This is a genomic window from Marinimicrobium sp. C2-29, from assembly GCF_038419845.1.
In the GTDB taxonomy this organism is placed as follows: domain Bacteria; phylum Pseudomonadota; class Gammaproteobacteria; order Pseudomonadales; family Cellvibrionaceae; genus Marinimicrobium.
On sequence record NZ_JBCAQT010000021.1, the window covers coordinates 1 to 51,253 of the forward strand.

The following is a 51,253-nucleotide window of genomic DNA, read 5'->3' on the forward strand; positions in this document are numbered from 1 at the left end:
GTACGGAACCGTACGCCCGGTGGTGTGAGAGGACGGGGGAGGCAACTCCCCCTCCTACTCGATAAACCGCAACGCCCCCCGCCAACACCGGGCTTCAAGGCGAGGTTCGAATCCTTCAATTTGCTTTGAACTCTAAACTTCTCTAAAATATGGCCCCCTATTTCAGCGGAAGACGGCCGGGAGATCCCTGTGGGAGCCCCTTCGGAGGCTCTCGGTAGCACCGCCAGACTCTGCCTGAGACGCCCGGCGTTCGGAGCCATGGAGGCCATATCCGTCGTCAGTGAAGCCATTTACCGATTGACCAGAAAGAGGAATGTTCAATGAGAATTTTCGAAGAGATGGAGTCCGAGGTACGCGGTTATGTGCGTTCCTTCCCCGTCGTTTTTGACAAGGCCGAAGGCTCGGAACTGTTTGATGAGAACGGCAACCGCTTCATCGACTTCTTTGCCGGCGCCGGCACACTCAACTACGGGCACAATAACCCGAAAATCACCGAGGCGCTGATCGAGTACCTGCAGCACAAGGGCATTGTGCACGGTCTCGACAAGGCGACCGTCGCCAAGCGCGAGTTCATGACCAAGTTTCGTGACACCATTCTGGCGCCCCGTGGCCTGCAGTACAAGATGCAGTTTACCGGCCCGACCGGTGCCAACGCGGTGGAAACCGCGCTCAAGCTGGCTCGCATGGTCAAGCGTCGCTCCAACATCATCACCTTTACCAACGGCTATCACGGCCTGACCATGGGCGCCCTGGCGGCCACCGGTAACTACTTCTACAAAGACGAATCCTACGGCTCGCGCATCAATACCGCCTTCATGCCCTATGACGGCTTTCTGGGTAAAGATGTGGACAGCATCGAGTACATGCGCAAGTTCCTGGCCGACGGCAGCAGCGGTATCGACCTGCCGGCCGCCATTATCGTCGAAACCGTCCAGGGCGAAGGCGGCATCAATGTCGCCAGTGACGAGTGGCTGCAGGCGCTGGAAAAGCTGTGCCACGAGTTCGACATTCTGCTGATCATTGATGATATCCAGGTGGGCAATGGCCGCACCGGTACTTTCTTCAGCTTCGAGCGCGCCGGGATTCACCCGGACATGGTCACCCTGTCCAAATCCATTGGCGGCGGCCTGCCCATGGCACTGTTGTTGATGCGCCCGGAGCTGGACCAGTGGCAGCCCGGTGAGCACACCGGTACCTTCCGCGGCAACAACCTGGCCTTTGTGGCCTCAACCCAGGCGCTGAGCTACTGGGATAATGACGACATGGGCAAGGTGGTCGAGTACAAGGGCCAGATCATCAAGGAAGAGCTGGACAAGATGGCCGCCGACTTCCCCGAGCTGGAGCCCGAAGTGCGGGGCGTGGGCATGGTCTGGGGCCTGGAGCTCGCCACTGGCATGGCCTCCGAGGCCTCTCAGGAAGCCTTCAGCCGCGGCCTGGTGATGGAGACCGCCGGTGCCGATGACCAGGTGCTCAAGTTTCTGCCCTCGCTGCTGATCGAGGAAGAGATCCTGCGTGAAGGCCTGCAGATCGTGCGCGATTCGCTCGAGGCCTTGGTGACCAAGCAGCGCAAAATGATCACCGGCGAAGACAGCCAGTGAACCCCGAAGCCGGCGTGCGCCCCGCAGGGCGCGGGCCGGTTTTACCCCTCTGTAAGCCCCTCTGTAAGCCCCTCTGTAAGCCCCTCTGGACACACCTCTGAATCCCCTTTCTGTTTCGGTACAATAATGCTTGCCAAGCGGCTGAAACTTGTATTCAATCGCTGCCGCGATCACGGCCGACCCGGCCGGACCGACGCATTTTTCAACGCCCAGGGGGTGCCATGACCGATTCGCCCATCCGACTGCAGGACTATTACGACCCGCAGACCTTTGCTCGCATGAAAGCCTTTGCCGATGAGCGGGAAACGCCGTTCGTGGTGATCGACACGGCGACCATCGACCGGCACTACCAGGCCCTGGAAGACAACTTCCCCTACGCCAACATTTACTATGCGGTCAAGGCCAACCCGGCGCCCGCCATTTTGCAGATGCTGGCCGAGCGGGGCGCCAAATTCGATATCGCCTCGATTTACGAGCTGGACAAGGTCTTGCAGTGCGGCGTCTCGGGTGAGCGGATCAGCTATGGCAACACCATCAAGAAAAGTCGCGATATCCGCTACTTTTACGAGAAGGGTGTGCGCATGTTTGCCACCGACTCCGAGGCCGACCTGCGCAACATCGCCCGGGCGGCGCCCGGGGCGAAGATTTACGTGCGCATCCTGACCGAAGGCACCCAGACCGCCGACTGGCCGCTGTCTCGCAAATTCGGCTGCCAGACCGACATGGCGATGGACCTGCTGATCCTGGCGCGCGATCTTGGCCTGATTCCCTACGGTGTCTCTTTCCACGTGGGCTCCCAGCAGCGCGAGATCAGCAGCTGGGATGCGGCGCTGAGCAAGGTGAAGGTGATCTTCGAGCGTCTGAAAGAAGAGGACGGGATCGAGCTGAAGATGATCAACATGGGCGGCGGCTTCCCGGCCAACTACCTGACCCGCACCAACGATCTGGAGACCTACGCCTCGGAGATCACCCGCTTCATTGAGGAAGACTTCGGTAAAGATTTCCCCGAGATCATCATCGAGCCCGGCCGTTCGCTCATTTCCAACTCGGGCATTCTGGTGAGTGAGGTGGTGTTGATCGCGCGCAAGTCACGCACCGCACTGCATCGCTGGGTGTTTACCGATGTGGGCAAGTTCTCGGGGCTGATCGAAACGCTGGACGAGGCGATCAAGTTTCCCATTTACGTGGAAAAGCGCGGTGAGCTGGAGGATGTTGTTCTGGCCGGGCCGACCTGTGACAGCGCCGATATCATGTACGAGCACCACAAGTACCCGCTGCCGCTGAACCTGGCGATCGGTGACCGGCTTTACTGGTTGTCGACGGGCGCCTACACCACTTCCTACAGCGCGGTAGAGTTCAATGGTTTTCCGCCCCTGAAGGAATACTGCATCTAGCCCTCCACGCGCCCGGCCCACCGCTCGCCGGGCGCATTACCGCCGACGCTCCGGCATCGCAGGTGCAACTGGACACACTCATCGTAGGGTGCGCTTGACGCTTACCGCATCCTACGTCGTGCTCCGATGAGGACGGTGTGTTTTACCGGGATTGAATCAATGCTAAATTGGCGCCTGTCAAAAAACAGCCCGGACAGAAGAGTATGGCCAACGCGCAGAAAAACATCGACCTGGAGCCCGGCTGGCTTTCGGCTCTGGAGCCGGAATTTCAGCAGTCCTACATGCAGAAGTTGAAAGAATTTCTGCGTAGCGAAAAGCAACAGGGCAAAGTGATCTATCCGGCATCGAAAAATATTTTCAACGCCTTCAACAGCGCCCCACTGGACCGGGTCAAAGTGGTTGTCCTGGGGCAGGACCCCTACCACGGCCCGGGCCAGGCTCACGGCTTGTGCTTTTCCGTGCAGCCGGGGGTCGCGCCGCCTCCGTCGCTCAAGAACATGTTCAAGGAGCTGAACCGGGACCTGGGCTGTCCCATTCCGGCTCACGGGTATCTGCAGTCCTGGGCCGACCAGGGCGTGCTGCTGCTCAATGCCACCCTCACGGTAGAGCAGGGGCAGGCGGGCTCGCATCAGCGTCAGGGGTGGGAGCCGTTCACCGATCGGGCCATCGAAGTGCTCAACCGCGAGCGCGACGGTCTGGTGTTCATGCTCTGGGGGAGTTACGCGCAGAAAAAGGCGCAGCTTCTGGATAGTAGCCGCCATCTGATCCTCAAATCCTCGCACCCTTCGCCGCTTTCGGCACACCGGGGCTTTCTAGGCTGCGGGCATTTCTCCACTGCCAACGACTACCTGCGCGACAGGGGCGAGACGCCCATCCAGTGGTGTCTGCCCGAAAAACCTTAGACCTAAAACCCTGGAATTATCAAAGCCCCTGGAGTTGTCAGCAGAGTTCAGCCCTGTTCGTCCGCTTGTTTATTGCGGCCGAACCAGCGGCGTTTGGGCCGGGTGAAATGCTCCAGGTGCTCCCGATGCGCTTCCTCTGAGGAATAGAAATAGTAATCGTGCTTGGGTTTGCGGGTGAACAGGGGGTTCACGGTGCTGATCTGCTCGATCGTCAGCTTGGGCAGACCGGCTTTGCGGTCGGCGTTGAAGCTTTGATTCCACTGCACCAGAATATCGCGCTTGACCGTCGCGATCGCCAGCCGCTCCGAGTCGGCCTTGATGATCCGGCAGGCCACAAAGCCCATGACCGGGTCCGGGCTGCCATAGTGATCGACCAGAATGTCACTGCCGGTCAGAATAATTTTATAATGCATCATACGGAAAAGCTTAATCCAATTCGGCGTCGGTTTGGCCAGTGTAAATCGGTGCGGTGGCCGGTAGTTGTTCGAACAATTTGCCAAAGTGTTTTTGAATGCGCGGAATGTTCATCAGCGACAGGCCGCTGGAAAAGCCGAACCAGACATACAGCCCGTTCAGGTCCCGGAACATCGGCGGCACGTATTTGGGGCCCGCCACAACGCCCTCCAGGTAGCGTTCGTACAGTAGCGGAAGATCGTCCAGAGTGACTTTACCCACAAACAGCATCGGAATGATTTCGGGAACGCCGGAAACAATGGCACTGCGAATAAAGTTCACATTTTCAACGAAGCCTTTCACATAGGCAATATCTTTCGTGAACACCGATCCGGAATCGCCCGCCACCTGACCCCCTCGAAAGACCCGCTGGGTGACCCGGTAGCTGTCGTGCTCACTGATGCCTTTGTCCAGAAAGTGGCGATACACCTCGCAGAAGTTGGCGCCCTGTTCGGCCAGATCCACCGCGACCACCCGGTCGCTCACCCGCCGGGCGCGCTGGGGAAAGGAGCTGAAGGTCAGCGTCTCCATCAGCACCGCCATGCCCTCCTGAATGGTGGTGATCCGGGGCGAGCCCACGCTCAGCCAGGTGGCCCAGGGCTGTTCCCGACCGTTGAGAGTGGTGCCGATGTGGACCCAGCCCTCGTGCACCTCCAGTACCTGAATGTCCAGCTCCGAGAAATGCGCGCGCCGGTTGACCTTGATGCTGTCGCCACCGGCCGAGGCGTCGGAGACGATGTCATCGCTAATTTTGACATTCACCTTGCCCGGCCCGAAGTAGTCGTTCATCCGGCTCTGCAGCATGCGCACCGCCTGCTCACCGTCGATATCGTTTTGATGCGGGCGATTGAGGTGGTCGGCGGCGGGCAGGGAGAAAATCTCGCACAGCCGCTCGCCCAGCTGGCGCAGGGTATTGCGATCCCCGCGGATATGCGCCCCGGCGGAGCCATACAGCTGGCGACTGAAGTCCCCGAACTCCTTCTGACCCCGGTGGCGCAGCAGCTGCACCACCAGCTGGTACTGGTCCACCGTGGCGCGCAGTATCCGGCCCAGGGCATCGCCGCGCCCCAGCTGCCGGGCAATATCGCGGTCCAGCTCGGCCAGACTGCGATCCAGGGCGGCGGGGTCAAAGCTCAGTGGCTGGCGTTGATAAAATCCGGCATCCACGGCCGGTAGCTCGCGCCCGCCGCTGGCGCGGAATCGCTGCTCGATCTCGGGGGACCACTTGATGGCATCGAGGATGCGGATGGGCTTCTGGACGGCAACCAGACGCTCGGACAGGGTTCTGAGCGTTTCCAGGTACTGCTGGGTGTTGGGGCTGTGCATAAAATCGCTCTTGCGTGCCGATTGATGGGGCAGTAGGCAGAGGCCCCGGCGGCTGCTAGTCTAGCGGAAAGTGTGGAGTCGGGGGAGGAAAAAATGGCCTATCAGCCACTGGAAAAGCTGCATCAGTTGCAGGAGGGGTATCGACGGATTTTCAAGGTCGCGGGGCGGGACCTGTTGCTCCTGCATGAGGAGGGCCGAACCTACCTGATGACCAATCGCTGCCCGCATATGGATGCGCCCCTGCACAAGGCGAGCGTCGCGGCCGGGGTGCTGCGCTGCCCGGTGCATGGCATCGAGTTTGACCTGCGCACGGGCGAGGCGCTGGACGCGCCGCCCGGCTGCGTGGGCCCCCTGGAGTTCATCCCCCTGATCTACGAGGGCAATACGGTGGGTATTGAGGTTTGAGCAAAAGCGCCCAATGAGGCTTTAAATTCGCAGAATCGCCCCTAAATAGCCTTGGCTTGTCGGCCCTTCCGGTTCTCGCTGGCGCCCCATTGGGGTATAATCGCGCGTTTTTTGGCCCGGTGCGGTATTGCTGGCGTCGACAAGACGTTTGCCATTGATTGAATCTCTGAGTGAGGATTACCACAATGCCCATCTACGAATACCAGTGCCAGGCCTGCGGCCATCAGAAAGAAGCGCTGCAGAAGCTCAGTGATGAGCCACTGGTGGATTGCCCCGCCTGCGGGCAACCCAGCCTGAAAAAGAAAATCTCCGCCGCCGGCTTCCGTCTCAAGGGTGGCGGTTGGTACGAGACCGATTTTAAAAAGTCCAACCAGAAGAATCTGGCGGGCGAGCGCAAAAGCTCAGAGGGTGGCTCCAGCGACAGCGCCGACAAGGGCAGCAAAGCCGGCTCCAGCTCCAGCACTACCGCGACCGGCAGCTAGTGCCGCTCGAGGTAGGGGCAAAACAACGTATTCAGACAACGCATTCAAACCATGCATGCAAACCATGCATCCAGACAACGGGAAACGCCTTATGCGCAGTGATTACTGTGGCACACTGACAGCCAAAGACATCGAACGGGAAGTCACTCTCTGTGGCTGGGTCGACCGTCGCCGGGACCACGGCGGCGTGATCTTCATCGACCTGCGCGACCGCGAGGGGATTGTTCAGGTGGTGTTTGACCCCGATACGGGCGAACACTTTGACCTGGCCGATCGGGTGCGGGGCGAGTACGTGCTGCAGGTCACCGGCAAGGTGCGGGCGCGGGATGCCGCCACCGTGAACCCCAATATGGGCACCGGTGAAATCGAGGTTTACGGCACCCAGCTGAACATCCTCAACGAAGCGGAGACCACGCCCTTCCCGCTGGATTCCCACCACTCCGTGGGCGAGGATGTGCGCCTGAAGTTCCGCTACCTGGATCTGCGTCGCCAGGAAATGCAGAAAGGCTTCAAGTTCCGCTCCAAGGTCACCAATCTGGTGCGCAACTACCTCGATGACGAGGGTTTCCTGGATATCGAGACCCCGATCCTGACCCGCGCCACCCCGGAAGGCGCGCGCGACTACCTGGTGCCCTCGCGCACCCACGAGAACAAGTTCTTCGCGCTGCCCCAGTCGCCCCAGCTGTTCAAGCAGCTGCTGATGGTCTCCGGCTTTGATCGCTACTACCAGATCGCCAAGTGCTTCCGCGACGAAGACCTGCGCGCCGACCGCCAGCCGGAATTCACCCAGATCGATATCGAGACCTCCTTTATGGATGAGGATGGCATCATGGCCATCTCCGAGGGCATGATCCGCAAAATTTTCCAGGAGCTCAAAGGCGTGGATCTGGGCGAGTTTCCGCGCATGACCTTCGCCGAAGCCATGGCCAAGTACGGCTCCGACAAGCCGGACCTGCGCATTCCGCTGGAGCTGGTGGATGTGAAAGACCTGATGGGCGGTGTGGACTTCAAGGTCTTCTCCGGCCCGGCCAAAGACCCCAAGGGCCGCGTCACCGCCCTGAAAGTGCCCGGCGGCAACGACAAGCTGACCCGCAAGCAGATCGACGACTACACCAAGTTTGTCGGCATCTACGGCGCCAAGGGCTTGGCCTATATCAAGGTCAATGACAAGAACGACCTGGATGAAGGGCTGCAGTCGCCCATCGTCAAGTTCCTGCCCAACGACGTGCGCAAGGCGATTCTGGATCGGGTCGAGGCCGACAACGGCGACCTGATCTTCTTCGGCGCTGACAAGGCCACCGTGGTGAGCGAGGCGCTGGGCGCGCTGCGCTGCAAGCTGGGCGAGGATCTGGATCTGTACACCTGCGAGTGGTCGCCACTCTGGGTAGTCGATTTCCCGATGTTCGAGGAGCTCGATGACGGCTCGCTGCACTCGCTGCATCACCCCTTCACGGCGCCGTCCTGTTCGCCGGAGGAGCTCAAGGCGAATCCGGGCGAGGCGCTGTCGCGAGCCTATGACATGGTGCTCAACGGCACGGAGCTGGGTGGCGGCTCGATCCGTATTCACAATCAGAGCATGCAGCAGTCGGTGTTCGAGGCGCTGGGCATCAGCGAAGAGGAGCAGCGGGAGAAGTTCGGCTTCCTGCTCGACGCGCTCAAGTACGGCGCGCCACCCCATGGCGGCCTGGCGTTCGGGCTGGACCGGCTGATCATGCTGATGATCGGCGCCAGTTCGATCCGCGATGTGATCGCCTTCCCCAAAACCCAGAGCGCGGCCTGTGTGATGACCGATGCACCGGGTGGGGTGGACGACCAGCAGCTGAAAGAGCTGAACATCCGGTTACGCAAGAAAGAAAAGCCCGCTGTTGAATCCAAGGGCGAATAAGCTGGGCAGTGAATTGGCGCGTCAGGAGGGGGTAAACCCTTCCGGGACACGCAGCAAGTACATCCTTGTATGCTCGAGAGCGCTAGTCCCACGGCTCACGGTCCCGGAAGGGCTTCCCCCCTCCTGTCGCTCGCATCGGTACGTTGTAGCACTGTGGAGGTGTTCTCCAAAAAGTGGCTACAGGGTGCGGAGGGCCGGTTTGGGGTAGACCTTACCAAGACCGTCAACCGCGGGACTAGTGTTGACGAGTTACAGGGACGTACTTGCCACGTGTCTTGGTAAGGTCTACCCCAAATCGGACCGGACCTGAACGTGGTTTGAAGGTCATACTTCGGACCAGACACCCATTCAAATTCAATTAAATAAAGAACCAGTAGGTGGAGAATTTTCATGGCTGGCCACAGTAAATGGGCAAACATTAAACACCGCAAGGCCGCGCAAGACGCCAAGCGGGGCAAAGTATTCACCAAAATGATCCGCGAGCTCACCGTCGCGGCCAAAGGCGGCGCCGCGCCCGAGGACAACCCGCGCCTGCGCGCGGCCATGGACAAAGCCCTCGGCGCCAACATGAAAAAAGACACCATCGAAAAAGCCATCGCACGGGGGGCGGGCACCGGTGATGCCGACAACTACGAAGAAGTCACCTACGAAGGCTACGGTGCCAACGGCATCGCCATCCTCGTCGAGTGCATGACCGACAACAAAAACCGCACCGTCTCCGAAGTGCGCCACGCCTTCAGCAAACGCGGCGGCAACCTCGGCACCGACGGCTCGGTGGCCTACCTCTTTACCCGCATGGGCCAGATCAGCTTCGACGGCCACACCGAAGAAGACTTGATGGAAGCCGCGCTGGAAGCCGGAGCCGAAGACATCGTCACCAACAGCGATGGCACCGTCGACGTGCGTACCCCCTTTGAAGACTACTTCGACGTCAAGGAATCCTTCATCAACGCCGGTTTCGAGCCCAGCAACAGCGAAATCATCATGCTGCCGTCCACCACCATCGAATTGGACAAAGAGGGCGCCGAGAAACTGCTGGCCCTGGTCGACATGCTCGAAGACCTGGACGACGTCCAGAACGTCTACACCAATGGCGACATCCCCGATGACGTCATGGAAGAGCTGAACGCCGATTAAAGTGGCCCAATACGCCGCTTGCGGGGCCCGGGCGCGCATGCAACACTGCACAGTTCCAGTGTGAAGAGGTAGTCATGACCCTGATTCTCGGAATCGACCCGGGCTCGCGCAAGACCGGCTTCGGCCTGATCGACCTCAAGGGGACCAAAGCCACCTACGTGACCAGCGGCGTGGTGCGCGTTCCCGACGGCAGCCTGCCCGAGCGCCTGAAAGTCATTTTCGACGCCATCACCCAGATCATCCAGCAGTACGCCCCCCAGGTGGTTGCCGTCGAGCAGATCTTCATGGCCAAAAACGCCAGCTCGGCGCTCAAACTGGGCCAGGCAAGGGGGGCAGCCATCACCGCCGCCGTGGCTCAGGATCTGACGGTTTACGAGTACGAGGCGCGCAAGGTCAAGCAGTCAGTAGTGGGCAACGGTGGAGCCGACAAAATCCAGGTCCAGCACATGGTCAAAACCCTGCTGCGCCTGAGCGGCACCCCCCAGGAAGACGCCGCCGACGCCCTGGCCGTGGCCCTGTGCCACGCCAATACCCAGGAGAGCCTGATATCGTTGGCCGGTAGTCGGGGGTTTCGGCGGGGCAGGGTGGTTTGAGGCAGTACAAATAATACTATTGGTGCAATTGGATTATGATCGGACGTTTACGCGGAACACTCATTGAAAAACAGCCCCCCTTTCTGCTGATTGACGTGCAGGGCGTGGGCTACGAAGTCCAGGCCCCCATGACCACCTTCTACCGCCTGCCCGAACTGGGCGGAGAAGCTCTGCTTTACACCCACCTGGCCGTGAGCGAAACCGCCCAACAACTGTTCGGCTTCGCCGACGAGCGCGACCGTCAGCTGTTTCGCACCCTCATCAAAGTCAGCGGTGTCGGGCCCAAACTCGCCGTGGCCATCCTCTCCGGCATGGAAGCGGACGATATTGCCCGCTGCGTGCGCGAAGACAAAGTCAGCGCCCTCACCAAGGTGCCCGGCGTGGGCAAGAAAACCGCCGAGCGGCTGGTGATCGAACTGCGCGACCGGCTCAAGAGCTGGGAGCTGCCGCGCCGGGACCTGCTGGGCGACGACGTGCCCGATAGCGCCGATCAGGCCAGTGACGACCGGCAGGACGAAGCCGAGAGCGCCCTGATCGTGCTGGGCTACAAGCCCACCGAAGCCGCCCGCATGATCTCGGCAGCCGCGCGCCAGGCGCCAACCGCCAACAGTCAGGAATTGATTCGCCTGGCCCTCAGAAGTATCAGCCAGGTCTGATAGACTAGGGCCTCTAGAATCAGGACCACCGAGCCGACCTCCATGATCGAAACCGACCGTCTGATAGACCCGGCCCCGCTCGAGCGCGAAGACGTGATCGACCGGGCCGTGCGCCCCAAGACCCTGGCCGACTATATCGGCCAGCCCGCCGTGCGCGAGCAGATGGAAATCTTCATCGGTGCGGCCCAGAAGCGCGGCGAAGCGCTGGATCATACCCTGGTGTTCGGTCCCCCGGGGCTGGGTAAAACCACTCTGGCCAACATCATCGCGGCCGAAATGGGGGTCTCTCTCAAGAGCACCTCCGGTCCGGTGCTGGAAAAAGCCGGCGATTTGGCCGCTCTGATGACCAACCTCGAACCGGGTGACGTGCTCTTCATCGACGAAATCCACCGCCTGAGCCCGGTGGTGGAAGAGATCCTCTACCCGGCCATGGAAGACTTTCAGCTCGACATCATGATCGGCGAGGGCCCCGCCGCGCGCTCCATCAAGCTCGATCTGCCCAACTTCACCCTCGTGGGCGCCACCACCCGCGCGGGCCTGCTGACCTCGCCGCTGCGCGATCGCTTCGGCATTGTCCAGCGACTGGAATTCTACAATGTGGCCGATCTGACCCACATTGTGCTACGGGCGGCAGAACTCATGGGCGTCAGGATGGACGAGACCGGCGCGGTGGAAGTGGCCAAGCGCGCCCGCGGCACCCCGCGAGTGGCCAACCGCCTACTGCGCCGGGTGCGCGATTATGCCGAAATGCGCGGCGATGGCCTGGTGACCGCCGAAATGGCCGACCTGGCGTTGAACATGCTCAAGGTGGACGAGCGCGGTTTCGACCAGATGGATCGTCGGCTGCTGTTGGCCCTGATGGACAACTTTGACGGCGGCCCGGTGGGTGTCGAGAGTCTGGCGGCGGCCATCAGTGAAGAGCGGGGGACGATCGAGGATGTCATCGAGCCGTTTCTGATCCAGCAGGGATTCATGGCCCGCACACCGCGTGGGCGCATACTCACGGCCAATGCCTACCTGCATTTCGGCGTGAATCTGCCCAAGCGCCTGCGTGATCCAGAGTAACTGAGGTCAATCAGAGTCATTAAGGTCAAGAGAAAACGCTGCCTATGTCGCATCAACCGGACGCCTCTGCTTCACCACCGTTTCAGGTTCCCATCCGCGTGTACATCGAGGACACCGACGCGGGTGGCATCGTCTACTACGTCAACTACCTCAAGTACATGGAACGTTGTCGCACCGAATTGCTGCGTGAATTGGGGTATGATAAACCCGCCATACTGGACGATGGCCTGCTGCTTGTGGTCCACTCGGCGCAGATAAACTATCGACGCTCAGCGCGGCTGGACGATCAGCTCGCGGTGACCGCCGAGATCGACCGTCTGGCCCGTACCCATGTTTTGTTCAGACAACGCGTCTGGCGAGGGAACGAAATGTTGTGTGAGGGTCTAATCCGTATTGCGTGTGTCTGCGGCGAACGTTTCAAGCCGCGTGCTATTCCCGCTGATATGCACCGCAAAATAGCATCCATTACAGAGAGCTAACATTACTATGCCTGCTGAAACGAATATGTCTATTTGGAGCCTGGTTGCCGAAGCGAGCCTGTTGGTTCAATTCGTGATGCTGTTGTTGTTTCTGGCCTCGATGATTTCCTGGGTCATGATTGTGCAGCGCGGCCTGTACTTGCGCAAAGCGCGTATTCTGTTTCATGCCTTTGAGCGTCAGTTCTGGTCCGGTGTGGACCTCAATCACCTCTACCGCCAGGGCAACGGCCGCACGGCCGATGGCGTTGAGAATATTTTCCGCGCGGGCTTCAAGGAGTTTACCCGGTTGCGCCAGCAAAGCGGCGCCGACTCGGACGCGGTGATGGACGGCAGTCAGCGCGCCATGCGGGTCGCACTCTCGCGCGAAGAGGAAAAGCTCGAGTCCCACCTGCCGTTTCTGGCCAGTGTCGGGTCGGTCAGCCCCTATATCGGTCTGTTTGGTACGGTCTGGGGCATCATGAACTCATTTCGCGGCCTGGCCAACGTCCATCAGGCCACCCTGGCCACGGTGGCGCCGGGTATTGCCGAGGCCCTGATCGCCACGGCCATGGGCCTGTTTGCCGCCATTCCGGCGGTGCTGGCCTACAACCGCTATTCAGCGCAGGCGGAATCCATCCTCGGCTATTACCAGACCTTCGCCGAAGAGTTCTCGTCCATTCTGCACCGGCAGGTGCACAGCAAGCAGGTTTCCTCGTAAGGGGTTCGGAATAAGGGTATCAAGGTGTCAGCTATGTCCCCGTTTGCGCGCAAACCGAAAAAAAAGCCCATGTCCGAGATCAATGTGGTGCCCTACATCGATGTGATGTTGGTGCTGCTGATCATCTTCATGGTCACCGCGCCACTGTTGATGCAGGGCGTTCAGGTGGAATTGCCGCAGTCGCCCTCCGAACCCATCGACAATGAGGATGTGGAGCCGGTGATCGTTTCCGTTAAAAAGGACGGCAGCTACTACATCAACATCGGTGGCGATCAGGAAACCGAGCGTCCCATCGAAGAAATCAAAGACGCGGTGAGCAAAATTCTGCGGCAGAAGCCGGAAACGCCGGTGCTTGTCTGGGGCGATCAGCAAGTGGGCTACGGGGTCGTAGTGAACCTGATGACCGAGCTCCAGAGTGCCGGCGCGCCCTCGGTGGGGCTCGTGACCGAACCGCCACAGTGATCACAGACTCATGAGACTGAAGGCCTATACAATTCCAGTCCTTGTCAGCGTGTTCCTGCATGCGATGATGCTGGTGATCCTGTTGTCTGCCTGGGATGCCCGGCCGGAACCGCGTGAGGTGCTAAAACCGCGGGTGGTCAAAGCCAAAGTGGTGGAGTTTACCCCCAAGAGCCAGCGCCAGGCCGAGCAGGAAGCCGCCCAGCAGAAAGTGATCGATATGCGCCAACACCAGCAGGAGCGTGAGCGCCAGGAAGCCGAGCGCCGCCGTCAGCAGGAGGCCGAAGCGCGGGCCCAGCAACAAAAGCGCGAGCAGGAGCAGCGCGAGCAGGCTGAGCGTGAACGCCGCGAAGCGGAGGCTCAGGCCCGCCGGGAGCGGGAAGCGGAACAGCAGCGCCAGCAGGCCGAGCGCGAGCGTCAGGAACGACAGGAGCGACTGGAGCGCGCTCTGGCTGAAGAGGAAGAGTTTTTCCAGGCTCAGCAATCCGAACGGGTGGCCCAGAGCTACGTCGACGTGATGGCTGAGCGCATCGAGAACCAGTGGAGCCGACCCCCGTCGGCGCGCACCGGCATGCGCTGCGTGCTGGAAATCCAGCTGGTTCCGACCGGGCAGGTGGTCAACGTCACTGTGGTGGAAAGCAGTGGTAACGCGGCCTTTGACCGCTCGGCGGAGCAGGCGGTCAAACGCGTCGATCGTTTTGAGGAGGTGCAGGATATGCCTTCCCAGGTTTTTGAACGTCATTTTCGCCAGCTGCGGTTGGTGTTTAACCCAGAGGATTTGAGACAGTGAAACATTGCCTAACGTTTTTGTTGTTGCTGGTCGTCAGCGCCGGCAGTCAGGCACAGCTGACCATCGAGATTACCCGGGGGGTCGACAACCCCACCAAGATTGCCGTGGCGCCGCTGGAGTTGGTGGGCGGTGGCTCTCTGCCGGAGGATATCTCCGAAATCATCAGTGCCAACCTCCTGCGCAGTGGCCAGTTCGATCCCATTCCGCGCTCCGATATGCTCTCGTTCCCCCAGCGCGAGGCTAACGTGCATTTTCGCGACTGGCGGGTAGTGGACGCCGAGTATCTGCTGGTGGGTCGGGTAGAGAGCCAGGCAGGGCTCTACGAGGTCCACTATGAGCTTTATGATGTCATCAACGAGCGCAAGATACTGCGTAGTCAGGTGGTCGAAGGCTCCGAAAATCAGCTGCGGGACATCGCCCACGCGATCAGCGATCGGGTGTATGAGTCCCTGACCGGCATTCGCGGTGCGTTTTCCACGGAAATCATTTACGTGGAAGCCTTGAGTGAGCCGGGCTCCGAACTGGAGCAGACCTTCCGGCTGATGCGCTCCGACGCTGATGGCGCCCGCCCCAGCCTGTTGCTTGAGTCAGATAATCCGATTCTGTCGCCGGTCTGGTCTCCCGACGGTCGTCGGGTAGCGTATGTTTCCTTCGAGACCAGCCGGCCGGCGATTTTCATTCAGGAACTGGCCACCGGTCGGCGCGATCAGGTGACCGATTTTCGCGGTCTGAATGGCGCCCCCGCCTGGTCGCCGGACGGTGAGAAGCTGGCGCTGGTGCTCTCCAAAGACGGTAACCCGGAGATCTACACGCTGGATATTGAGTCCGGGCGTTTCACCCGGCTGACCAACCATTTCGCTATTGATACCGAGCCGAGCTGGACGACAGACGGAAAAGGCATTATTTTTACCTCCAATCGCGGCGGCAAGCCCCAGATCTACAAAGTAACGCTTGCCAGCGGCAAAGTGGAGCGTTTAACCTTCGACGGTGGCTACAACGCGCGTGGGCGTATGGCGCCCGATGGCGAAACCATGGTGATGGTGCATCAGCGTGACGGGGTATTCCATATCGCCTCTCAAAACCTGGAGACGGGGACGATACGTATTCTGACCGAGACCCGGATGGATGAATCTCCCAGTATCGCTCCGAATGGTGCTATGCTAATTTACGCGACGAATCGAAACGAAAAGGGTGTATTGGCGGTCGTTTCGCTCGACGTCGGCACTCGCTACTACTTGCCATCTGAGCAGGGTAATGTGCGGGAACCGGCCTGGTCACCCTTTTTTGACTAGAACTATCAACGACTTGGCGTCGTTCCGAGACAACCAACAAACTTAGAGATGGAGTTACATTATGATGACCAAATTACTGAAGCAGGGTTTGAGCCTGGCCTTTGTTATGGCGTTTCTGGCCGGTTGTGCCAGCACCGACACCTCGGATGAAGAGGGAATGGATACCGGTGAAAGCGCCGAGCGCGATGGTGGTGTCACTACCGGCACATCCGATCGCGAAGGCGTAAGCTCCCGCTCGGGCGACGATGACGAAATGGAAGAGCTGGACACCATTGTCTACTTCGATTTTGACCAGGCCACGTTGAAGCCCGAAGCTCGCGCGCTGCTGCTGGCTCACGCCGAGCGCCTGAAGGATTCTCCGACCGATGTCCGGCTCGAAGGTCATACCGATGAGCGCGGCTCGCGCGAATACAACATGGCGTTGGGTGAGCGTCGCGCCAAGGCCGTGCGTGACTTTCTGGTGCTTCAGGGCGTTCGTCGTGACGACCTCGAAGTGGTGAGCTATGGTGAAGAGCGGCCGCTGGCCATGGGCAGCAATGACAGCGCCTGGGCCAAAAACCGTCGTGTTGAAATCAAGTATTGATCGCTATGTTGAAACCATTGATGACGGCCGCCCTACTGGCGGTCGTGCCTTTAGCCCAGGCACAGGTCGAGGTTGTCGATTCCGAGCCCGAGCACACCGGACAGAGTGAGGAGGCTGGCGGCAGCGCCACCGGGAACTTCCAGTCTGAGCTGTTTTTCCAGTTGCAGACATTGCAGCGGGAAGTGCAGCAGCTCCGCGGCATGGTGGAAGAGCAGGCGTACGAGCTGCAGAAACTCAAGCAGCAGCGGATGGATGACTATCTGGATCTCGATAAGCGTATTGGCGCCCTGAGTGGGGGCGGCGAGTCGAACGCAGATCTGGATGCCGGTCCCCGGGGGCGGAATTCCTCCGATGAGGAGCGCCTGTCAGAAACCCAGAAGTATCGCGATGCCTACCAGTTACTGCGGGATCGGGATATCGAGGAGGCCATCAATGCCTTCGAAGAGTATCTCGATGAGTATCCTGAGGGTAACTTCGCGGGCAACAGTCACTATTGGCTGGGTGAGATCTACCTGCTGAACGAAGACCTCGAGCAGGCCCAGACCTGGTTTGAACGCCTGTTGGACGATTTCCCCGATGATCGCAAACGGGCCGATGCCCAGTACAAGCTCGGCCGGGTCTATCATCAGCAGGGAAACACCCAGGAAGCTCAGGCATTGCTTGAGGACGTGGCGTCCGGTACCAGTGATGCGTCGCGCCTGGCGCGCCAGTATCTGGAAGAGAACTTCTGACGCTCTGGGCCGTCAGCCTGCGCGTGAAAGCTTTGAAGGGCTGATAGAAGCGATTTAAAGGTCGATAAAAAGAAGGGGCCGCGCTCATAGCGCGGCCCCTTGCGATTTCTGTCCCTTGAAGCGGCGCAATCGGCCCTGCGTCGTGCCGGGCCCGTCCGTGATTGCCATCCCAACCCCATTCCGTATTCCTTCCTGAGCACCTCCTGTGCCCGACGGAGTTGGGTGCTTCCGTTGACCCTACCTGGTCGACCAGCACATCCTGTGTACCTCCCTGTTACTGTGTATTCTCCATAAGTCCCCGCTCGGGCAATAGTGGCAATAGTCGGCAATGTTTGTAGGAGATTGACTACAAAGCCTGTAGGAAACCGGGTGGTGTTCCTCTCTGAGCCCCGGCCTTACCCTCACTTCCTCACGCCGACAGAACCGCCCGCCTATACAATCTTGTAGCAGGGGTGATAGGTCTTGCCGGGCAGCTTCATCCGGTTCTGGGCCACAAAGGACGCGAGCAGCTCATCCACGGGTTTCATGATGGACGGGTCGCCGTGAATTTCGAAATGACCGTGCTGCTCGATGGCCCGGATTCCCTCGTCCTTGACGTTGCCGGCGACGATGCCGGAAAAAGCCCGCCTCAGGTTGGCGGCCAGATCGTGGGGCGCCTGGTTTTTGTGCAGCTCCAGAGCACTCATGTTGGCGTGAGTGGGCTGGAAGGGGCGCTGGAACTCCGGATTGATCTTCAGCTGCCAGTTGAAGTAGTAGGCATCGCCCGTGTGCCGGCGGAAGTCGCGCACATGCTGCATACCCTCCTGCATGGCCCGGGCCACCTGTGCCGGGTCGTCCACAATGATCTGATAGCGCTGCTGCGCCTCCTCGCCGAGGGTCGCACCGAGAAACTCGTTGATGCGCTCAAAATAGTCGGCCGAATCGGCGGGGCCGGTCAGGATGAGCGGGAAGGGGATGTCCCGGTTGTCCGGGTGCAGCAGTATGCCCAGCAGGTAGAAGATTTCCTCGGCCGTGCCGGCGCCGCCGGGGAAGACCACGATTCCGTGGCCGGTGCGCACAAAGGCCTCAAGACGCTTTTCGATGTCCGGCAGGATCGCCAGCTGGTTGACAATGGGATTGGGCGCTTCGGCGGCAATAATGCCGGGCTCGGTGATGCCCAGGTAGCGGCCCCCGGCAATGCGCTGCTTGGCGTGGCCGATCGTGGCCCCCTTCATGGGGCCTTTCATGGCGCCCGGGCCACAGCCGGTGCAGATGTCCAGCCCGCGCAGGCCCAGTTGGTAGCCCACATCCTTGGTGTAGTCGTATTCTTCGCGGCTGATGGAGTGGCCGCCCCAGCAGACCACCATGCGCGGTTCCACGCCCGAGAACAGAATGTCGGCATTGCGCAGCATGTGAAACACGGCGTCGGTGGTACCCTCGGGGGTGCTCAGATCAAATTTCGGGTTATGCTGGATTTCGGCGCTGGCATAGAGCACATCGCGCAGGACGGCGAACAGGTGTTCGCTGATACCGCGGATCATCTTGCCGTCGACAAAGGCGCTGGCCGGCGCGCCACGCACATCCAGTTTGATGCCGCGCTCTTCCTGCAACACCTTGATGGAAAAATCCTTGTACCGCTCGAGCAGTTCTTTGCCGTCGTCCAGGTAATTGCCGCTGTTCAGTACTGCCAGCGCACAGCTGCGAAAGAGGGTATAGAGGCCGCTCTGGCTGGCGTCGAGCAGTTTGGCCATCTCCACCTTCGACAGCACCTTCAGGGGCCCGACCGGCGAGACTACCGCATCAATGGTTGTGGTTGACTGACCGGCGCCGCCGCCCGTGTAATCGTGTATGTCTTTCATTGCTTGGGTCATCACTTATCCTGCTTCAGTTCGTCTCTTTCAGTGTAGCGTTATTCCCGAAGGTTGGGGTAGCTCTTGTTCTGTTGGCTCCAGCGGTTATTCCTGAAGCCTCCAGCGGTTATAATGGGCGTTTTTCGATTCGGGAGCTTTTATGGATTACCTGCCCGCTGTGGAAATCGAGCCCGAGGGCGAGGCTAACAGCAGCGTCATCTGGTTGCACGGCCTCGGGGCCGATGGCAACGACTTTGCGCCTCTGGTGCCGCAACTTTCTCTGCCCGAGGGCTGCCGGACCCGGTTCATTTTCCCGCACGCGCCCCGTATGCCGGTGACGGTCAACGGCGGGATGGTCATGCGCGCCTGGCATGACATTCTCGATATGTCGTTTGAGCGGCGCACGGTCAATGTCGATCAGTTGCGCGAGTCCGCCGGCCAGGTGCAGGCCCTGATCGACCGGGAGCGGGCCCGCGGCGTGGACAGTCGCCGTATTGTGGTGGCCGGTTTTTCCCAGGGGGGCGCGGTGGCGTATGAGGCGGCCCTGAGCTACGGAAAACCCCTGGCGGGCCTGTTGGTGCTCTCCAGCTATCTGGCCAACCAGGAGGTGCCGCGCGATCCGGCGAACCAGACCCTGCCCGTTTTGGTTCAACATGGGGTACGGGACCCGGTAGTGGCCGAGGTTCTGGGCCAGAGGGCGGCCGAGCAGCTCAAGGTCTGGGGGTATCCGGTGGAGTATGAGCGCTACCCGGTGGAGCACGGCGTCTGCCCCGAGCAGATTCCGGTGATCAGCCGCTGGCTGGGCCAGCGGCTCTCAGGCTAGCCAGCGGTTAGGCCGATGGTTTGAGTATCGCCTCGATGCGGGCCAGTTCCTCGGTCGAGAAGTCCGGATTGTCCAGCGCGGCCACAGAGTTCTCGATCTGCTCGGGGCGGCTGGCACCGATGATGGCACTGGTGACCGCCTCGTTGTTGAGCGTCCAGGCCAGCGCCATCTGGGCCAGAGACTGGCCGCGCGCCTGAGCGACGTCGTTCAGGGCTTTCACCTGCTCCAGCTGCTGCGCACTGATATCGCTCTCGCTGAAATAGATCTGCTCGCTACGGGCGGCCCTTGAGCCTTCGGGCACCCCGTTGAGGTACTTGTCGGTGAGCATGCCCTGGGACAGGGGCGAGAAGACGATGGCCCCCACACCTTCCTGCTTCAGCACATCAGTCAATCCGTCTTCAATCCACCGGTCCAGCATGTTGTAGCGGGGTTGGTGGATCATCAGCGGTGTTCCCAGTGATTTGAGTATGGCGATGGCCTCCCGGGTTTTCTCCGGGCTGTAGTTGGAAATACCGGCGTAGAGGGCGCGCCCGGAGCGGACGATGTAGTCCAGGGCTCCCATGGTTTCTTCCAGTGGGGTCTCGGGGTCCATGCAGTGGGAGTAAAAAATATCAAAATACTCCAATCCGGTGCGTTTCAGGCTCTGGTCGCAGCTGGCGACCAGATACTTGCGCGAACCGCCGATACCGTAGGGACCGGGCCACATGTCGTAACCGGCCTTGTTGGAGATGATCAGCTCGTCCCGGTAGGGCGCCAGATCCTGGCGGAAGACTTCGCCAAAGGTGGTCTCGGATGAGCCGTAGGGCGGGCCGTAGTTGTTGGCCAGGTCAAAGTGGGTGATGCCCAGGTCAAAGGCGCGCTGGATCATGGCGCGCGCGTTACTGAGTGAGTCGACACCGCCGAAGTTCTGCCACAGGCCCAGCGAGAGGGAGGGCAGACGCAGGCCGCTGCGGCCACAGCGCGGATAGCTCATGTCAGCGTAGCGTTGCGGGTTGGGGCGATAGATCGGGTTGGGTTCTGTTGTCAGCATGGGTTGTCTCTATTGTTTTGAGGTATGACCGAAGCGACAATGGTACCCAAAAATTGCATCGCCAGAAACCACGCCAACCCCTCAATAAAAAAAGGGCAGGGTAAAACCCTGCCCTTTTTTGTTGGTTTGCCGATGGATCGCTGTTTTAGCGCTCGGCCCAGACGTTACACCAACCGGAGGCTTTCACCTGTTTGTTGGGGAAGAGGTTACAGCCGACCCACTCGGACTCCAGGTCGCCCTTGGCGTGCACACAGTTATCACAGCGCTGGCCTTCCTTCTCGCTTTCTTCGACGTAGTTCAGCGCTTTGGCTTGTGGATCGTCGGGCGAGAGCTTTTCGTCCTGGGCATAGAGATTGTGCACTGGAATCAGCGCCGCACCGGTGGTGGCGGCTGAGAGCTTGAGAAAATCTCTGCGTTTCATGGTGTTTTCCTCATTTTTTTGGCGTTAATCACGGTTTGATTGCTTGTTGCACGGTTGATGGTGCTTTCTTTTTTGGCGTCGGTTGGCGTTCGCCGTCTTCCGATTGTGGTGAAAACTTTAACACAGTTTCCTCGGCGACCAAGCCCGCCCTGCAGGCGGGCGCGCTTTTACAGCAGTTTGAGCAGCGCGGCGGCCGATGCGGCGGAGGAGGGCGGATTCTGGCCGGTCACCAGTTTGTGGTCGGTCACCACGTGCTCCTGGAAGTCATCGGCCTTGGAGTACTGGCCGCCATGGTCCTTGAGTGTGTCCTCCACCAGAAACGGCACGACCTGGGTCAGCTGTACCGCCTCTTCCTCGGTGTTGCTGAAGCCGGTCACATGTTTGCCGCTGACCAGAGGCCGGCCATCGGGCTGCCTGGCGTGGCGCAGTACGCCCGGCGCGTGGCAGACCAGGCCCAGAGGCTTGTCGTGCTCGTAACAGTATTCAATCAGCTTGATTGAGGCGGGGTCTTCGGCCAGGTCCCACAGTGGGCCATGGCCCCCGGGGTAGAAGATGGCATCGTACTCATCCGGCTTGATCTCCGTCAGTCTGACGGTGCTGGCGAGCAGCTTCTGGGCGTCGGAGTCGTCCCGAAAGCGCTCGGTGTCAGGGGTCTGGGCGTCCGGAGAGTCGCTCACCGGGTCCAGCGGAGGCTGGCCACCTTTGGGCGTGGCCAGGGTGACCTCCGCGCCTGCGTCGACGAACCGGTAATAGGGGGCGGCAAACTCCTCCAGCCAGAAGCCGGTTTTTTTGCCGGTATCACCCAGTTGGTCGTGTGACGTGAGAACCATCAATATCTTCATGTATCACTCCTGTTGCCGGTTACAGTGTTGGGCAGCGATCGGTCGATCGAGTTCACCCAGCACCTTCACTCGGATTGCATAAACTTACGTGCCAGTCTGGCAAAGTGATCACTGGCCTGCCAGGCATCGCCGCCGGGCAGGGTGTAATCCTGCTTGCCCCGGGCGGTGTAATCCACGCCCACGCCAGGCTCGCGGGACATCTGGTAGTAGCCCTGGTCGATGATGGCGGGGTTGGTAAAGACCCCCTCGTGCACACTGCGCTCCTCTTCGGCCACGTACTCCAGGATGTCCGGCACTCCCGCCCGATTGTCGGGCCCGAACAGCGCCTGTTTGAGGGCCTGGACGTTGCGCATTCCCTCACACAGACCAATGCCACCGGTATGGGGGCAGATGCGCACGTCCCGGCCCTCTTCCCGGGCCTTCTGGGCCAGCAGCAGTATGGCGAGATTGTCGCCGATGCCACCGACACGGGCGTAGTCCATCTGGATCACATCGATGGCGTATTTTTCCCGGCTCTGCCCGCCCAGCGCCGGGGCGTGCAGCAGGTCTTTGAAGGTGATGGGCGAGGCGCCGTGCTCGCCGGTGGAAATCGGGACCCGTAACGGCGGATCATAGTCGGCGAAGGCCCGGTTCAGCGCCTGCTGGAGCTCCACATGGGCCATGGCGCTGTGCTGGTTGCAGGGCTCTTCGAACCACTCGATCTGGTACTCGGGGCTGGTCTCGTAGAGTTTCAGGGCCAGCTGGTGGGCGAAAATGAAGGCCGACCGGGTATCGAACACCTGGTTGCTGTCCACCGCCACTTTCATTTTCTGCGCACGCGGGTCTTCCCGCTCGATGGTCTGGTACACCAGAATCATGCGCTCGGCGTCCTCATTGGCCGCCTGCAGGGCAATCCGGTCGATATCTTCGCGGGTGAGCACCTTTTGGGCCTCGTCCGCCTGCATGCGGGCGGCGGTGTAGCTGGCGCCCACCTTGATCTTGATCTGGGGCCAGCCGGATTGGAGCATTTTGCGGGTCTGGTCGACCAGCCCCTCATTGCTGATGCCGCTCCAGCCCGCGGTGTTGTAGGCCAGCAACCCCTGCTGGTAGATCTGCTGAATGCGCTCCTGTTTGCCTTCCTGCGCCTGCTGCAGCATGTTCAGGGCCTGCTCTGGGCTCAGAACATCGCCGATGGGCTCAAAGTCGATGAATTCGAGCAGTTCCTCTGGACTCATGTCGGCCATCAGTTGCCAGGCGGGTACCTGCTGGATCTTGGCGGTCAGGTCCCAGAGGGCGTTGGCGACCGCGCCGATGGCCATGCGGGAGACGCCCACACCGCCCAGCCAGCTGTAATCGGAGTCCTGCAGCATGTGCTTGCAGAAACGTCCCAGATTGCCGTCCAAGTGCAGTTTATTCGGCTCCGGTAGCCAGTCTTCCATCAGCAGGTAGCGGTTGGCCACATCCCGGGTCACCGCACACATCTCTTTCAGGCCGTGGCCGTTGGTAAAAATGATGCTGGTACCGCGCAAGTCGGGGTGGTCGGTCAGTATTTCCAGCACCGCGTTGGCGTAGGTCGGGCCGCCCTGGGCAATATTGCGGGCATCGCCGCCAAAGCCGGTGGGTGGGGCGCCGATGGGTTGAACGTCGATGGCCGTTATGGCAACCATGCTCTCGGTCTCCTCTCGGGTTGATGGGAGGCGGCTGATTGGTTTTGTGGTGTGCCGCCTCCCGAAAGTATAGCTCGGTCTTTCTTAGACGTCCCACTCGGGGGCGAAGTCCGGGTTCGCAATCCGCTCGCCCGCATCCAGAGCGTCGATTCTGGCAATCTCTTCGGCGCTCAGACGCAGGTCCCGAGCCGCCAGGTTGGCCTTCTGGTGCTCCGGCTTGGTCGAAGAGGGAATGACCACGATGTCCTGCTGGGCCACCCACGCCAAAGCGATCTGGGCGGGGGTGACCTCATGCGCCTTGGCGATTTCCTGCAGCACCGGGTCTTTCATGACTTTGCCCACGGCCAGGGGCATGTAGCCGGTGACCTGCAGGCCCTTGTCCTGGCAGTGTTTCACCACCTTTTTATTGGCCAGATAGGGGTGTACTTCAATCTGGTTGGTCACGATATGCTCGCCACCCGGTACCTGCAGGGCTTCGTTCACCTGCGCGATGGTGAAGTTGGAAATGCCGATGTGTTTGGTAAGGCCCTGTTTGCGGGCTTCATTCAAAGCGCCAATGTAGTCCTCCATGGGCACTTCATTGCCGGGGGAAGGCCAGTGGATCAGCGTCAGGTCGACATGATCCATGCCGAGCTTTTTCAGGCTCTCTTTCAGGCTTTCGATGGGCTGATCGCCAGCGAGTGAGCCATGCCATATCTTGGTGGTGACAAAGATCTCCTCGCGTGGCACGCCGCTTTCCTTGATCGCCTGGCCGACCTCGGCTTCGTTTTCATACATTTGGGCGGTGTCAATGTGACGGTAGCCCAGTGACAACGCGGATTTGACCGACTCAATGACGTCCTGGCCCTTGAGGCGGAAGGTGCCGAGACCAATGGGGGGAATGACGTGTTGCTGGGTCATAAGAGCATCTCCTTAACGGGGTTTCAAAATGAACCTACTGGTGTATAGGTGGCGCTCGCCGCCTCGATTTCAACCGTCTGGAGGTGTTTGGGTGTTCCGTGAGTGTAAAGTTAAGGTAAGGGTTGGTGTAGGGTAAGATGACTGAATAAGCAGATTTGAGCAATTAAGGGGGGGGGAGGCGGTTTCTGAGAGGGGCATCAATGCTGGAAGAAGACCATCCGGCATTGATGCACAATGCTCGGATAGTCTACTTTTTATGCTGTGGCCAGACTCCGGAGACCGCTCCAGGGTTGATCAATTCGCGCGCTTTCATCAATTCCGCTTTGGCGCCATTGACGGCGGTGGACGCCGCTGGATCAAACAACCAGACTTCAACTCGCTGATTCTTGATCCGTCCAGCCTCGCGGTCGTCCGCCACCGGCAGGCCATCACCAAAGCCCACTATTGAAGCGGCGTGGATCTCGTGCTCACGCAAGGCAGATTTCACACGCAAGGCCCGCATTTGAGACAAGACCAGCGCACGCTGCTCGGACTGCTGGGCATCACCGAAACCGATCAGCTGCAACTGACGGTCCCGGTTTGCCGGCTGACTCATAAACTGTTGCAGTCGTTCGATATCCCAAAGAGCCTTGTTGTCGAGTCGTGAACTGCCGGAGTCGAAGCGAAAATTGATGGACAACCGCTCCCCATGGCGAACCAAGTCACTATAGGCCGGGGGCGCATCTGGGTGGATGGCGGGTTTCAGACTGACCGGATTCTGGGACACAAAGCCCACCTCCGCGACCCGTCGCTGACCGGTGGCGCTCTGCGCAAACTCGATAAACTCCCGCACTAGTGGCGGCGTCTGGCCAGGTAAGGTGTACAGAAAAAGGCGCCGGGACAGAGCGTAATCCTCGGTGGCCACGTAGAGCGGCTCCGGACCCAGAGGGCTGATGCCATCTTGGGACACGTCCACTGCCTTGGCGCGTCGCACTGAGGCCAGACCCACAAAGCCGATGGCATCCGGATCGGCCGACACCGAGTCGGACAGTCGGTCATTGGACTCGAACCGGCGAGCATGCGCATCCAATGAGTAATCTCCCTGAAGCACCATGCTCTTGAAACTGTCCCATGTGCCTGACTTGTTGTCCCGGGCATAAAGGCTGATCGGCCGATTGGGCCCTCCCAGTTCGCTCCAGTTGCGAATCTCGCCGGAGAATAACCGGGCAATGTCGTTGACTGTCAGTGCATTCAGCGGGTTACTGGGATGGACGATCACCGCCAGGCCGTCTATGGCCACGACATGCTCGGCGTCAAAGTGGCGCATGGGACCGAAGTCCGCCAATAGCTCTTGCTCGGAGGGTTTGATCGGACGCGAAGCCATGGCTATTTGCGCCTCGCCGGAGGCGAGGCCACGCATCCCGGTACCGGATCCGTGCGCCGCCACGTCGACGTACACGGGATTGTTGGCGACCCGGCCCTCCACCCGATATTCATTGGCCTCTGCACGGGCGCGGATGCTGACGTCTTGTGCGCCCTTGGCAATGAGATAATCTTCAACAAGTTCGGGTGCCAGGCTGGCTCCGATGGTGTTGGACCCATGCAGGCTGAACAAGCGGCCACTTTCCCCGGAGGCGAACGGTACCGTATCGGCTTCGACGCCAATGGCCAATAACCAGACCGACACGACCCATGTCAAACTACGCAGTCTCATAAACGGACTCCCTTGAGGTTCAGGCGCGAAAGCTTAGAGGTTATTTGTTACCAACCTGTGACGGTGGATGACCAAAACGCATTCACCATTACCTGAGGGTTGACCGATTCGAGGCGGGTTCGATAAGTGACTCAGAGGATAAGGGGGTCGAAGGCGCAGCGCGCGCCTCCGGGTGAGAGACGGAGTCGCGTCATGCGGATCCCGCACGAGACGTGGTAATCCAGTGGTGATTGCGCGCCAGGCTGGGTGACGGCTCCGGCGGCTTATGCCGAATGGGGGCGAGCGCTTTTCGCTATTCCTTCCCGCCCATCATGCTTTTCAGGTCGGCGAACGGGTTGTGGGTAGCGGCCGGCCGCTCGGTTTCCGAGGTGCTGCCGTAGCGGACGAAATTGGAGAACTTTTCGTGCTCCTCGTCGTGGCAGTAAATGCAGAGTAGCTCCCAGTTGCTGCCGTCTGAAGGGTTGTAGTCATGATCGTGATTTACATGGTGCACGGTCAGTTCGCGCAGGTTGGCCCGGGTGAACTCCCGGGCACAGCGCCCGCAGATCCAGGGGTACAGCTTGAGAGCCTGCTCCCGATAGCCCTTTTCCCGTTTGGCGATGTATTCGCGTTGCTCGGCCAGAACCCGGTCGAGTTTGCTGCCTGTCGATGTGTCGGAAGCCATGGTCTGTCCTGTTTTTACAGTGGTTTTAAGAGGCTATCTCACTCCAGTTTTGTCCGAGAATCAAGCCCCCCTTCTGGCCGGGATACTTGAGGGTGTTTTGTCGGCAAATGGCACCAGGGAATCCCGGTCTGCCCGCGAATCTGAAATGATTGGCCCGACACGCATAGAGCTTTATACTGGTGGCTTCCAATAACCAATACAGAGGGATGATGCGATGGACCTGGATCAAATCGAAAAGCTGGCGGAGCTGCGGGAGAAGGGACTGATCAGCGAGGAAGAGTACGCCACGGCCAAGGCCCGAATTCTGCGCTCGGGCGAAGCGCAAAGTCCCGCCAGAGTGGCGGGCGACATGGACAACCGCACTTACAGCATGCTGCTGCATTTTTCGCAGTTCTGCAATTTTATCATTCCCTTTTTCGGTTTGATCGTGCCGGTGGCGCTGTGGCTCACTCGCCGCGACGATCCCTACGTGGATCAGCAGGGGCGGGTGGTGATGAACTGGATTCTGAGTTCCCTCATCTATTTCGTGATTTGCCTGGTGCTGATGCTCGTTGTCATTGGCGTTTTTCTGCTGATTGGGCTGGGGATCCTCTCCATTGTGTTTACAGTGATGGGCGCGGTTCGGGCCAAGGACGGGGTGATTCGGGAATACCCCCTGAGCATTCCCTTTTTCTCCGTGACGCCCAACCTGGCGGATGGATCTGACTGAACCGCCGGGCTATCGCCGTTCCAGTGCCGACAGAGGAATCCGCGTCAGCTCAATATCCTCCTTGTTGGTGGCGTAGGTGATGTAGAGGTATCGGTCTCCGACGTAGCTCTTGGGATAACTGTAGCCTGCGCGTTTGTAACGACCGTTGAATCGCTGCGGTTGAAGATCGGAACCGCCGGCCCGTACCCGATAGGCCCGGTCGAAGGCATGTCCATTCTCGCTGGTGGTGATGGCCAGCGGAATGCGCGTTTTGCTACCACTGGGGTTGTTGACAATAAAGGCGGTGCCATCGGGCAGGTTGCCCGCGCTCTGCTTGGAGCGCGAGTCGTGTAGCCCGGTGATGACCGGTTGGCTCCAGGTTTCACCCCGATCATGACTGACCGAAGCGAGCACGCGAAAACTCCCCGCCTGATCGCGAAAGGTCATCACCACGGCGCCGTCCTCGCGTATGAACCAGCTGGGTTCCAGCTCGCGACTCATTTCGGGCTTGTGCTCGAGGTTCGGCATTTCCCCCGGGGTCCAGCCGCTCAGCCCTGAAGGGTCATCCGTATGGTAGGGCTTGGCGATCAGTCCGGGCTGGACGTGCACGGCCGTCAGTAAACGCTTGTCATCCAGCCGACGCACATCCTGTTCGATGATTCCGTCCAGGGCGGCGCCGCTGGCGGTGGTCACCCGTCTGGGTTCGCTCCAGTGTTGGCCATCCTGGCTGGTCACGTATTCGACATGGCCACCGCGTGGCTCGAGCTCTTTGGGCCAGACATTCAGGTAAGCGACCAGGGTATCGCCGTCGGTCCACCAGCCGCCGTTGGTCACCACCGCCTCCGGGCGTGGTTCTGCCAGAACAGCCGGGTCGCTCCAGCGCTCACCGGTATCACTGGTGGCGTAGCGCACCTCGGTCTCGGGGGCATCTTCATCCTGTATCGAACTCTGCCACTGCACATACAGCCGGCCCTGAAACACCGTCAGGACCGCGCCGTGATTGTATTGGTAGCTGTTCTCTTCCGCCCGATAGACGGTAACGGTCTCTGCCCCGGGAGCCGGCGGCAGTCCGAGGGTGTCCGGCTGCTCCCGGTCAAACAGCTCCTCCTCGACGCTGAAGGGAATTGCCGGGTCGGGAGCCCGGTCGGGAGCTGACGCGCACCCGGAGAAAACCAGAGCGGCCAGCAGTGTCAGCGCGGACTGAATCGAACTCGAGCGGATGCGGCAGGCCGGAGAGGCCTGCCGGATGGTGGCATTCAAGCCCGTGTCCTTCCTTGACGCCGCAGCCAGCTCAGGCCGAGCAACAATGACAGCAGGCCGAAGGGCACGCTGCCTCCGCCGCCGTTGCCGCCACTGCCTTCATCACCGGTGTTGTTGTCATCGTCTGAGCCGCTGTCGCTGCTCGAGCTTGAACTGGAGCTGCTGGATGATGAAGGTTCTTCCGGTGGCAGAACGCTGGTGGGGAAGTGGCCCTCAGCCGGAGCCCTGTCACAGAAACCGGCCGGGTCCGAATCGACAAAGACCGCGATTTTCCGGGTCATGCTGTCGCCGGCACTGTCACTGGCGGTCAGATCGAAAGAAGCCAGCCCGCACTCATTCGGAGTGAATTGCGCGCTATCGCCATCGAGGCTGACGCTGCCATTGATCGTGTTGGAGACGGCGTACTCGGGCCCGTCGGTGTAGCCGCGGAACAGCTCGGACAGGCTCAGGCTCAGCGTCTCCTCGTGCGCCAGCGGGTAGTGCGGCATGGATTTCCACTGCAGGTAACGGTCGAGCTGAGTGTAGCCATCGCCGTCGTCATCGTTGTTGGCATCGTCAAAGGCCTCCCCGGCGGACATCGGATCGAGGCCGTACAGTTTCTCCCACCAGTCGGGCAGGCCATCGTCATCGCTGTCGTGGCTGTCAGCGCGGTAGACTTCGGGGTAGTCTTCGTAGCCGCCGACGTCGTCTTGATGATCGGGCAGACCTGGCAGACCGGTATAGCTGCCCCGATAGGTGAAGGTGCCCTGAAGCGTTTCATCGATGACCCGAAGGTCCTGATCATCCTGTACCGGTTGAGTCGCGCCCACATCCGAGAGCACATTTTTATAGGCCTGCTCGGCGCTGTGAATGGTGGCGAAAGAGGGGAAAAAAGGCTCGTCTACCCAGGCGGAATAACCGTCGGGTGAACCCGCGACGCTGCGGCCGGCCGTCTGGTTTTCTTCGTCGAAATGCCCCGGCATGACATTGCCGGCAAAGTAGTATTGCTGGGTGCCCGGGAAGTTTTCGTACTGGGCATTCAACGCGTGGAACTCCGTCGTGGCTGCGCCGGGCTTGTAGTAGTTGTTCACGAAGTTGACTTCGTGCGCACCGCCATCGGTGGTGCGTGAGCGCCAGTTGTAAACCACGTTATTGAAAATATCCAGCCGCCCGGCGAACTCGCCGTTGCCATCCAGACCACCGGCCAGCGACCAGTTGCGCCCTTCATTGTGGGCCAGCAGGTTGTGGTGGAAACTGCCGATGTCGCCGCTGATACTGGCCGCGTAACCATGGCCTGAGCCTTCCGGGTAGTTTTTGTGGCCGGCGACATTCAGGGCCTCGGCAATCAGTGTGCGCTGGAGGGTAATGTTTTTGCCGCTGCGCGAGGAGAAGGCCTCATCGATGGTCCAGCTGATGGAGCTGTGATCCACAATGGAATGATCGCTGCCGGCCATGCCAATACCGTCAAAGGTTCGACCGGCCCCGAGGCGCACCCGGATGTGTTGCATCACCACATCATTAGCGCCGCTGAGCCCGAAGGGCGCGCCGCGCACGACGATGCCCTTGCCCGGCGCGGTCTGGCCGGCCACGGTCACAAACGAATCGCTCAGGGTCAGGCGCTCCTCCAGGGTGATGATCCCGGATACATCAAAGATGATGGTGCGCGGCCCTTCGTGTTCGGTCACCGCTTCGCGCAGGCTGCCCGGGCCGCTGTCGTTGAGGTTGGTGACTTTCACCACCTGACCGCCGCGCCCGCCGATGGCAAAGCGCCCGTAGCCCTCAGCCTCGGGAAAGGCCAGTTGCCGCGGGCGAAAGGACCAGACATTGCCCTCGGTGAGGGTGCCATCGGCGCCCACCTGATCCACCCGCCAAAAATACTGCTGGCGGCTGTACAACTCGTCCACCTCAAAGTGGGTGTCGGTCTGATTGCCCTGGAACGCCTCCGAGGTACCATTGCGGACATTATCTTCATCGGTGTCGAAGTACACCTCGTGGGCTACCGCCCCCGGTGCGGCGTCCCAGCGCAGGGTCACCTGACCACTGTCGGCGTTGGCATGCCAGTCGCCATCGCCCGGCACGGGCGCGGTGGCCTGGTTGGCGGCATTGGGGGTGTTCAGCTCGAAAGCGTTGATCACGACGTTATTGTTTGAAGCACCGGCTGAGACGTCGGCTTCGAACAGCACTTCGACTTCCCCGCCGTCGCTGTCGAATGTCAGATAGGCGGCCTGGGCATCCCTTGTGGCGAGAGCCCGGGTGGAGGGCGCCAGGGCGTCGACGGCCAGGGTCCCATTGACGGAGATGTCCACCGGGGCGAAGGTCTGCGTTTCAGGGTTGTCCAGGCTGTTGAGATAAACCAGCAGGGTATGCTCACCGGCCGGCAGATTCGTCAGGGTCATCAGGATGGCGGCGCCCGCTTCGCCACCGTCGACGGTAATGCCGTCACTGACCAGCCGGGCATAGGCCGGGGCATCAAAGCCGGCTTTGAACCAGTGGGACTTCAGGCTCGAGCCTTCAGATCCCTGGCGGGTGAAGGTGACCGTCACCTGGTCAAAGGTATCGCTCACGGTATTGGCCGAGACCACGGGCCAGGGCACATAGCCCGGCTCATTGACCTCGGATTCGGGGCGGTTGACCATGTCCAGGTCAGCTTTCACAACGGGGGCCTGCGCGCAGGCTTCATGGGCCAGACACGCGAGTACAGCTGGGCCCACCAAACGGCGAGCCAGGTCTTTAATGGTCATAACGTCCACCAGTCTTTATTTATAGTTGGGCGGATCACCGTGTCGTTATGCACGGTCTCTCACTCCCTCTCTCTCACGCTCAGTATATCCCCGCCCACCGGCGATTACCATTGTGCTACTCCAGACCGAGCTCTCGCAGGAGTCGTGGATCGTCAAAGTGGCGGCGACCGATAAAGGCGATGGCATGGGTGCCGTGAATACGCAGGGCACCGGGGCTGGCGATGCCCATGGGCCAGAATATCCAACGCTCCGGGCGTCGGGAGGCGGGAATCAGCCCCCGGGAGTCGAACGGGCTCTGGGAGGGGCCCTCGGGGGTCTCCAGCGCTCGCAAGTCGCTGTAGGGGTGCACCTCCATCGCAGTGCCGGTCTCTGAGCCTGGCGCGGCGCTGACTCCCAGTAGGTGGTGAGTGTTGGCTTCCAGCCAAAGGGTATGTCGCTCCCTCGGATCCAGGGTTCGGCCAATGTTGAACGGCTCCTGGGCGAGAGGCAGCTGCGGCCGTGGTCTGAATCCCATGGCCGGGAAAAACTGATACCAGCAACCGCACTGGTGCATCTTGTCATAGCCCACAACGGCGCCGGAAGGCAGGAGGTGAACCCGCCAGGTAATTCCGTTGTACTGCCCGGCGAGCCAGTCCAGCAGCCCCTCGGGCCGCCGCTCGGAAAACCAGACGCTGTAGTTCAGCTGCAGGGTCACCTGGTCGCGATAGCGGCCCAGGCTGATGTGGGTGTAGAGCGTCGGTTGGTCAGGGTTGCGCGCAACGGCTCCCCGGCTGGCCGTCAACTGCACTGGACGGTCGTTGTCGGCCAGGGTGTTGTCGGTGTTTTCAATCGCCAGCGTCGGCATGAAGGCGTCCACAAGCTGCTCGCGTGCTGCTTCGCTCAGTTGCGGGACGCCCAGTGCATCAAGGGGCTGTTGGCGCAACTGACCAAGCGCTTCGACGGGGGAAAGCGCCGGTATTGGCCCGGTAAAGCGGGTCCAGCTAGGGCTGTCCGACTCGGCCGCGAGCCCGGAGGCGGAGGTAATGTCGGCGGTATTCAATTTATCGTTAAAGACGTTCTGTCGCCGGCGGATCATGGTCTGCTCGCTGACCACGCCATGATAAAAAGGAATGGCCGCCAGAGGGTAGAGTCCTACCCAGCGCTTCCAGGTCTGATAGTGATCCTGTGCGGCGATGTGGGTCAGTCGAGGCCGCTCAGCCTGATGGGCCAATAACAGAGCGCCGCATTGCTTCAGTTTGCGTTTGAAGGCGCGCTCTTTACTGGGCCAGTATCGATCCAGTGGCTGCTTCCCGGCGATGGGCAACCGCTTCCACTCTATTGTCAGACCCTCCACGGCCAACGCATGGTGATGAAATAGCCATTGCCGGTAAGCGGCTTCGGACAGGGCGCGAGTGTCAAAACTGGCCAGAAACCGGGAGGTGCGCAGGTAGGGCAAATGTTCCACCCTCTGATGTCGTGCGTCCCGCGTCTCAAACCGTTGCGCTGCCTTTTCCAGAGCCGCGTATCCGGCCAGGCAACGGTGTTCCTCTTCGCTCATTGACGCCCGACCAGGCCCGGGGCTGTGGTGGTGGGCGCAGGCGGTAAGCGCCAGAAGAAAGAGCGCAAAAATCAATCGGGAAGGGCGGGAACAGAGAGCGTGCAATGTCATTGAAGCGGCCGCCGTAATGTTGATCGCAGTACCGCCACTATAGCGCACAAAGATGTCATCGGGCCAAGGCCGGGTTGCCGGGTGACTTGCCGGAAAAGATCAGGTAGGCTTCGAAATTCGTATGATAAATAGATGATCACATTCGGACGATGACATGAGACTCAATGCAACCTTCACCGGTCTGTTTGCCCTGTTACTGATGGGCTGTCAGACGTTTTTCCCAGACCACGATCAGGCACAAGAAGAGCAAGAACAGGATAAGCAACAGTACCTCTTCTCCTCTTTTCGCGGTAACGGGGAGAGCGGCCTTCATCTGGCCTACAGCGACGATGGTCGCCACTGGCGTGCGCTGAAAAATGATCAACCCTTTCTGGAGCCGGCCGTCGGCCATGGCCTGATGCGTGACCCCTGCATCATTCAGGGGCCGGACGGGCGTTTCCATATGGTCTGGACGTCCGGTTGGGAAGACCAGGGGCTGGGCGTGGCGCACTCGGACGATCTGATTCACTGGTCTGACCAGCAGTTTGTCCCGGTCATGGCTCATGAGCCCGAGGCGCGCAATACCTGGGCACCGGAAATTTTCTGGGATGAAGCCAACCAGCACTATGTCATCTACTGGGCCAGCACCATTCCGGGCCGCTTTCCCGAAACCGAGAGCCGGGGAGACGATGGCCTGAATCACCGCATTTACTACACCACCACCGAAGACTTTGAGCACTATAGCGACACCGCACTGTTCTACGAGCCGGGCTTCAACGTCATCGATTCCACGATTGTTCGTGTGGACGACGAGTACGTCATGATCCTGAAAGATGAAACCCGTCACCCGCCCGCGAAAAACCTGCGGGTCGCTCGCAGTGAGAGCCTGTACGGTCCCTGGAGTGAGCCTTCGGAGCCTTTTACTCCCGAGGGAGTCTGGGTCGAAGGCCCAACTATTGTGAACATTGGTGATGAGACTACCGTCTACTACGATGAATACATGAACAAGCAGTACGGGGCCATGCGCACCCGGGATTTCAGACACTGGGAGAATATCTCGGACCAGATCGAATTTCCGGAAGGCACCCGCCACGGCACGGTTCTGCCGGTTTCCGATGAGGTGCTGGAGCGGTTGAAGCAGCTACCGTAGCGGGTTCAGCGGTGGCCGGGATCGCGGGTGCGCGCCGAGAGTGGCACCCGCACCTGAATGCCGCCCCAACCGGTGGTCAGATCGAAGGAGGCCTCGTAGCGCTCCAGCACCAGAGGCACACCGGGGGCATGACGCAAAGGGTCGAGGTTCAGGGTGGGGAGGCTATGCGAGAAAATCGAGTGCAGGGTTTCGCGCAGTGTTGAGACATGGTCTTTATGGGGGAAGACCGCATAGCGTTGAGCGGGAATTTCCAGCCGATCCCAATCCGAGTTGAGAGTGTCAAAATTTTCCACTTCGACGGCGGTGAAGTAGTCAAAGCCCCCTTCGTTACCCTCTGCCTCCAACAGCACACCGTAGCTGCGTCGGTCCACCTGAGTCGGGAGCCATCCCCGGTAGGGCGAGAAGGTGTCCCAGCAGGTGGGGATCACCTCGTAGGGCAGCCCGTGAATACGGGTTCGCAGCCCGGCCAGGCGCAGGGTGTGCTGCTCTTCAATGCCCAGCAGCTGGGGCAGGGCGCTGCTCCTGGCAGAGTGCAGGCTGGCCCGTTGGTGTGCGAGGGTTTCTCCGCTACTTTTGCTGTCCGTATGAAGTAAGTTCATGCTCAATGCGCCCGTTGACGGTCTTGAGTGATCGGAGTCATGGATTGTTAACGGCGTTAACAGCGATTTCCAATGTACTATTAACGCTGTTAACATGTCAATAAGAATCGAACAGAGAGCCCTATGTCCAACCCAGATCCCGAGCAGACGCCCCAGCGACAGAAAAAAGCAAAACTCACCTCTCAGAAAATTGCCGAAACGGCGCTCGCCCTGGTCAACGAGCAGGGCCTGTGTGGGCTGACCATGCGCGCCCTGTCAGAGGCCATGGGGGTGCAGGCGCCGGTCATTTACCGGCATATCGCGGATAAGCAGCAGCTGTTGGATGAAATGGCCGAAGCCATGGTCAGTCAGGCGCCTCTGGATGATCTGGCCAGCGACGATCCCTACGCCGATCTGGCCGAGAGCTGCCGGCGTCTGCGACGGATCCTGCTCGCTCAGCGCGACGGGGCCCGGATCATTGGTGGCAGCTACGCCGCCAAGCACAACACTCTGCGCGGAGCCGAAACGGTCATGGGCCTGCTGGCCCGGATCGGGCTCCCACAACACAAAGCCATGTGGACCATGATGAGCCTGTTCTCTTTTACTCTGGGGGAGGTGTTGGAGCAGCAGGGGCTGCCCGATGACCCGGCCCAGGCCAAGCCGGCGATCCTGGCGGCTGCCGGCCCGGTACTGGCGGATGCCCACTTCAAGCATATCAATACCGAACTGCTCTCGGAGCACTTCTTCGACTTTGATCAGCGCTTTGAGTTTGGACTGAAGCTGTTTCTGGCGGGAATCAGAGAGGAAGTCGCCGTTTAAGTTCGGGCGCGCTGTTGAGGGTTCGCTGTTGGGGAGGAAACGTTGGCCCGGTTGTGGGCCAACGCGCTAACCGGCTCACGTGGCCTGGTTGACGTCCACCAGAATCACCTTGATATCTTCCGACTCAAAGAAACGCACCAGTTTTGGATCCGCTTCGCTGTCGGTAATCAGAATATCCACCTCCGAGAGCGGGCAGAGGATAAAATTACTGCGCTTGGCCAGCTTGGTGCTGTCGGCGAGCACAATCAGTTGCTCGGCCTGCTTCTTGAGTTTCTGTTCGGTCTGGATCAGCAGTGGGTCGGACTCCATCACGCCAAACTCGCCAATACCCGGCGTGCCCATGAACATTTTACTGGCGTGATAATACTGGATCGTATCATTCTCGAACGCACTGAGAATGATGCCCTGCTTGCGGTAGAGTTCACCGCCGGGCAGGGTGATCTGGTTATCGCTCACTTCCGACAGGTCCTGGGCCAACACGAAGGAGTTGGTCAGCACATTGAGGTGTCGATCGGCCAGAAACTCTTTCATCATATAGGTGGAGCTGCCGCCATTGATGATGATGAACTCGCCGTCCTCGCACAGCTTGACCGCCTCCTGGGCAATCAGCCGTTTCACATCAGCGCGTTGCTCCTTGGCGGCAAGAAAAGCCGAGCCGGAAATGTGTGGGCGACGCACTCGCCGGTCCTGTACCTTGAGTACCTCGGCGCCCCCGCGAATTTTGCGCAACTGCCCCTGTTTGGACAGCTTGGTGATGTCCCGTCGAATGGTCGCTTCAGAGGCGTTCAGTTGCGTGGAAAGATCATTGACACTGACAAACTGTTGCTCGTCAAGGATATCCAGCAGAAGCTTGTGGCGTTGTTTTTCCAGCATGAGATCGGGTTCCGAGGGAGTTAGTCATATAAGGCGTATATGACTAAAATTTACCATATATTCAAGGACACAACAAGCAAAAACAATCATATCCTTTCACGGAAGGTCTTAATTGTCATACTTTTGAGCGATATCTGTCACCCTGTTGTGGGGTGTGCCCCGGGCGGCCAGGCAGATATCGAGAAACTCGCCCGCCTTGAGCGAAGCGCCCCCGATGAGCCCGCCATCGACATTGGGCAGAGAGAAAATTTCTTCGCTGTTGCCCGGTTTCAGACTGCCGCCATAGAGCAGAGCCACATCGTCTGGCCCCAGGCCGTTTGCGCTCAACTGCTCCCGGATCAGGGCGTGGGTGGTGCGAATATCGCCGAGTTCGGCGGAGACCCCCGTGCCGATGGCCCATACCGGTTCGTAGGCAATCACCCCGCCGCGCAGCGACCCGGCACCACAGGCATCAATGACCGCCTGAATCTGCCGGATGATGACCGATTCAGTCTCTCCCTGCTGTCGTTCCTGTTGCGTTTCCCCCACGCAGAGCACCGGCGTCAGGCCGGCCAGAGAGACCAGCTTGAACTTCTTCGCGATGGTGGCATCGGTTTCCCGCATTCTGGCCCGGCGCTCGGAATGGCCCACAATCACATAGTGGCATTGCAGCTCTTTGAGCATATTGATGCTGACTTCGCCGGTAAAGGCTCCGATGCATTCGGAGCTCACATCCTGGGCGCCGAGCCTGATGCTTGAGGGCAGCATCGGGCGCATGGACGACAGGTAGGGGAAGGGAGGACAGATACCGATCTCGACGCCCGTAAGCGCGCAGGATTTCAGCTGATGACGGAAGTTGGCCGCCCACAGGGTGTTGTCCGCCAGGCTGCCATTCATCTTCCAGTTTCCAATAACCAGACGCTGTTTCACAATCGGCTCCATCTAGATCAATCCGTTCAATTAAGGTAAGAGGAAAGGGTGTCAGCGAGTCAGAGACTCGACAATGAGATAGTCGGCCCGGCGCGGGCCGTGTGCCCCGATCTGTATCTGTTGTTCGATGTCGGCGGTTCTCGAGGGGCCGGTAATCAGATTGACGGTGCGGGGCAGTCGCTGGCCATCCAGCAGGCGATCCCAGGCATCTTCCTGGAAGCGCACAATGTCCTGCCTGTCGATCAACACCACCAGCCGCTCCACCAGAAACAGCAGGCCGCTCGGGCACTCCCGGCTGAGTGACATGATGGTGCCGGTTTCCGCCATGGCCGAATGGGCTCGCACCAGCCCCCAGCTGTCAAAAGGTTGCGGGGCGCTGCGCGTCACCTGGAGGGGAGCCCAGTCGCGCTCCAGCGCCGTGACCCAGGGGGACAGCGACAGTGTGGGTGGCGTGGCCAGAGCCTTGGCCTGCTCCTGCAGCCAGGGTTGAACCTGGTCCAGGTCCTCCAGCTCAGTGACAATGGCGCCGTTGCGCTGGGCCTCGGCAATGAACCGCGAGACAGTGTCCTCAGGGCTCAGGTCGGGCTGAGCCGGGGCATCGGTCGATGTCTCACAGAGTGACTGAAAGGTCGCTTCGATGTCGCCACCGGTGTCTTCACTACCGATGGCCTGGCGGATGCGTTCGAGGATCCGGGTGCGACTATCCATTGCGACGGCTCCTTTTTTCCTGAGGGCTTCCGCCCCGCTGAGGGCTCTTTCTGGATCGCCATTGAGTCTGAAAGCTGGCGCCCTGGGGGGCGGTAAAGTCCCGGTGCCGGGTCCAGCCGGACATGAAGGGGATGGAGCGGAAGCGCCCGCGACGGCCCGAGAGCCAGTGCAGCAGATTCACCGCCGGACTGGTCAGGCGTCGGTAGAGCCCGGGTCGGTTGCTCAGGCGGCAGAACAGTTTGACCGCCAGGGTTGACGCTTTGTTGAGCGTTGCTTCGCGCTGCTCCTGATCGCGCAACTTGCGCATCAGGCCGGGTAGGGGAATGCGTACCGGGCACACCGACTCGCAGCGGCCACAGAAGGTGCTGGCATTGGGCAGCTGGTAGTCATCCTTGCCGTGACGAAGCAGTGGGGTGAGCACCGCGCCCATGGGGCCGGGGTACACACTGTTGTAGGTGTGTCCGCCCACGGACTGATAGACCGGACAGTGGTTCATGCAGGCACCGCAGCGGATGCAGTGGAGCATTTCCTCATATTCCGACCCCAGAATTTCCGTGCGCCGGTTGTCCATCAGGACAATGTGGAAATTCTCCGGGCCGTCTTCGTCCTGCTCGGATTTGGGGCCGGTGAAAAACGTCGTGTAGGTCGTGATGTCCTGCCCCGTGGCGCTGCGGGCCAGAACCCGCAGAATCGCACTGGCATCCTTCCAGGTGGGAATCACCTTGTCGATGGAGGTGGTCACGATGTGGGTTCTGGGCAGGGTGGCCGTGAGGTCGCCATTGCCTTCGTTGGTCACAATGGCGGCGGTACCGGTCTCGGCAATGAGCATATTGGCGCCGGTGATGCCCACGTCGGCTCCCAGGAACCGATCACGAATCACATCCCGCGCTTCGTTGACGATGGACTCGACTTCATCGAGATCGCGTTCGCCCAGGTTGTGATGCTCACGGAACAACGACTGAACCTGGGCTTTGGTCTTGTGCAGGGCGGGCGCGACAATATGGCTGGGCCGCTCGTGTGCCAGCTGGATCACGTATTCGCCCAGGTCGGTTTCCTGGGGCTCAATGCCGGCCTCTTCGAGCGCTTCGTTGAGCTCGACCTCTTCGCCCACCATGGACTTGCCTTTGGTCACGGTTCTGGCGTCGTACTGGTGACACAGGTCCACCACGGTCTGGCGCATCTCATCCGGCGTTTCGACCCAGTGGACCTGACCGCCCGCTTCAATCACTTTCTTTTCGAAGTGCAGCAGATAGACATCGAGGTTTTTCAGGGCTCGTTGTCGGGCACGCAGCGCGCGGTCGCGCATCGCCTCGAAATTGGGCACCCGCTCAATCGCGGCCTGGCGTTTGTGGACGAAACCCGACCCGGCTTTTTCCAGTGCCTGTTGCAGGTTGTCGTCGTTCAGTGCGCCGCGCGAGCGGGCAATAAAATTGACGCCGGGATCGTGAATGTGAACGCCGCTCATGAGTGCTGCTCCCGCTCGTCGGTCGATTCCCCGATGGCCGGCGACGACAGGTCTCCGGCCAACACTTCGGCGATATGGCGCACCTGGACCACGGGGTTGCCGGCGGACTGACCGGCCTCCCGTTGCAGCTTGCCGGCAATATTCAACAGGCAGGACAGATCACCACCCAGCACCATGGAGGCGCCGGATTGACGGATATTGTTCGCCTTGTCGCTGACCATCCGATTGGAAACATCCGAATACTTGACGCAGAAGGTGCCACCAAAACCACAGCACACATCGGTGTCGGCCATTTCGGTCACATCGAAGCTGGCGCATTGTTTTAACAACTGGCGCGGCTGCTGCTTGATGCCCAGCTCCCGCAACCCGGCGCAGCTGTCGTGGTAGGTGATGGTCTGTCCGCTCAGATCAATATTGGGGTTCTCCGGCCTATAGTCCAGCACCTCGGTCAGAAAAGTGGTCAATTCGTACACCTTCTGGCCAAACGCCTCGACGTCGGCTTGTCTCGGGTCTCCCTCAAATAGTTCCGGGTAGTGATGCTTGATCATGCCGCCGCAGGAACCGGAGGGTGTGACCACATAATCAAAGTCTTTGAAGCTCTGCACGATACTCCAGGCGAGCGTCCGGGTTTCGTCTGGCAGTCCATTGTTGAATGCCACCTGCCCGCAACAACTCTGCTCCGGCACACTGACCGTGCAACCGGACTGCTCCAGCAGCTTCACCGTGGCAAAACCGATGCTGGGCCGTATGAGGTCCACCGGGCAGGTAATGAACAGGCCGACGTTGGGCCCTTGGGACGACTGGCGATTCGGCATAATTATTATTCCGGTTCACAGGGACCAGGGGGAGTGTAAAAAGGGTGCCGGCTAACAGGAGATGCCGGCACCCAGGGCGCTATACGATACCAGAACGGCTGCCGCCGGCATCCGGTCGAGCGACCGCCGCCTGCTCCCGATAATGGGAAGCGCGGTAGGTGGCAATCGGATTGATCGCGGCGTTTTTCCGCAGACGGGCCATGGCCAGAATCGGAGACACGTCCAGGTTGAACGCCTCCTTGAGGGTGTTGCTCGCCATCAGCGCATCGTTGTCCTGCTGATAGCCCTCAAGTGCGGTCCGGTCAACCAGCAATGCCTTGATGTAAGAGCGCTGAACTTCGATGGCGGAGTTGATCAGGCTCTCAATCGGGTCAGTCACGTTGTGTGATTGATCCAGCATATAGGCCGGCGCAAAACCGGGCTGGTTGCGGTGCTCGGCATCCACCAGTTCGTTGAAAATGAGGAACTGCTGATAGGGATGGATGGAACCGCTGTCCAGGTCGTCATCACCGTATTTGCTGTCATTGAAATGGAAGCCGCCCAGTTTTTTGAATTGAATCAGGCGCGAGACGATCATTTCGATGTTGACGTTGGGCGCGTGGTGGCCCAGGTCCACCAGAGATTTACAGCGCTCACCGGTTTCCATCGCCGCCAGGATGTTGCTGCCCCAGTCCTGAATCACGGTGGAGTAGAAAGCCGGCTCGAACATTTTGTGCTCGATGTGCATTTCCCAGTCTTTAGGCAGGGCGCTGTAAATGGCTTTGGCACTGTCCAGGTAGCGCTCAAAGGCGCGCTGGAAATGCTGTTGGCCAGGGTGGTTGGAGCCGTCGCCGACCCAGACGGTCAGGGTATCGGAGCCCAGCTTTTTGCCCCACTCGATCACGTCGATGTTGTGGGCGATGGCCTGCTCGCGCACCGCCGCGCTGGTGTGGGTCATACTGCCGTACTTGTAGGACTGCTCCTGGCCGGGCTGGTCCTGAAAGGTGTTGGAGTTCACCGAGCTCCAGGTCAGACCGTAGCTGTCGGAGTGGGCCTTGAGCTCGCTGAAGTCATCTACCTTGTCCCAGGGGAAGTGGGGGGAAACGGCGCTGGCGCAACCGGAAAGCTGGTTGATGACCGCACAGTCTTCCACTTTCTCGAAAATGTTCCGGGGCTCGCCCACGCCGGGGAAACGGGCAAAGCGCGTGCCGCCGGTACCGGTGCCCCAGGAGGGCACGGCAATATCAAAGGCCTGGGCCTTTTCGGTCAGGGCGTTGATATCAACCCCCTTGCGGGACAGCTGCTCTCCCAGCACCTCAAAATCTCTGTTGAGGTCGGAAACCAGCTTGTCATTGTGCGCCGAGACGACGTCAGGTTGAATGGCGTATTTCATGATTATTTTCCAGCTCGCTCGGGGTTATCGGGTAAATGACGGTGCGTGACCGGCATCGACGTTGATGATATTGCCAGTGGACTTGGCGGACAAGTCGGCGGCAAAGAAGTATGCCGCTTCGGCAATATCTTCGGGCAGTACGGAGCGCTTGAGCATACTGCGCTGGCGGTAGTGTTCTTCCAGCTCGTCGTTGCTGATGTCATAGGCTTCGGCACGTTCCTGGCGCCATTCGCCGTCCCAGATTTTGGAGCCGCGCAGTACCGCGTCCGGGTTGACCACGTTGCAGCGAATGCCCAGGGGGGCGCCTTCCAGGGCAATGCAGCGGGCCAGCTGGATTTCCGCCGCCTTGGCGGTGCAGTAGGCCGAGGCGCCGGGAGAGGCGACCAGGCCGTTTTTGCTGACAATGAACACCACCGAACCGCCGGTGTTCTGGCGCTTCATCAGTTTGAACCCTTCACGGCCCACCAGGAAGTAACCGGTGGCCAGAATGCTGATGTTCTTGTCCCACAGATCCAGGCTGGTCTCATCCAGCGGCGCGGAGCTGGCAATGCCGGCGTTGGACACCAGAATGTCGATGCCACCGTACTCGCGCGCGACTTTCGCCATGGCGTTGGCGACGGCTTCCGGCTTGGTCACATCGCAGTGGACCTGGCGAACCACGTCTTTGCTGAACGCCTGGCTCAGTTCCTCTTGTGCCTTGTCGAGGCTGGACTGGTCGATATCGGCCAGCATGACGCAGGCACCCTGCTCGGCCATGCGAATGGCGGTGGACTTGCCGATACCGCCGGCGCCGCCGGTGATGAAGGCCACCCGGCCGGCCAGAGACTTGGGCTTGGGCATACGCTGCAGCTTGGCTTCTTCCAGGAGCCAGTATTCGATGTCGAAGGCTTCCTGTTCCGGCAGGCCCACATACTCGCTCACGCCGTTGGCTTCGCGCATCACGTTGATGGCGTTCACATAGAATTCGCCGGCAATCCGTGCGGTCGCCTTGTCTTTGGCAAAAGTGATCATGCCCACACCCGGCACCAGATAGACCACCGCGTTGGGATCGCGCATGGCCGGGCTGTTGTCCCGCTTGCAGCGGTTGTAATAGTCCGCGTAACCCTGGCGGTATTCCTCCAGTTGCTGGTCCAGTCCTTCAACACAGCGTGCCAGTTCGGCTTCAACATCTTTGGCTGTGGGGTCAAAATCCAGTACCAGCGGACGAATCTTGGTGCGCAGAAAGTGGTCCGGGCAGGAGGTGCCCAGGGCCGCCAGCGGCTCCAGATCCTGAGAGTTCACAAACTGCAGGACGGTGTCTGAGTCGTTAAAGTGTCCGATTTTGCGCTGATCGTTGGTGATCTTGCCGCGAATGAGGGGCATCAACTCGCTGATGACGTCCTGGCGACTGGCTTCATCCAGTGGATCCTTGAACTTGGGGCCACCGAAGGCTTCGGTTTTGTTGTTGGCTTCCAGCCAGTCCTGCGCACGCTGAATGATGTCCAGCGTCGTCTGGTAGCACTCCTTGGAGGTGGGGCCCCAGGTAAAGATGCCGTGGCCTTCGAGCATGATGCCCTTCAATTTGGGGTTGTCTTTGGCGACTTTCTCCAGCTTGAGACCCAGGTCGTAACCCGGGCGTTGCCAGGGCAGCCAGCCCATCTCACCTTCAAAAATGGTTTCGGTCAGCTCTTTGCTGTTCTTGGTGCAGGCGATGGCAATCGCGGCATCCGGATGCATGTGATCCACATGCTTGTGGGGAATATAGGCGTGCAACGGCGTATCGATACTGGCGGCGCGGGGGTTCAGGTTGAAGGTACAGTGGGGCAGGTAGCCCACCATTTCGTCTTCGTGCTCCAGGCCCCGGTACAGGTCCTTCAGTTGATGCAGCTTTTCCATATAAAGGGTGGAGAAGCCGTCGAGATCAATGGATCCCAGATCACCCCCGGAGCCCTTGACCCAGAGCACCTCGGCGTCCTGACCGTTCAGAGGATCCTTCATATTGAGCTTCGCCGAGGTGTTGCCGCCGCCGAAGTTGGTGATGCGCAGATCGGAGCCCAGCAGGTTGGAGCGGTATTTGAGTTGTTCGGGCTCGCTCATTTTGGCGGCTTTCTGATCATTCCAGAGGTTGTCTAATGTAGAGGCCATAGTCGTCGCTCTTATATTCTGTATAACGGTGGGTGGATAAGCTAACTGCCTGATTGGCAATGATTATAAATGATCAAAAATGGAGGGTCAAGACAAACATTTGCGGCGGCAGAGCGCTAATAAGGTTGTTTAATTCCGGATTTGCCGTTATTGTTCATTATCAGTCATTACCGTTCAGTTCCGCCTCTGGGTGAGGATCGCGAACAATCAGGTTATGACTTTCGTGAACAACATAAGTACAAACAGATGCTAACTAATAATGAACTCGAGCAGGCGCCGGTGGCGCCGAGCCAGTTAAAACCCGCCCGTCACTTCGCGGCCAGCTACTCGGGCGAGCATGTGGCCGGAACCGAATTTGTCATCGGCGCGAGCTTTGTCGCCTGGGGCGTCGGAGTCTCCGATGTTCTGTGGGGGTTGTTGTGGGGCAACCTCCTGGCGGTGCTGACCTGGGGCCTGATCTGCGCCCCCATTGCGGTGGATACGCGCCTGACGCTCTACGCCTATCTGAAGAAAATTGGTGGTAAAGGGCTGATCAACCTTTATAGCGTAGTCAACGGGGTGCTTTTTTGCATCCTCGCCGGCGCCATGATCACGGTATCCGCCTCGGCCGCCCGCATCCTGTTCGGGATTCCGCCCCAGGTGGAGTGGTACCCGACCGACCCCGGGTTTGTGGCGGTCGCCCTGCTGGTGGGGAGTGTGGTGACTCTCGTCTCCGTCCGGGGCTTTCGACGCTTGGCAGTGTTCGCGCAGGTCTGTGCTCCCTGGATGATCATGATGTTCGTGGTGGGCGGGCTGACGATGTTTGTGGTCCTGCGCGAGGCGGCTCCCGCCATGGCCGATCAACCCCTCCTGCAACGTTTAGGCTCCATCGCGGATGCCTACGTCTGGCGGGGAGGTGAAAACGGCCTTGGCGTCTGGCATGTGGCGGCCTTTGCCTGGATTGCCAATCTGGCCATGCACGGAGGACTGTCGGATATGACGATCCTGCGTTATGCCCGAAAGTCCTCCTATGGTTATCTGTCGGCGCTGGGCATGTATATCGGTCACTATGTGGCCTGGGTCGCCGCCGGGGTGATGGGAGCGGGGGCCGCTCTGGCGCTCGGCACCTCCATAGAAAATCTGGATGCGGGCTCTGTGGCCTATCAGGCGCTCGGGGCGACAGGCATACTGGTGGTGATCATTGCGGGCTGGACAACGTCCAACCCGACGATCTACCGTGCCGGGCTGGCGTTTCAGTCGCTCTACCCCCGTTGGCGTCGCACCACTGTGACGGCGGTCACGGGTATTTTGACCACCGTCATCGCCTGCTTCCCCTTTGTGTTTACCCAATTGATGAATTTTGTGGGGCTCATGGGGCTGATTCTTTCCCCCATCGGCGCGGTCATTGTCACTGAGCACTGGCTGTTTCCGCGGATGGGGCTGACCCGTTACTGGAATTATTACCGCGAGTCTTACCTGAACGGACCGGCCTGCCTGGCGTGGGGCCTGTCCCTGCTGGCCGCCTGGGGGTTCAACCTGCTTGGTGTTCATCTGTTCTTTCTTCTGATGCCGACCTGGATCACGGCCATGGTGGTGTATACCCTGGCCGCTGCCTGGTGTGGCGCGCGGCACCCCTATGCTTCACAAGCCCCACAGCACGAGAGTGAGTTGCTTGCGAGAAAAAAAGCCGAACGTGACTATCTTGATAACCTGGATACGAAAAGACAGAGTGTGAAGGCAGCGGCCGCGACTCGGGGGATGCTCGTGTCCGCTACGATAGCGGTTCTGTCGATACTCGCCTGTCTTCTGCTCGGTGTCTATACGCTCAAATCAGGCGATATTGATATCGTCAAAGACTGGATTTTTATCCCGACGGTGGTGTATATGGTTTCAGCCACCGTCTGGTCCTACCTGAAGGAAAAGAACAGTGAGTAGGGCCGGCAAGCCTGGCGCCCTGGAGTAATAATTGATCAACCAAAGAATTGTGGACGGGTAATGATGGGAAACACTCTGATTCTGGATATCGGGAAAACGAACATAAAAGTTCATGTGCTCGATGACAATCTGGAAAGCATTCATGAAAGCGTCAAACCCAACACCGTGGTCAATGAGGGGATTTATCCTCACTTTGATGTCGATGCCATCTGGGATTGGTTCTGTGCCGCTGTTTCCGAAGTGACAAAAACGCTGACGGTGAGTGCCATCAGTGTCACCACTCACGGTGCGACCGCCGCCCTCATCGACCGGAACAGGTCGGGAAACGCACTGGTGCTACCTGTGCTGGATTACGAGCACTCCGGGCCCGATAGCGTGAGCGCCGGGTATGCGGAGGTGCGACCCGATTTTTCCGAGACACGCTCCCCCAATCTGTCCGCCGGGTTGAACCTAGGGCGACAGCTCTTCTGGCAGCAACAGAGCGCGCCGGACAGTTTCGCCGCCGCGACGGATGTCCTGCTCTACCCGCAATACTGGGTGTGGCGTATGACCGGAGTGCGCTGTACGGAAGTGACCTCACTGGGTTGCCACACGGACCTCTGGTCTCCCGATCAGGGCGATTACTCATCGCTGGTCGACCGGATGGGGTGGCGTGAATTATTCCCGGGAATGGAACCGGCAAATCGCCTGGTCGGCAAGACAACGCCGGAGTTCAATCGCAAGGCCGGGTTGACGACCGCTTGTCCGGTGACCGCCGGCATTCACGACAGTAATGCCAGTTACCTGAGATACGTGCAGTCCTCCGACGGCAAACCCTTCGCGGTTGTGTCAACGGGAACCTGGGCCATCACCATGGTGAGCGGGACCGGGGCGGCACAGCTGGACGAGGCCCGGGATATGTTGATGAACGTGGACTACCGGGGGGAGCCGGTGCCCTGTGCCCGCTTCATGGCCGGCCGGGAGTACGAAAGTATCTGCAATAAAATGGGATCTTTTCCCGAAGAACCTTTCAGCCCCAGAGACATCGAGAACATTTTCGCCGACGGCGTATTTGCCCTTCCGCAATTCTGCGATACCTCCGGGCCCTTCGCCGGGTCCCCGGGTGTCATTCAGCCCAGCACCCATCGAATCAACGGAGCGGCACTGGCTTCCCTGTACTGCGCATTGATGCTCGACCTGGAGCTGGATCTTTTGAACGCTGAAGGCGACGTATTTCTGGAAGGCGCCTTTTTGAAAAACCCCTTGCTCTGTCAGCTTCTGGCAGCCCTTCGCCCGCAGGACCGGGTTATTCCCTCGACCGACTCCACCGGAACGGTGAAGGGCGCGGCGGCGCTGGCTCGCTCGGCTCCGGTTACAGGAGTAGAGCCGCAACGGTGTGAACCGCTACAGCTTGAAGGGCTGGAGGATTACCGTACACAGTGGCGCGCGCAGTGCCGGGCCATCGACAGAGCGCTGGGTCGCGACTCAGAACGAGTGCCTCTCACTTCAACCAGTACACGATAATATCAACGACATTAAGGTTTGAGACATGACACGTTTTTCGGAGAACACAATGAAAGTGCCCGCTTCCCGCTCCATCGGCTGGCTGATGTGCGCACTGATGGCAGGTTGCGGCTTCGCCGCCAATGAGAGCGCCACTGAACGTTCGGCCGCCTCAGGTGAGTCGGTTCTGACCCTGGGACAACTGACAGGCGACGGTCAGGACCGTCGATTTGTTGAGCGTCTTGATAGAGGGCTGGTCGCGATCCCCTCACAAGACGGTGTGCTGGTGTCCTGGAGGAGTCTGACAGATGACCCCGCGGGGCCCGAATTTTCGGTCTTTCGCAACGGGGAAAAGATCACGGGCACGCCCGTTTCCGGCTCGACGAACTTTCTGGACCGGAATGGCTCGGTCGGGGATCGGTACCAGCTGGAAATGGATGGCCAGTCTATCGATACCGCCGACACTTGGGCCAAGCCTTATCTTGAGGTTCCGCTTGAGGTTCCCGAAGAGCGGCAGACACCCGATGGCGAAAGCTACCATTACACCGCCAATGACGCCAGCGTCGGTGATCTGGACGGAGACGGACAGTACGAGATCATTCTGAAGTGGGACCCGTCCAACGCCAAGGACAACTCCCAGGGCGGTTACACCGGCCATGCGCTGATCGACGCCTATACACTTGAGGGCGAGCGGCTCTGGCGCATCGACATGGGCCGGAACATCCGCGCCGGTGCGCACTATACCCAGTTTATGGTCTACGACTTCGACGGTGACGGGCGTGCCGAGATCGCCATGAAAACCGCCGATGGCACGGTAGACGGGGAGGGCACTGTGATCGGTTCGGCCGATGCGGATTGGGTCTCTCACAGTGGCAATCCCGAAGTCCGGGACCGCACCGGCTCCCAGGTCACCGAAGACGGGCGCTACCTGGGCGAGCTCCAGGGCCGTATTCTTCAGGGCCCCGAATATTTTTCCGTTTTTGAGGGTGAAACCGGCCGCGTACTGGATACCAAACCCTATATCCCCCAGCGCGCGCCGGGCAACGATAACCCGACAATGGAGGAAATGAAATCACTCTGGGGCGATGGCTACGGCAACCGGTCTGAACGCTACCTGGCCGGTGTTGCCTTTCTGGACGGCGAGATGCCCAGCATCGTCATGGCCAGGGGCTATTATGAGCGGACCGTCATTGCCGCCTACGACTTCCGGGACGGGGAAATATCAACCCGCTGGACCTTTGATACCCTCTCGTCCGACATCCCGGCTGAGCACGCTGGTCAGGGGAACCACCAGCTGTCCATCGCTGATATCGACGGTGACCGAAAGGATGAAATCATCTACGGCGCCATGGCGGTTGATCACGATGGCTCTCCCAAGTGGAGCACCGGTTTCGGGCACGGCGATGCACTGCATGTCGGGGATCTGGACCCCAACAACCCCGGCCTGGAAGTGTTCGGAGTCTATGAAGACATTCGTGGTAACGGCGGTGTCGGCTCGGCCCTGATCGATGCCGCGGACGGAACCGTACTCTGGAAGAAAAGCGCGGAGAAGGACAACGGCCGGGGGCTGGCCGCGAATATCGATCCCCGCTTTGAGGGGACTGAAGTCTGGGCCCTGAACTCGCCAGAATTGTTTGATGTCAACGGTGAGCCAACCGGTGCGCAGCGCCCGGGGCCTGTCAACTTTGCGCTCTGGTGGGATGGCGACCGGCAGAGAGAGCTGCTAAACGGGACTACGGTCTCCAAGTGGAACTGGGAATCGGAATCCGTGGAGACAATGCTGGTCGCCGAGGGCGCCGCCTCCAACAATGGTACCAAAGCCACTCCAGCCTTGTCGGCCGACCTGTTCGGTGATTGGCGGGAGGAGGTCATGCTTCGTTCAGAGGATAATCGGTTTCTGCGGATTTACTCCACCAGTATTCCAACCGAGTTCGGTTTCACCACATTGATGCAGGACCTTCAGTACCGGTTGGCGATTGCCTGGCAGAACACATCGTATAATCAGCCACCGCACCCCAGTTTCTACATCGGAAGTGATAAAGAATGAGGACAGACTGAAAACCCTGTGACGACTGAACCGGCCTGCCAAGGGCCGGTTTTTCTTTATGGGGTTCAGGAAAAATCACCGGAACAAGGGTAAAATTCCCGGTGAAAATGACCGGCAGAGAACGATCGAAATCAATAATAAGGGAGATTTGCAATGGTACCAACGTCAATCACGTCCAGTGTTCACCGCCTTGTGGGCATCGGCCTGGTGTTGACCCTTACGGCCTGTGGCATCCTTGCCCTGCAGGACAAGGGACAGGCCCCACAGACTTTTGGTGCCCGACAGATACCGATCGATGACGCGGCTTTCTCGGGCAGCTCAATCAATGTGGTCGCGGGCACGCGCCAGATGCTCTACACCCACGGCAACCATCAGTACGCGGGGTACTACGGCCCGGAAGGCAGGGTCATGTTGGCCCAGCGCCAGCTGGGAGAAGATCAATGGTCGGTGCAGAAGACGGAATTCTCGACCAATACCGCCGATGCGCATAACACCATCAGTCTGATCGTTGATGGTGAGGGCTACCTGCACCTGGCGTGGGGGCACCATGACTCCCCACTGAATTACAGTGTCAGCGTGTCGCCCCACAGTCTGACCATGGGTGAACCGACAGAGATGGTTGGCTTGGCAGAGGAGAGGGTGACTTACCCCCAATTTTTTCAGATCGGCTCCGGCAACCTGCTGTTTCTCTATCGGGATGGCGCCTCCGGCCGGGGACGGGTCGTTCTGAATCATTACGATGTGGAAAGTAGGGAGTGGACCCGTCGACAGGACAACCTGATTGATGGGGAAGGGGAGCGAAGCGCCTACTGGGATATGGCGATCGGCGCTGATGACACTCTGCACCTGGCCTGGGTGTGGCGGGAGTCACCCGATGTGGCCACCAATCATGACTTGCTGTATGCGGAGTCCAGTAATGGGGGCAAAACCTGGCGTCGGCGTGGTGGAGGAGAGTACCAACTGCCGGTTACTCGCGACACGGCTGAAATCGCGTACGAAATCGTGCAGAACAGCAACCTGATGAACCCTCCGGTGGTTGCCGTTTCGAACCAGGGGGCACCTTTCATCACATCCTATTGGTCTGAGACGGCAGGCGAGGCACCGGGCTTCCACGTTGTTCATCACACCGCTGGAGAGTGGGAATTCATCGCCGGACCTCAAGCGAAAGAGCACTTCACACTGGCCGGTGGCGGCACCAAGAATCCGCCCATTTCTCGCCCCGCGCTCCTGGTGGAAAAGCAGGCTGACAGGCTCCACCTTGTCTATCGAAGTGATCATCACGGCGGGCGGGTGCTGGGAGCGACCCTGGCCGACCTTTCAGAGACCAAATGGACTCATGGATACCTCACCGAGCACTCCGTAGGCGCCTGGGAGCCGTCCATCGATCCCGCCCAGTGGCGCCGGGCGGGGCAAGCGCACATGTTGCTTCAGGATGTCGTGCAGGTGGATGGTGACGATAGCGTCGGAAAACAGCAGGAGGCGACTCCTATCCGCCTGCTGCTCTGGCATCCCGAATAAACCCGGCGGGAAGTGATTGAAAGAATCGAACGACGCTTTAGTCTGAACGAGTATGATCTACAAAGATTTAACATGACTTGTAATGATTGACTTTTCGTGTCTGAATCCTTACTATTGAGGGGGAAGTTGAGAGTCAGGTTATTTCGCCAGCAAGGCGCCCAAGTGGTAACGAAGGAGCTCTCTCACACCATCGTTCAGGTCGGGTTGGGTCAATCTGGACGGTCGGTGCTCCTTTGCTTGATGGCGCTCTGGTCCCGATCCATTGCTGGCGTGATTGCGGTCACAACTTCTGATCTCCTCCTCGGCTTGCAGCCGCTGATTGTTCCAATCAGCGGCTTTTTTTTGCGTGCGCCAGGCATGGCGCGTAGCGCCTTGACTGGCGCTGTTCCGGTACACGTGGTGGTGGCCG

Annotated in this window: 47 protein-coding genes; 25 read left to right on the forward strand and 22 right to left on the reverse strand. The window is 59.8% G+C overall.

Annotated elements, in window-relative coordinates; translation table 11 throughout:
• Positions 1-320: 320 nt before the first annotated feature.
• The 3 genes from ectB to ung all read left to right on the forward strand — a co-directional run bounded on the left by ectB (position 321) and on the right by ung (position 3,894).
• The gene (ectB, locus tag AAE484_RS16550; RefSeq protein WP_341939543.1) at positions 321-1,598 is read left to right on the forward strand and encodes a diaminobutyrate--2-oxoglutarate transaminase; all 1,278 of its coding nucleotides are present in this window, start codon (positions 321-323) and stop codon (positions 1,596-1,598) included.
• A gap of 221 nt (positions 1,599-1,819) precedes the next feature.
• Positions 1,820-2,992 (forward strand): type III PLP-dependent enzyme, encoded by a 1,173-nt coding sequence (locus AAE484_RS16555; protein ID WP_341939544.1) that lies wholly within the window; start codon positions 1,820-1,822, stop codon positions 2,990-2,992.
• A 203-nt stretch (positions 2,993-3,195) separates the two neighbouring features.
• Positions 3,196-3,894: a uracil-DNA glycosylase gene (gene ung, locus AAE484_RS16560; RefSeq protein WP_341939545.1), complete on the forward strand. Its 699-nt coding sequence runs from the start codon at positions 3,196-3,198 to the stop codon at positions 3,892-3,894.
• A gap of 47 nt (positions 3,895-3,941) precedes the next feature.
• Here the strand turns inward: ung and AAE484_RS16565 are convergent, their stop codons facing one another.
• Positions 3,942-4,310, reverse strand: a complete 369-nt coding sequence (locus AAE484_RS16565) for a hypothetical protein (RefSeq protein WP_341939546.1) — start codon at positions 4,308-4,310, stop codon at positions 3,942-3,944.
• 10 nt (positions 4,311-4,320) lie between these two features.
• Positions 4,321-5,673: a flavohemoglobin expression-modulating QEGLA motif protein gene (locus tag AAE484_RS16570; RefSeq protein WP_341939547.1), complete on the reverse strand. Its 1,353-nt coding sequence runs from the start codon at positions 5,671-5,673 to the stop codon at positions 4,321-4,323.
• Positions 5,674-5,766: 93 nt separating this feature from the next.
• Between AAE484_RS16570 and AAE484_RS16575 the strand changes: the two genes are divergently transcribed.
• From AAE484_RS16575 to ybgF, 14 genes are all read left to right on the forward strand, one after another.
• Positions 5,767-6,078, forward strand: a complete 312-nt coding sequence (locus tag AAE484_RS16575) for a Rieske (2Fe-2S) protein (protein WP_341939548.1) — start codon at positions 5,767-5,769, stop codon at positions 6,076-6,078.
• Positions 6,079-6,263: 185 nt separating this feature from the next.
• The gene (locus AAE484_RS16580) at positions 6,264-6,560 is read left to right on the forward strand and encodes an FmdB family zinc ribbon protein (RefSeq protein WP_341939549.1); all 297 of its coding nucleotides are present in this window, start codon (positions 6,264-6,266) and stop codon (positions 6,558-6,560) included.
• Between the two features lie 91 nt (positions 6,561-6,651).
• A complete protein-coding gene (gene aspS, locus AAE484_RS16585) occupies positions 6,652-8,445 on the forward strand; it encodes an aspartate--tRNA ligase (protein WP_341939550.1) in 1,794 nt (597 codons plus the stop codon).
• 390 nt (positions 8,446-8,835) lie between these two features.
• Positions 8,836-9,582, forward strand: coding sequence for a YebC/PmpR family DNA-binding transcriptional regulator (locus tag AAE484_RS16590; protein WP_341939551.1), 747 nt, complete (start codon positions 8,836-8,838; stop codon positions 9,580-9,582).
• Positions 9,583-9,656: 74 nt separating this feature from the next.
• Entirely contained in the window at positions 9,657-10,175 is a 519-nt protein-coding gene (gene ruvC / locus AAE484_RS16595) for a crossover junction endodeoxyribonuclease RuvC (protein ID WP_341939552.1), read from the forward strand.
• Positions 10,176-10,210: 35 nt separating this feature from the next.
• Entirely contained in the window at positions 10,211-10,831 is a 621-nt protein-coding gene (ruvA, locus tag AAE484_RS16600) for a Holliday junction branch migration protein RuvA (RefSeq protein WP_341939553.1), read from the forward strand.
• A 42-nt stretch (positions 10,832-10,873) separates the two neighbouring features.
• The gene (ruvB, locus tag AAE484_RS16605; RefSeq protein ID WP_341939554.1) at positions 10,874-11,896 is read left to right on the forward strand and encodes a Holliday junction branch migration DNA helicase RuvB; all 1,023 of its coding nucleotides are present in this window, start codon (positions 10,874-10,876) and stop codon (positions 11,894-11,896) included.
• 44 nt (positions 11,897-11,940) lie between these two features.
• On the forward strand, positions 11,941-12,375 hold the full coding sequence (ybgC, locus tag AAE484_RS16610) for a tol-pal system-associated acyl-CoA thioesterase (RefSeq protein WP_341939555.1): 435 nt from the start codon (positions 11,941-11,943) through the stop codon (positions 12,373-12,375).
• 7 nt (positions 12,376-12,382) lie between these two features.
• Positions 12,383-13,072, forward strand: a complete 690-nt coding sequence (gene tolQ / locus AAE484_RS16615) for a protein TolQ (protein WP_445928866.1) — start codon at positions 12,383-12,385, stop codon at positions 13,070-13,072.
• A 33-nt stretch (positions 13,073-13,105) separates the two neighbouring features.
• Positions 13,106-13,534, forward strand: a complete 429-nt coding sequence (tolR, locus tag AAE484_RS16620) for a protein TolR (RefSeq protein WP_341939557.1) — start codon at positions 13,106-13,108, stop codon at positions 13,532-13,534.
• A 10-nt stretch (positions 13,535-13,544) separates the two neighbouring features.
• Positions 13,545-14,321, forward strand: coding sequence for an energy transducer TonB (locus AAE484_RS16625; protein WP_341939558.1), 777 nt, complete (start codon positions 13,545-13,547; stop codon positions 14,319-14,321).
• Positions 14,318-15,613, forward strand: coding sequence for a Tol-Pal system beta propeller repeat protein TolB (tolB, locus tag AAE484_RS16630; protein ID WP_341939559.1), 1,296 nt, complete (start codon positions 14,318-14,320; stop codon positions 15,611-15,613). The genes AAE484_RS16625 and tolB overlap by 4 nt, the downstream gene beginning before the upstream one ends.
• Positions 15,614-15,677: 64 nt before the next feature.
• Entirely contained in the window at positions 15,678-16,196 is a 519-nt protein-coding gene (pal, locus tag AAE484_RS16635; RefSeq protein ID WP_341939589.1) for a peptidoglycan-associated lipoprotein Pal, read from the forward strand.
• Positions 16,197-16,201: 5 nt separating this feature from the next.
• On the forward strand, positions 16,202-16,927 hold the full coding sequence (gene ybgF, locus AAE484_RS16640; RefSeq protein ID WP_341939560.1) for a tol-pal system protein YbgF: 726 nt from the start codon (positions 16,202-16,204) through the stop codon (positions 16,925-16,927).
• Between the two features lie 431 nt (positions 16,928-17,358).
• Here the strand turns inward: ybgF and ppnN are convergent, their stop codons facing one another.
• Entirely contained in the window at positions 17,359-18,765 is a 1,407-nt protein-coding gene (ppnN, locus tag AAE484_RS16645; RefSeq protein ID WP_341939561.1) for a nucleotide 5'-monophosphate nucleosidase PpnN, read from the reverse strand.
• A 151-nt stretch (positions 18,766-18,916) separates the two neighbouring features.
• Between ppnN and AAE484_RS16650 the strand changes: the two genes are divergently transcribed.
• On the forward strand, positions 18,917-19,579 hold the full coding sequence (locus tag AAE484_RS16650) for an alpha/beta hydrolase (protein ID WP_341939562.1): 663 nt from the start codon (positions 18,917-18,919) through the stop codon (positions 19,577-19,579).
• Positions 19,580-19,586: 7 nt separating this feature from the next.
• Here the strand turns inward: AAE484_RS16650 and mgrA are convergent, their stop codons facing one another.
• The 7 genes from mgrA to AAE484_RS16685 form a co-directional block, all read right to left on the reverse strand.
• Positions 19,587-20,609 carry an L-glyceraldehyde 3-phosphate reductase gene (gene mgrA, locus AAE484_RS16655; protein ID WP_341939563.1) on the reverse strand — a complete coding sequence of 341 codons (1,023 nt, stop codon included), beginning with the start codon at positions 20,607-20,609 and terminating at the stop codon, positions 19,587-19,589.
• Between the two features lie 145 nt (positions 20,610-20,754).
• Positions 20,755-21,030, reverse strand: coding sequence for a high-potential iron-sulfur protein (locus tag AAE484_RS16660; RefSeq protein WP_341939564.1), 276 nt, complete (start codon positions 21,028-21,030; stop codon positions 20,755-20,757).
• 167 nt (positions 21,031-21,197) lie between these two features.
• Entirely contained in the window at positions 21,198-21,872 is a 675-nt protein-coding gene (locus tag AAE484_RS16665; RefSeq protein WP_341939565.1) for a type 1 glutamine amidotransferase domain-containing protein, read from the reverse strand.
• A gap of 65 nt (positions 21,873-21,937) precedes the next feature.
• Positions 21,938-23,518 (reverse strand): enolase C-terminal domain-like protein, encoded by a 1,581-nt coding sequence (locus tag AAE484_RS16670; RefSeq protein ID WP_341939566.1) that lies wholly within the window; start codon positions 23,516-23,518, stop codon positions 21,938-21,940.
• 84 nt (positions 23,519-23,602) lie between these two features.
• Positions 23,603-24,418 carry a 2,5-didehydrogluconate reductase DkgB gene (gene dkgB, locus AAE484_RS16675; RefSeq protein WP_341939567.1) on the reverse strand — a complete coding sequence of 272 codons (816 nt, stop codon included), beginning with the start codon at positions 24,416-24,418 and terminating at the stop codon, positions 23,603-23,605.
• Between the two features lie 247 nt (positions 24,419-24,665).
• Positions 24,666-26,111, reverse strand: coding sequence for a phosphate ABC transporter substrate-binding/OmpA family protein (locus AAE484_RS16680; RefSeq protein ID WP_341939568.1), 1,446 nt, complete (start codon positions 26,109-26,111; stop codon positions 24,666-24,668).
• A gap of 292 nt (positions 26,112-26,403) precedes the next feature.
• On the reverse strand, positions 26,404-26,775 hold the full coding sequence (locus tag AAE484_RS16685; RefSeq protein WP_341939569.1) for a YajD family HNH nuclease: 372 nt from the start codon (positions 26,773-26,775) through the stop codon (positions 26,404-26,406).
• Positions 26,776-26,989: 214 nt separating this feature from the next.
• Between AAE484_RS16685 and AAE484_RS16690 the strand changes: the two genes are divergently transcribed.
• Complete coding sequence (locus AAE484_RS16690) at positions 26,990-27,484, forward strand: DUF4870 domain-containing protein (protein ID WP_341939570.1); 495 nt, start codon at positions 26,990-26,992, stop codon at positions 27,482-27,484.
• Between the two features lie 9 nt (positions 27,485-27,493).
• Here AAE484_RS16690 and AAE484_RS16695 read toward each other — a convergent pair whose 3' ends face one another.
• From AAE484_RS16695 to AAE484_RS16705, 3 genes are all read right to left on the reverse strand, one after another.
• Complete coding sequence (locus tag AAE484_RS16695; RefSeq protein WP_341939571.1) at positions 27,494-28,723, reverse strand: sialidase family protein; 1,230 nt, start codon at positions 28,721-28,723, stop codon at positions 27,494-27,496.
• On the reverse strand, positions 28,720-31,443 hold the full coding sequence (locus tag AAE484_RS16700; protein WP_341939572.1) for a pectate lyase family protein: 2,724 nt from the start codon (positions 31,441-31,443) through the stop codon (positions 28,720-28,722). The genes AAE484_RS16695 and AAE484_RS16700 overlap by 4 nt, the downstream gene beginning before the upstream one ends.
• Positions 31,444-31,558: 115 nt before the next feature.
• Positions 31,559-32,980, reverse strand: coding sequence for a hypothetical protein (locus AAE484_RS16705; protein ID WP_341939573.1), 1,422 nt, complete (start codon positions 32,978-32,980; stop codon positions 31,559-31,561).
• 265 nt (positions 32,981-33,245) lie between these two features.
• Here AAE484_RS16705 and AAE484_RS16710 point away from each other — a divergent pair, with 265 nt between their 5' ends.
• Positions 33,246-34,220 (forward strand): glycoside hydrolase family 43 protein, encoded by a 975-nt coding sequence (locus tag AAE484_RS16710; protein ID WP_341939574.1) that lies wholly within the window; start codon positions 33,246-33,248, stop codon positions 34,218-34,220.
• Positions 34,221-34,225: 5 nt separating this feature from the next.
• Here AAE484_RS16710 and AAE484_RS16715 read toward each other — a convergent pair whose 3' ends face one another.
• Positions 34,226-34,819, reverse strand: coding sequence for a GyrI-like domain-containing protein (locus tag AAE484_RS16715; RefSeq protein ID WP_341939575.1), 594 nt, complete (start codon positions 34,817-34,819; stop codon positions 34,226-34,228).
• Positions 34,820-34,942: 123 nt separating this feature from the next.
• Between AAE484_RS16715 and AAE484_RS16720 the strand changes: the two genes are divergently transcribed.
• Entirely contained in the window at positions 34,943-35,617 is a 675-nt protein-coding gene (locus tag AAE484_RS16720) for a TetR/AcrR family transcriptional regulator (protein WP_341939576.1), read from the forward strand.
• Between the two features lie 75 nt (positions 35,618-35,692).
• Here AAE484_RS16720 and AAE484_RS16725 read toward each other — a convergent pair whose 3' ends face one another.
• The 7 genes from AAE484_RS16725 to AAE484_RS16755 form a co-directional block, all read right to left on the reverse strand.
• Entirely contained in the window at positions 35,693-36,490 is a 798-nt protein-coding gene (locus AAE484_RS16725) for a DeoR/GlpR family DNA-binding transcription regulator (RefSeq protein WP_341939577.1), read from the reverse strand.
• Between the two features lie 108 nt (positions 36,491-36,598).
• The gene (gene tpiA, locus AAE484_RS16730) at positions 36,599-37,399 is read right to left on the reverse strand and encodes a triose-phosphate isomerase (protein WP_341939578.1); all 801 of its coding nucleotides are present in this window, start codon (positions 37,397-37,399) and stop codon (positions 36,599-36,601) included.
• A 51-nt stretch (positions 37,400-37,450) separates the two neighbouring features.
• A complete protein-coding gene (locus tag AAE484_RS16735; protein WP_341939579.1) occupies positions 37,451-38,107 on the reverse strand; it encodes a LutC/YkgG family protein in 657 nt (218 codons plus the stop codon).
• Positions 38,100-39,572 carry a LutB/LldF family L-lactate oxidation iron-sulfur protein gene (locus tag AAE484_RS16740; protein ID WP_341939580.1) on the reverse strand — a complete coding sequence of 491 codons (1,473 nt, stop codon included), beginning with the start codon at positions 39,570-39,572 and terminating at the stop codon, positions 38,100-38,102. Before AAE484_RS16740 ends, AAE484_RS16735 begins: the two co-directional genes overlap by 8 nt.
• Positions 39,569-40,387: a (Fe-S)-binding protein gene (locus AAE484_RS16745; protein WP_341939581.1), complete on the reverse strand. Its 819-nt coding sequence runs from the start codon at positions 40,385-40,387 to the stop codon at positions 39,569-39,571. The genes AAE484_RS16740 and AAE484_RS16745 overlap by 4 nt, the downstream gene beginning before the upstream one ends.
• A gap of 79 nt (positions 40,388-40,466) precedes the next feature.
• Complete coding sequence (rhaI, locus tag AAE484_RS16750) at positions 40,467-41,759, reverse strand: L-rhamnose catabolism isomerase (protein ID WP_341939582.1); 1,293 nt, start codon at positions 41,757-41,759, stop codon at positions 40,467-40,469.
• 24 nt (positions 41,760-41,783) lie between these two features.
• Entirely contained in the window at positions 41,784-43,883 is a 2,100-nt protein-coding gene (locus AAE484_RS16755) for a bifunctional rhamnulose-1-phosphate aldolase/short-chain dehydrogenase (RefSeq protein ID WP_341939583.1), read from the reverse strand.
• Between the two features lie 246 nt (positions 43,884-44,129).
• Here AAE484_RS16755 and AAE484_RS16760 point away from each other — a divergent pair, with 246 nt between their 5' ends.
• The 4 genes from AAE484_RS16760 (at position 44,130) to AAE484_RS16775 (ending at position 50,844) form a co-directional block, all read left to right on the forward strand.
• A complete protein-coding gene (locus tag AAE484_RS16760; RefSeq protein ID WP_341939584.1) occupies positions 44,130-45,797 on the forward strand; it encodes a purine-cytosine permease family protein in 1,668 nt (555 codons plus the stop codon).
• Between the two features lie 60 nt (positions 45,798-45,857).
• Complete coding sequence (locus tag AAE484_RS16765) at positions 45,858-47,300, forward strand: FGGY-family carbohydrate kinase (protein ID WP_341939585.1); 1,443 nt, start codon at positions 45,858-45,860, stop codon at positions 47,298-47,300.
• A 49-nt stretch (positions 47,301-47,349) separates the two neighbouring features.
• The gene (locus AAE484_RS16770; protein ID WP_341939586.1) at positions 47,350-49,326 is read left to right on the forward strand and encodes a rhamnogalacturonan lyase; all 1,977 of its coding nucleotides are present in this window, start codon (positions 47,350-47,352) and stop codon (positions 49,324-49,326) included.
• 153 nt (positions 49,327-49,479) lie between these two features.
• Positions 49,480-50,844 carry a BNR repeat-containing protein gene (locus AAE484_RS16775; RefSeq protein ID WP_341939587.1) on the forward strand — a complete coding sequence of 455 codons (1,365 nt, stop codon included), beginning with the start codon at positions 49,480-49,482 and terminating at the stop codon, positions 50,842-50,844.
• Positions 50,845-50,982: 138 nt separating this feature from the next.
• Here AAE484_RS16775 and AAE484_RS16780 read toward each other — a convergent pair.
• The coding region (locus AAE484_RS16780; RefSeq protein ID WP_341939588.1) for a hypothetical protein at positions 50,983-51,253 on the reverse strand (271 nt) is incomplete at its 5' end.

What these genes read in the sequence shown, in the direction of transcription:
- ectB (WP_341939543.1), top strand. Translation starts at nt 321, where the DNA reads ATGAGAATTTTCGAAGAGATGGAGTCCGAGGTACGCGGTTATGTGCGT.
- AAE484_RS16555 (WP_341939544.1), top strand. Translation starts at nt 1,820, where the DNA reads ATGACCGATTCGCCCATCCGACTGCAGGACTATTACGACCCGCAGACC.
- ung (WP_341939545.1), top strand. Translation starts at nt 3,196, where the DNA reads ATGGCCAACGCGCAGAAAAACATCGACCTGGAGCCCGGCTGGCTTTCG.
- AAE484_RS16565 (WP_341939546.1), bottom strand. Translation starts at nt 4,310, where the DNA reads ATGATGCATTATAAAATTATTCTGACCGGCAGTGACATTCTGGTCGAT.
- AAE484_RS16570 (WP_341939547.1), bottom strand. Translation starts at nt 5,673, where the DNA reads ATGCACAGCCCCAACACCCAGCAGTACCTGGAAACGCTCAGAACCCTG.
- AAE484_RS16575 (WP_341939548.1), top strand. Translation starts at nt 5,767, where the DNA reads ATGGCCTATCAGCCACTGGAAAAGCTGCATCAGTTGCAGGAGGGGTAT.
- AAE484_RS16580 (WP_341939549.1), top strand. Translation starts at nt 6,264, where the DNA reads ATGCCCATCTACGAATACCAGTGCCAGGCCTGCGGCCATCAGAAAGAA.
- aspS (WP_341939550.1), top strand. Translation starts at nt 6,652, where the DNA reads ATGCGCAGTGATTACTGTGGCACACTGACAGCCAAAGACATCGAACGG.
- AAE484_RS16590 (WP_341939551.1), top strand. Translation starts at nt 8,836, where the DNA reads ATGGCTGGCCACAGTAAATGGGCAAACATTAAACACCGCAAGGCCGCG.
- ruvC (WP_341939552.1), top strand. Translation starts at nt 9,657, where the DNA reads ATGACCCTGATTCTCGGAATCGACCCGGGCTCGCGCAAGACCGGCTTC.
- ruvA (WP_341939553.1), top strand. Translation starts at nt 10,211, where the DNA reads ATGATCGGACGTTTACGCGGAACACTCATTGAAAAACAGCCCCCCTTT.
- ruvB (WP_341939554.1), top strand. Translation starts at nt 10,874, where the DNA reads ATGATCGAAACCGACCGTCTGATAGACCCGGCCCCGCTCGAGCGCGAA.
- ybgC (WP_341939555.1), top strand. Translation starts at nt 11,941, where the DNA reads ATGTCGCATCAACCGGACGCCTCTGCTTCACCACCGTTTCAGGTTCCC.
- tolQ (WP_445928866.1), top strand. Translation starts at nt 12,383, where the DNA reads ATGCCTGCTGAAACGAATATGTCTATTTGGAGCCTGGTTGCCGAAGCG.
- tolR (WP_341939557.1), top strand. Translation starts at nt 13,106, where the DNA reads ATGTCCCCGTTTGCGCGCAAACCGAAAAAAAAGCCCATGTCCGAGATC.
- AAE484_RS16625 (WP_341939558.1), top strand. Translation starts at nt 13,545, where the DNA reads ATGAGACTGAAGGCCTATACAATTCCAGTCCTTGTCAGCGTGTTCCTG.
- pal (WP_341939589.1), top strand. Translation starts at nt 15,678, where the DNA reads ATGACCAAATTACTGAAGCAGGGTTTGAGCCTGGCCTTTGTTATGGCG.
- ybgF (WP_341939560.1), top strand. Translation starts at nt 16,202, where the DNA reads ATGTTGAAACCATTGATGACGGCCGCCCTACTGGCGGTCGTGCCTTTA.
- ppnN (WP_341939561.1), bottom strand. Translation starts at nt 18,765, where the DNA reads ATGAAAGACATACACGATTACACGGGCGGCGGCGCCGGTCAGTCAACC.
- AAE484_RS16650 (WP_341939562.1), top strand. Translation starts at nt 18,917, where the DNA reads ATGGATTACCTGCCCGCTGTGGAAATCGAGCCCGAGGGCGAGGCTAAC.
- mgrA (WP_341939563.1), bottom strand. Translation starts at nt 20,609, where the DNA reads ATGCTGACAACAGAACCCAACCCGATCTATCGCCCCAACCCGCAACGC.
- AAE484_RS16660 (WP_341939564.1), bottom strand. Translation starts at nt 21,030, where the DNA reads ATGAAACGCAGAGATTTTCTCAAGCTCTCAGCCGCCACCACCGGTGCG.
- AAE484_RS16665 (WP_341939565.1), bottom strand. Translation starts at nt 21,872, where the DNA reads ATGAAGATATTGATGGTTCTCACGTCACACGACCAACTGGGTGATACC.
- AAE484_RS16670 (WP_341939566.1), bottom strand. Translation starts at nt 23,518, where the DNA reads ATGGTTGCCATAACGGCCATCGACGTTCAACCCATCGGCGCCCCACCC.
- dkgB (WP_341939567.1), bottom strand. Translation starts at nt 24,418, where the DNA reads ATGACCCAGCAACACGTCATTCCCCCCATTGGTCTCGGCACCTTCCGC.
- AAE484_RS16680 (WP_341939568.1), bottom strand. Translation starts at nt 26,111, where the DNA reads ATGAGACTGCGTAGTTTGACATGGGTCGTGTCGGTCTGGTTATTGGCC.
- AAE484_RS16685 (WP_341939569.1), bottom strand. Translation starts at nt 26,775, where the DNA reads ATGGCTTCCGACACATCGACAGGCAGCAAACTCGACCGGGTTCTGGCC.
- AAE484_RS16690 (WP_341939570.1), top strand. Translation starts at nt 26,990, where the DNA reads ATGGACCTGGATCAAATCGAAAAGCTGGCGGAGCTGCGGGAGAAGGGA.
- AAE484_RS16700 (WP_341939572.1), bottom strand. Translation starts at nt 31,443, where the DNA reads ATGACCATTAAAGACCTGGCTCGCCGTTTGGTGGGCCCAGCTGTACTC.
- AAE484_RS16705 (WP_341939573.1), bottom strand. Translation starts at nt 32,980, where the DNA reads ATGAGCGAAGAGGAACACCGTTGCCTGGCCGGATACGCGGCTCTGGAA.
- AAE484_RS16710 (WP_341939574.1), top strand. Translation starts at nt 33,246, where the DNA reads ATGAGACTCAATGCAACCTTCACCGGTCTGTTTGCCCTGTTACTGATG.
- AAE484_RS16715 (WP_341939575.1), bottom strand. Translation starts at nt 34,819, where the DNA reads ATGAACTTACTTCATACGGACAGCAAAAGTAGCGGAGAAACCCTCGCA.
- AAE484_RS16720 (WP_341939576.1), top strand. Translation starts at nt 34,943, where the DNA reads ATGTCCAACCCAGATCCCGAGCAGACGCCCCAGCGACAGAAAAAAGCA.
- AAE484_RS16725 (WP_341939577.1), bottom strand. Translation starts at nt 36,490, where the DNA reads ATGCTGGAAAAACAACGCCACAAGCTTCTGCTGGATATCCTTGACGAG.
- AAE484_RS16735 (WP_341939579.1), bottom strand. Translation starts at nt 38,107, where the DNA reads ATGGATAGTCGCACCCGGATCCTCGAACGCATCCGCCAGGCCATCGGT.
- AAE484_RS16740 (WP_341939580.1), bottom strand. Translation starts at nt 39,572, where the DNA reads ATGAGCGGCGTTCACATTCACGATCCCGGCGTCAATTTTATTGCCCGC.
- AAE484_RS16745 (WP_341939581.1), bottom strand. Translation starts at nt 40,387, where the DNA reads ATGCCGAATCGCCAGTCGTCCCAAGGGCCCAACGTCGGCCTGTTCATT.
- rhaI (WP_341939582.1), bottom strand. Translation starts at nt 41,759, where the DNA reads ATGAAATACGCCATTCAACCTGACGTCGTCTCGGCGCACAATGACAAG.
- AAE484_RS16755 (WP_341939583.1), bottom strand. Translation starts at nt 43,883, where the DNA reads ATGGCCTCTACATTAGACAACCTCTGGAATGATCAGAAAGCCGCCAAA.
- AAE484_RS16760 (WP_341939584.1), top strand. Translation starts at nt 44,130, where the DNA reads ATGCTAACTAATAATGAACTCGAGCAGGCGCCGGTGGCGCCGAGCCAG.
- AAE484_RS16765 (WP_341939585.1), top strand. Translation starts at nt 45,858, where the DNA reads ATGATGGGAAACACTCTGATTCTGGATATCGGGAAAACGAACATAAAA.
- AAE484_RS16770 (WP_341939586.1), top strand. Translation starts at nt 47,350, where the DNA reads ATGAAAGTGCCCGCTTCCCGCTCCATCGGCTGGCTGATGTGCGCACTG.
- AAE484_RS16775 (WP_341939587.1), top strand. Translation starts at nt 49,480, where the DNA reads ATGGTACCAACGTCAATCACGTCCAGTGTTCACCGCCTTGTGGGCATC.